Below are 57,544 nucleotides of genomic sequence, written 5' to 3' on the forward strand. Positions count from 1 at the left end.
GTGCCCCAACGCTTGTCGGGATAGGCGGCGAGCGAGAACGTCAGCGTGCCGCCGGTGGTGATGATCGACTCCGGCAGTGACGTGTGCTCGGCGGGCCGGCCGTCGACCTTCAGGCCGCTGATGTACTTAAGGTGGTGCGGTCCCGACGCGCCCGGCGCGGCGATGCGGAGGGATTTGCCTGCGGGCAAGGCGATTTCGATTCGGTCGAACAGCGGCGCGCCCACGGTGAGGATCGGCGTGCCCGGGGTCGCCGGGTACAGGCCCAGCGCCGCCCACACGTACCAGGCGGCCAGCGCGCCCAGGTCGTCGTTGCCCGGCTCCCCATCGGCGGTCGGCGCGAACAGTCCGCGCACCCGATCGACCGTGCGCTGGGTCTTCCACGGTTGGCCGATGTAGTTGTACAGCCATGGCACACCGAAACTCGGCTCGTTGCCCGCCCACAGGTAGGGCTGGTTGGGGCCGACGTTGAGCTTCTCGGTGAACCGGTCGAGCCGGTCGGCCACGGCCGCGCGGCCGCCCAGGGCGGTCACCAGGCCCGCGACGTTGTGCGGCACCGACCAGACGTACTGCTCGGCGTTGCCCTCGTCGTACCCGACCTGGCCGAAGTTCTCCGGGGACACCACGACCGCGGGGCCGGGGCGGAAGAACCCGCTCCAGCTGCGGGGCACCACGGATCGGGTGGTGGGATTGAACAGGTTCTGCCAGTACTGCGACCGATTCTGGAATTCGGCGGCCGTCGCGGCGTCCCCGAGCGAGTCGGCGAATCGGGAGATGGCGAAGTCGTCGACCGACCACTCCAGCGTGATCGAGGCGTCGGCGATCCAGCCGTTGCGGCCGAATACCAGGATGAACGGCGCGTAACCGAACCGCAGGTAGGTCTCGATGCCCGGCCGCTCCACGTAACCGGCCAGCCCCGCCCCGCCCTTGGTCGCTCCGTCCACCATGTAGCGCAACGCGGCACGGACGTCGAAGTCCTTGGCCCCGAACGTGTTCAGGCTGACGAGCAGCGGCACCACGCTGTCCCCGGTCATCTCGCCGGTCGCGGCGTTGGCGAACGCCCAGCGCGGCAGCGAACCACTCTGCTGGGCGTCGTTGACCAGCGATTGCGCCATGTCGCTGGCCCGGTCCGGAAACAGCAGCGCCTGCAACGCCGCCAGGCACCGGTAGGTGTCCCAGTCGGAGAAATTGGCGTACTGGGTGTGGCCCGCGGCCACGGTGTGGATAGCGCCGTCGAACCCGACGTAGCGCCCGTCGGCGTCGTTGAACATGTTGGGGTGCAACAGGGATCGGTACAGGGAGGTGTAGAAGGTGGTCAGATCGTCGACGTTCCGGCCGGCCACCGAGATGCGGGACAGCGCGGCGTTCCATTCCCGCGAGGCGGCGGCGCGCACGTCGTCGAAGCCGGCGCCGTCCTCGGCCGCCAGGTTGGCCCGCGCGCCCTCGATGCCGACGTAGGAGATGGCGGTGCGCATCTCGAGCGTCGTGCCGGCCGGGAATTCGACGTAGCCGCCGCTGTACGGCGCGTTCGCGCTGCGGGCCCCGGCGTAGACCGTGGCGCCGTCCCAGGATCCGTAGGAGGTGAAGGGCCGGCTGAATTTCATGGCGAAATACACTGTGTAGGCGTTCGGCTTGTCGCAGAACCCCCCGCTGGTGGCCCAGCCGGTGATGGTGGTGTTGTCCTCCCCGATCTGGATGGTCGCGCGGGAGTTTCCCGCCAACGACGAGCCCGACCGGACCTGCAACAGGGCGGGGCGGCCGTTGCGCGGGTAGCTGAATCGCCCGACGCCCGTGTGCGCGGTGGCGGTCAGTTCGGCCCTCACCCCGGTGTCGGGAAACCGCACGGCATAGTAGCCGGGCACGCCCTGCTCGGTGTCGTCGTGGGCGATCGTCTCCCAGGCGTTCCAGGGTTGCGGGCCGACGGCGCCGGTGGCCGGCAGCATCGAGATGTCGCCGAACGCAGCGCATCCCACCGACGCGTGGGTCATGCTGAACCCGGTCGAGCGCGGGTTGTCGTAGTTGTATCCGGCGTAGTTGCCGACGGTGTCCGGCGAGTACTGCACCATCCCGAACGGCACGGTGGCGCCGGGGAAGTTGTTGATCTCGCCGACGGTCTCGCCGCCCGTGCCGGTGCCGATGAGCGTCGCGACGTGGTCGACCGGATTGGCCACGAAGACGGGCGGGCCGTCATAACCCTTCGGCGGGGCCGCGGCGATGAAGGTCATGAAGACGGCCACCGCCGCGATGACCGCAATCAGCGCCCTTCGTGACCGCATAGAAGTCTCTTACTCCGATACGACCGCGCAGCGGCGCATTGCGGTGGCGTTTCCCCCGGGAATTGGCAAACGATCGCCCGACAACCGGGACGACGGCAAAATAGGCGAAAGATTCTGGCAAACATTTATTGCCTTTCGGCTACTGTCGTTTCAGCGTGGCCGGCGCAGGTATCGGCCCCATTTTCGGGAGATGGGATTAATGAAACATTTGACCCTAGCAACCATTTCCGTGGCGCTGAGTTTGGCGCTCGCCGGTTGCGGACACGACCACAAATCCGGTGACAAAACGTCCACGCCGACGACGTCGTCGACGAGCCCCTCGCAAACCACCGCGGCACCGGCGGCGAAGGCCAAATACACCATCGCCGACTACGTCAAGGACAACAACATCGCCGAGACGCCCGTCCACCACGGCGATCCCGGGCCGAACGTCGACCTGCCGGTGCCCACGGGCTGGCAGCTCAACCAGAACTCGGGCACCTCCTACGGCGGCATCGTGCAGACCCAGCCCGCCAATCCTGCCGATCCGCCGTCGGTTTCGGCGCTGTTCTCCAAGCTCACCGGCAACGTCGACCCGGCCAAGCTCATCCAGTACGCCCCGGGCGAGGTGCAGAATCTGCCCGGATATCAGGGCGGCGGGGACGGCTCCGCGTCCACTCTCGCCGGGTTCCAGGCCTGGCAGCTGGGCGGCACGTACCAGAAGAACGGCAAGACCCGCGTCATCGCCCAGAAGACCGTGGTGATCCCCAGCCAGGGCGCGGTTTACGTGCTGCAGCTCAACGCCGATGGCCTGGAGAGCGATCAGGGGCCGCTGATGGACGCGACCAGCGTCATCGACCACCAGACCACCATCACGACCGGCTGAGTAGTAGGCCGCGGAGCCGGAGGGCCCTACATAGGAGAAACGGATGACAGAGCGGTCATACGCGGTAGATGCCGGGCATCCGCCGTCGGCGTTATTGCGTCTCGTCAACCCGGTGATGGGGCTTTTGCTGCGCAGCCCCTTTGCCGGCGCCGCGCGCAAGCAATTCATGGTGTTGAGTTTCACCGGACGCAAGACCGGGCGTCCGTACTCAGTTCCGTTGAGCGCGCATGTGATTGACGGTCAGCTCTACGCGCTGACGGGCGCGCCGTGGAAGCAGAACTTCCGCGACGGCGGCCCCGTCGACGTGGTGTATGACGGCACGACGACGGCGATGCGTGGCGAGCTCATCCGCGACCGGGCCGTCGTTTCCGATCTGTTGCTGCGCGCCGCCGAGTCTTATGGCGTGGCGCGCGCGCAGCGCATGATCGGGCTGAAGTTCCGCGATCGCCGCATCCCGACCCGCGACGAGTTCGCCGAGGCGGTCGACCGGCTCCACCTGGGGGCCGTCCGGCTGAGTGCGGTCGGCTAGCCGCTCAGCCGGCGGGGTCGTCGGGCGCCCGCAGGTGCGCGGCGCGCAGGCACCGGTCGAAGCGCGAACGCGCGGTGATGACTTCCTTGCCCAGCGCCGTGAAGTCGTCGGCGATGCGTTGGGCCAGCACCCCGAGCTTCGTGTTTTTCGATTGGGACAGCGATTTGAGCATGGTGAACGCGGCGTCCTCGTCGATGCCGTAGATCAGCATCAGCATCCCCTTGGTGCGGTCGATGACGCCGCGGCGCCCGACGATCTCGGCGACCTTGGCGCTGATGGAATCCTCCCGATTGCGCGCGGGCGGCGGCGTGACCTCGATGTAGAAGCCGTGGGTCCCGACGACCTCGTCGTTGTCGTCGCAGAACCGGTCCCCCACCACGATGACGTGGTGGATGAGGCCGCGGGTGTCCACGATGCGATGCCGCACGCTGAACGCCTGACGACGCCTGATCATGTCGTTGATGCCGTCGATCACCTGGGGGCGATCGGCCGGGTGTTTGTGCGACAGCACCAGCTCGGTCGTGGGGGTCACGGTGCCGGGCTCGTAACCGTGCATGCGCTGGACCTGGTCGGACCATACCCAGCGGTGGCCCTCGAAGTAGAAGCGGAACCAGCCCGCGCGCTGCGGGACGGCGCCGGCCAAACCGCGCTCGATCGCCGCGGCCTGGCGGTCTAATTCCCAAGCCACGGTGGGTTTTTCGCGTCGACGGCAAGCGGACCGGTAACAGCGTGCATCGGCGATCTCGAATGGATCGCCGACCCCCGGGCGGGAAATCCGGAACTGCACATGCAGGAGTGAGATACCCCCATGGCCGTGAGGTTACAGTTTCTGACCGGTGGTCACCGCGGAAATCAGGAAATTGCCGGGCGAGTAAGTTTTCGGCGCGCTCATTGGCACAAACCCGCGCCGGCGGACGCCCGGGTCCGGGTGATAACGGGCTCTTCGGCGGGCTGTTCGAAGCCGGCGTCGACCACGGCGCGTCGCACCGCCTCACCGACCGCCCCGGCGCGCGCGATCGGCACCAGCGCGATCACGCAGCCGCCGAATCCGCCGCCGGTCATCCGCGCCCCCAGCGCGCCCGCGCGCACCGCGGCCGCCGCGATCACGTCGATGCGTTCGGTGGTGATGTCGAAGTCCTCACGCATGGAGGCGTGCGAGGCGGTGAAGATCCGCCCGGCCTCGGCGTAGTCCCCATCGCCCAGTGCCGCAACGCAATCGATGACCCGCTGGTTCTCGCTCAGCACGTGGCGGGCGCGACGGGCATCGACCGGGTCCCGCACGGCGCCGAGGTCGGCGGGCCCGCGATCGCCGACCTCGCGCAGCGACGACGCCCCGAGGTCGGCGGCGGCGCGCTCGCACGACAGGCGCCGCGCCGCGTAGTCGCCGCCGGCATGGCTGTGGCGCTCCCGGGAGTCGATCAGCAGCAGGGCGACGCCGGCGGCGTCGGGGTCGAAGGCCACCGGCGTGACGGCGAGGTCGGCGAAGTCGATCAGCACCGCCGTCGCCGGCCGGCCGAACAGCGAGGCGAGCTGGTCGAGCAAACCCGTTGGGGCGCCCACGTACTCGTTCTCGGCGCGCTGGGCGAGCCGGGCCTGGTGCTTGCGGTCGATGCGCACGCCCGCGGCCGAGGCGATCGCCCCCAGCGCCGCGCATTCCAGGGCCGCCGAGGAGGACAGGCCCGAGCCCATTTCCACATCGCTGGTGATCGACATCGTGCCGCCGGGCACCGGGTAACCCGCCTGGCGCAGCGCCCAGACCACCCCGGCCACGTAGGCCGCCCAGCCGGTGACCTCCCCCGGGGCGGTGCCGAGCGCAATGCGCACCGGGGTGTCCGCGCGCTCACTGGTCACGGTGATCGCGTCGCCGGGGCCGGGCGTGAACGTCGCCACCGTGCGCTGCGGCAAGGCGATCGGCAGCGAGAAACCCAGGTTGTAGTCGGTGTGCTCGCCGATCAGGTTGATCCGTCCCGGCGCGCCGTAGCGCACCGTCACTGCAGTTCCCGTAACCGCTGCGCGACGCTTTCGGGGGTGACGTCACCGATGAAGGCGTCCATCGCCGATTCGGAGGCCGCCAGGTACTTGAGCTTGGTCGCGCTGCGGCGGATGGACATCAGTTCGACGTGGAAGTACCCGTCCGCCTGGACCCCGGCCCCGGAATACTGGTGCACCGCCGAAATGTAGGGCAGCGGCGTGGAATACATGCGGTCGAAGCGCTGTAGCACATCGAGGTAGATGGCCACGAACCCGTCCAGCTCGTCCTCGTCGAGGCCGATCACGTTGGGCACGAACCGGTTCGGGTAGATGTGCACCTCGACCGGCCAGCGCGCGGCGAAGGGCACGAACGCGGTGAACAGCTCGTTGCGCGCGACGATGCGGCCACCGTCGGCGACCTCGCGGGCCAGCAGATCACCGAACAGGTTGCCGCCGTGCTTGTTTCGATGCGCCCGCGCCTGCTCCAGCATGGCGACCGTCCGCGGCGTCAGGTAGGGATAGCCGTAGATCTGGCCGTGCGGATGGGTGAGGGTGACCCCGATCTCCTCGCCGCGGTTCTCGAAGCAGAACACCTGCTCGATGCCCGACGCGGCCATCAGGTCGGCCGTGCGGTGGCGCCACGCATCGACCACCAACCGCGCGTGCGCCGGCGTCAACGCCGCGAAGGAGCCGGTGTGATCGGCCGAAAAGCAGATCACCTCGCAGCGCCCGGGCGCCGGGGTCGACACGAAGCCGTCGGCGTCGCCGGGATCGGGAAGCGGCGTCGCGGCGCCCGACAGGCTGGGAAAGCGGTTCTCGAACACGACGACGTCGTAGTCGGGCGCGGGCACCTCGCTGGTCAGCCCGGTCGGGCCCGGGCACAGGGGGCACGCATCGGGCGGCGGCTTGTAGGTGCGGTCCTGGCGCAGCGCCGCGACGATCACCCACTGCCCGGTGGCCCGGTCGAACCGCAACTGCGACTGTTCGGCCGTACGCGGCGGCAGGGGCCGGCGGTCCTCGACCGGCGCCGGACGATGCCCGGGCAGCGAGAAGAACAGCAGGTCACGGCCGTCAGCCAGCTTCGCTCGCGTCGGCGCAGTCACGATGTCGAAGACTAGCTTGGTCGCCGGCACCCGGTTCGGGTAACCATGGGGGTACGCGATAGAGAGGCGGTCACCGGAATAACTGTCCTGTACGAACGCGCCCGCAACTGGGTGATTGGCTCCGATCCGGGCTTGCTTCGGCTGCGGATGGCGACTCGGACAACGGCCGCGCTGGGCCTTTCGCTGCTGATCCTTTTCGTCCTCACCAGGGCGACGGGACAACCCCTGACCGTCGCGCTGCTGGGCGTCGTCATCACCATGGTCGCGTCGCGGTCAGTCAACGAGCCCGACCCGCGCCAGCAACGAATCACCATGGCGCTCTTGCCCGTTCCCGCCGCGCTGGCCATCACCGCTGCCGCGCTGCTGGCCCCGCACGTGGTGGCCAGCGATGCCGTCTTCGTGCTGATCGTGTTCACCGCGGCCTACATCCGCCGCTTCGGGGCGCGCGGCAGGGCGCTGGGGATGGTGGCGTTCATGTCGTACTTCTTCACGCTGTATCTGCGGGCCCGAGTCTCGGAGCTGCCCTGGATGATCGGGGCGGTCGCGGTGGGCACGGTGTGCACGTACGTGATGACCGCCTACGTGCTGCCCGACCGCCCCGAGCGGGTGCTGCGGGCCACCATCCGGGCGCTGCGGGCGCGGATGGCGATCGTCATCGACACCACCGCCGAAGCGGTGCGGACGGGCCGGCTCGACGAACGGCGGCGCCGCCGCATGCGGGCGCGCACCACGCGGCTCAACGAGACCGCCCTGCTGGTGCAGAGCCAGATCGAGGACAAAGCCGATCCCGGCGCGCTGTGGCCCGGCGTCACCGCCGAACAGCTGGCCCCCTGGCTGCTGGACGCCGAGTTGGCCATCGAATGGGTCGCCACCGCCGGTCGGCGGGCCGCCGCCGTGGCGGGTGAGGCCCCGGAATCCATCCCGATCGGCACGCGGGTCGCGCTCGTCGACGCGCTCTCGCAGCTGGCGCGCGCGATCCGCCTGCCCGAACCGGAGGGGCTGCGGCGGGCGGCCGCCAGCGCGCAACGGCTGCTGGGCGAGCGGCCCGAGGTTACAGCCGCGGCCGAGGACGACCCGGGCGCCACCGCGGTCCGCCGCCTCGCCCTGGCGATCATCAACGCCGCGGGGGCGACGTCCGACGTGCGGGCGATCGTCGACCGGATGGCCGCCGGCGCCCCCCTCGACGAAACCGGCGGCGATACCGGCGGCGAGCGGCCGGCGGCCGCCGAGCGCGCCGCGCCGGAGGAGGCCGCCGACGAGGCCCACCCCGCCGGGCTGCTGCCGACCACCCGGCAAGCCATCCAGGTCTGTATCGCCGCCTCGCTGGCCATCGTCACCGGGGAGCTGGTCTCGCCGGACCGGTGGTATTGGGCGGTGATCGCCGCGTTCGTGATCTTCGCCGGCACCAACTCGTGGGGCGAAACCCTGACCAAGGGCTGGCAACGCCTGCTCGGCACCCTGCTCGGCGTGCCCGCCGGCGTGCTGGTGGCCACGCTGCTGACCGGCCACGAAATTGGCGCTCTCGCCGGCATTTTCGTGTGTCTGTTCTGCGCCTTCTATTTCATGACGGTCACCTACAGCCTGATGACCTTCTGGATCACTACGATGCTGGCGCTGCTGTACGGCCTGCTCGGCCAGTTCTCCTTCGGCGTGCTCATGCTGCGGATCGAAGAGACCGCGATCGGCGCCGTCATCGGGGCGACGGTGGCCGTCGTCGTGTTGCCGACGAACACCAGAACCGCGATCCGCGCCGACACCCGCGCCTTCTTGACGAGCCTGTCGGCGCTGATCGAGGTGTGCGCCGCCACCATGTGCGGGGAGGGCGGCGCCAGCCCGTCCGAGCAGGCGCGTCAGGTCGATCGGGATCTGCAGCAGTTCCGGGTCACCGCCAAGCCGCTGTTGGCGGGCGTCGCCGGACTCGCGGGGCGGCGCAGCATCCGCCGCGCCCTGGGCATCTTCGCCGCGTGCGACCAATACGGCCGCAGCCTGGCACGCAGCAGCGAGCAGTATCGGGACCCCGTCGGGTCACCGCCGCCGGCCTCGAAACTGGCGCAGGCGTTTTCGGCGGCCGCCGCCCAGACGCGACGCAACATCGAGGCGTTGCAGGAGGCCATCGAGGGGGGTCACGCACCGACCCTGGTCTCGGCGGCCGACGACCTCGACGCCGCGGAAACCCTGGCGCGACAACAGGACGGCGACGGCCACGGCGCCGAGCCACGGCCCGAGACCCGGCGATTCCTCACCGCGGTGCACGCCCTTCGCCAGATCGAGCGGGCCGTCATCACCGCCGCCACCAACCTCGGTGGACGCGAACGCGTGCGGACGGCCGAGCCCGCGTCACGCTGAGGCGCTTTGCTACCGATCGCGCGCGGCCGCGGCTACCATCGTGCTGACCGCCGCGGTCCGTAGCCACAGCCGAGGAGAAATCCCATGGCCACACCGAACCTTCCGCAGGGCTTTGATTTCACCGATCCCGACATCTACGCGCACCGGCTACCGGTGCGGGAGTTCGCCGAACTGCGCGCCACCGAACCGGTCTGGTGGAACGAGCAGGCGCCGGATAAGGGCGGGTTCGGCGACGGCGGCTACTGGGCGGTGACCAAGCATCGCGACATCCGCGACGTCTCGCTGCGCAGCGACGTGTTCTCGTCGGCCGCCAAGTCGATCGTGCCGCGTTACCGGGAAGACTTGGCGGCCAGGCAGATTGAGGCGGGCCGGGCGTCGATGATCATGATGGACGACCGCGAGCACAGCCGGTTGCGCAAGATCGTGTCGCGGGCCTTTACACCGCGCGCGGTCGAGCGGTTGCGCGCCGAACTGTGCGAGCGGGCCCGGCGCATCGTCGCCGAGGCCGCGGCGGCGGGGTCGGGCGACTTCGTCCGCCAGGTGGCCTGCGAGTTGCCGCTGCAGGCCATCTCCGCGCTGCTCGGGGTCCCGCACGAGGACTACGACAAGCTGTTCGACTGGACCAACAATATGATCGGCAGCGACGACCCGGAATTCGCCGGCAACGACGCGCTGACCTCGGCCGGCGAATTGATGTGGTACGCCATGCAATTGGCGGCGCGCAAGGCCGAAGAACCTGGCGACGATATCGTCACCACCCTGATTCAGGCCGACGCCGACGGCCAGCGCCTGTCGGAGGCCGAGTTCGGCATGTTCGTGGTCACGCTGGCCGTCGCGGGAAACGAGACCACGCGCAACTCGATCACCCAGGGGATGATGGCCTTCACCGACCATCCGGACCAGTGGGAGTTGTTCAGGGCGCGGCGACCCAAGACCGCGGCCGACGAGATAATCCGTTGGGCCACACCGATCACCGCGTTTCAGCGCACCGCGCGCGAGGACACCGAGCTCGGCGGTGTGGCCATCAGAGAAGGCCAGCGGGTGGTGCTGTTCTACCGCTCGGCCAACTTCGACGAAGAGGTCTTTGACGACCCGTTCACCTTCGATATCCTGCGCAGCCCCAACCCGCACCTCGGTTTCGGCGGCACCGGGGCGCACTACTGCATCGGCGCCAACCTGGCCCGCATGACGATCGATGTGATGTTCAACGCGCTGGCCGACCGGCTGCCCGACCTGGCCCCGCTGGGAAATCCGGAGCGCCTGCGGTCGTCGTTCATCAACGGCATCAAGCACTGGCCCGTCGATTACCGAGGCGGCCACCCGGTCGCCTCATGAGGATCGCCATCAGCGGTGCCGGCGTGGCCGGGGCGGCGCTCGCCCACTGGCTGCATCGGACCGGCCACACGCCGACGCTGATCGAGCAGGCGCCGCACCTGCGCACCGGCGGCTACATGATCGACTTCTGGGGTGTGGGCTACCAGGTGGCCAAGCGGATGGGCGTCGAAGGGCCGATCCGCGCCGCCGGATACGAGATGGAACGGCTCCGCTCGGTCGGCCCGCGCGGCGAGATCAGGGCGGACGTGGACGTCGACGTCTTTCGCCGCCTGCTCGGCGCCGACTTCACCAGCCTGCCGCGCGGCGATCTGGCCGCGGCGATCTACGCCACCATCGAGGACGAGGTCGAAACGGTCTTCGGCGACAGCCTCTCGTTCGTCGACGAGCGCGACGACGGGGTCCGACTCGGGTTCGAGCGCGGCGGCGCGCGCGATTTCGACCTGCTGATCGGCGCCGACGGGCTGCACTCCAACGTGCGCCGCCTGGTCTTCGGGCCCGAACGAGAATTCGAGCGCTACCTGGGCTGCAAGGTGGCGGCCTGCGTGGTCGACGGTTACCGGCCGCGCGACGAGCTGGCCTACGTCACCTATGCCGAACCCGGCCGCCAATTGGCGCGTTTCGCGCTGCGCGGCGACCGCACCACGTTCCTGTTCATCTTCCGCGCCGACCACGACGGCACCGAAGCGCCGCCGAAAGACCAGCTGCGCAACACCTTTGCCGACTGCGGCTGGGAAGCCCACGACATGCTGGCCGCGCTCGACGACGTTGACGACCTCTACTTCGACGTCGTCAGCCAGATCCACATGAACCGCTGGTCGCGGGGGCGCGTGCTGCTCATCGGGGATGCGGCCGGCTGCATTTCGCTGCTCGGCGGTGAGGGCACCGGCCTGGCGATCACCGAGGCCTACGTGCTGGCCGGCGAACTCGCGCGCGCCGGGGGCGACCATCGCCGCGCGTTCGACGCCTACGAGACGCGGCTGCGTCCCTTCATCGAGGGCAAGCAGTCCGGCGCGGCGCGGTTCATCGGGTTCTTCGCCACCCGGACCCGATGCGGGCTGTGGTTGCGCAACCTGGCGCTGCGCACCATGAATTTCGCCCCGATGACACGGCTTCTCGCGCGCGACGTGCGCGACGACTTCGAGCTGCCCGACTACGGCATCTAGCCACCGATCACAAGCTCGGCTGCGGACTTTGTGTGTCGCGGCGCTCGCCCGTGGCGATGAAGTCCTCGATCAGCTCCACCACCTGGTTCGGCGCCTCCACCTGCGCGAAATGACCGACGTCGGGCAGGATTTCGAGCCTGGCGTCGGTGCGAGCCTTGTGCGCGGCGTACGCGTGATCGACGGGGATGATGCCGTCGCGCTCTCCCCAGATCGCCATGACCGGCAGGTCCGCACGCAGCGAGAGTCTGTTGAGCGCGCTGACCGCCTGGCCCCGGTAGTCGACCACCGACCTCAGCGTCCGCAGGAACGACTGGCGCGTCTCACCGTCGGACAACGACGAGTAGGCGCTCCACAGCTCGGCCCCGCGCGGCGACTGGATGCCCGCGCTTGTCAACCAGGACCTGAGCTTGTTGCCGACGGACAGGACGGGCGTGGGCGCGATGATCGGCAACACCAGCTCCGCCCCGGGGGCCGAGAGCAGCCGCAGCACCCATCCGACGTCGGGACCCAGGCCGCCGCTGCTGATCAGGATCAACCGCTTGGCGTAGTCGGGGTGCTGATAGACGAACTGCATGGCGACACCGCCGCCGAGCGAATGACCGACCACGGTGGCCTGGCTGATACCGAGTTCGTCGAGGAAATCACGAAGCCAGACCGCAAACGCGCCCAGCGAGTAGTCGGTGCGGGGCTTCGCGGACTGGCCGTGGCCCAGCAGGTCGGGCGCGACGATCCGGAACTTCTTCGACAGCTGCGGTATCACGGATCGCCAGGTCTCCGAACTCCCCGCCATACCGTGGATCAGCAGCAACGCTTCGCCGTCACCCTCGTCGCGATAGGCGATGCGATCCCCATGTAACTCGAGAAACTTCATGTCACTCATTGGGGCTGTGTACCCGCTTTGGCCCTGCTGACGACGCGGTCAGGGCAAATGCCCGCCCGTTGAGCAATGATCAAGGGCATGACCGAACCGGTTGCGGCCCGCGTGGCCGTCTACCTCGACTTCGACAACATCGTGATCTCGCGGTACGACCAGATACACGGGCGAAACTCGTTTCAGAAGGACAAGGCCAAGGAGCTCGAGCAGCATTCCGAACGGTTGGGCCAGGCGACGGTCGACGTCGGCGCCATCCTCGACTACGCGTCGTCGTTCGGGACCCTGGTGCTCACCCGCGCCTACGCGGACTGGTCGGCGGATATCAACGCCGGATACCGCGGGCAGCTGGTGGCCCGCGCGGTCGACCTGGTGCAGTTGTTCCCCGCGGCGGCCTACGGCAAGAACGGCGCCGACATCCGGCTCGCCGTCGACGCGGTCGAGGACATGTTCCGGCTGCCCGACCTGACCCACGTGGTGATCGTGGCGGGCGACTCCGATTACATCCCGCTGGCCCAACGCTGTAAGAGGCTGGGCCGGTACGTGGTGGGCATCGGGGTGGCCGGGGCGTCGAGCCGGGCGCTGGCGGCCGCGTGCGAGGAGTTCGTCGTGTACGACGCGCTGCCGGGGGTCCCCGCGCTCGACCGCGAGCCCGGGCCGACCGGCACCGCCCCGCCGAAGCGGCGCGGCGGGCGCACCAAGGCGGCACAGGCCGAGGAGCCCGAGCCGCCCGACGCGCAGGCCGCCGCCACCGCGCTGCTGACGCGCGCGCTACAGATCGGCCTGGAGAAAGACGACGTCGACTGGCTGCACAACTCCGCGGTGAAGGCGCAGATGCGGCGCATGGATCCGTCGTTCAGCGAAAGGTCTTTGGGTTTCCGGTCATTCAGCGATTTTCTGCGGTCGCGTTCCGACATCGTCGAGCTGGACGAGACGTCGACCACGCGGATGGTGCGGCTGCGCGCCCGCGATTGAGCGGCGTCGCCCCCGCGTCGTGGCAAATCATCTTCTCGCGGGTGTATGGCGTTCTGCCCGATGTGCGGGGCGAGATCGTTGACAGCGACCCGGGGTGGCCATACATTGTCTGAGAGTCGTCCGCTGGTGGGGGATCGATGAGGAGACCGTCATGACCGTCGGTGCCGCTCCCCCAAGCGTTTTCGACGCCGACCTGCCCACCCTGTCCTATCTTGACGACGAAACACCCGCGGAGGTCTACCCGCGCCTGCGGGAGGCGCAACGGCATGCGCCCGTCGCGCTGGGACCGCACGGCCCCGAGGTCCTCGGGTACCACATGGTCCGGTCCGTCCTGCGGGACACCCGATTCCAGATCCCGCCCGGCCTGAATCTCCTTGTCGGCATCACTTCGGGCCCACTGTGGGACAAGGTGGTCAACAGCCTGCTGTGCCTCGAGGGCGACGCGCACCACCGGCTGCGAAGCCTGACCTCCAAGGCGTTCACGCCGAAGGCCACCCTGCGCCTGCACGACACGATGGTCGGCGTGCTCAACGAGTTGGTCGATCGGGTCGCCGGCGCCGGGCGATGCGACGTCGTCACCGACATCGCGCGCCCGTATCCCGTCCCGATCATCTGCGCGCTGCTCGGGGCGCCCCGCGAGGACTGGCAACGGTTCTCGCTGTGGGCGGACGACGTGTTCAAGGCGTTCAGCTTCACCGCCGACCTGACCGAAGTGGAGCCCGTCGTGATGCGCGCGTGGCGCCAACTCGACGCCTATGTCGACGAGATGGTCGCCGGGCGCCGCCGCAGCCTGACCGACGACCTGCTGTCCGACCTGATCCGCGCCGAGGACGAGGGCGACCGCCTCGACGCGGCCGAACTGCGCATGCTGGCCGGGGGGCTGCTGCTGGCGGGGACGGACACCACCCGCAACCAGGTCGCCGCGTCGGTGCACCTGCTGTGCGAGCACCCGGAACAGTGGGAGCTGCTGCGCCGGCGACCCGAGTTGGCGATGCGCGCGGTCGAGGAGACCATGCGGCACTCGCCGATCGTGTGCGGGACGCTGCGGCTGGTGGCCGAGGACGCCGAGGTCGACGGCTACGTGTTTCCCGCCGGCACGATGGTCCTGCTCAACACCGGGGCGGCGAACCGCGACCCCACCGTCTACGACGACCCGGACCGCGTCGACATCACCCGCGAGGGCGCCCCGCCGATCCTGACGTTCGGCGGCGGCGCGCATTACTGCCTGGGCGCCAACCTGGCCAGGCGCGAGATCGCCGAGGCGCTGACCGTCTTGACCGCCCGCCTGCGCAATCCGCGCATCGCCGGCCCGGCTCCGTGGAAGCCGATGGGAACGCTGAGCGGCCCGCTGAGCCTGCCGCTGGAGTTCGACCGCTAGGCATCCGGCGCCGCTCAGGGATTCGGGTGTGAGCTCGCGGATTCGGGTGTGAATCCACGGCTTTGACTGTGCGCTGAGGGCGACGACACGCCGAGCGCGGCCGCCGTGGCTTCACAGTCAAAGCCAAGGCTTCACACCCAACGCGACGCCGTTGGCAATCCGCCGAGTCGCGGTGGCGCCGGGGCGGCCTTACGCTGCGGGGGTTACACGAACTTCACGGGGGTTTTCGATGCGCGCAACCTGGGGACCGGCGGCCGCCGCGGTCGCCTGCCTGGCGCTGTCGTCCTGCTCGGAAACCGTGTCGGCGCCCCCGCTGACCCCCACCGCGCCGACGTCGGCGTCGAAAACGACCACCCGTGCGGGACCCGCCCCGATCACGGGCCCGCTGGAAAAGGACTGGAAGAGCTACGGCGGCACGGCGTATTTCGGCTGCCCGCAGACCTTTTCGGCCGGCAAATCCGCACTCGACGACATCCGGCCGAAGATCTTCGACCCGAAGACGGGACAGTACGTCGCGCCGGCCATCCCCACGATCGCCGCCGGCGAGAACCTCACCGGCGCCATGTGCGCGCTGACCGGCGCCGCCGCCGACCTCAAGGTCGTCTACGTGGTCACCACCGTCAAGCCCGCCCAGGCCCCGGCGCCCGAAATCTCAAGGACCACCGCGTATTCCTACGACTGGTCCTCGGGCCACCAGGTCGCCACCAAAGAACTGCAGCCGCCGACCCCCGGCCTGAGGTTGGCGGCGCCGAAGGAATGGGGACTGGCCCCGACCGCCTCGGGCGTGGCGTGGGTGAACGCCTTCACCGACGGGCACGCCCCCGCGTCGCCGCCCCGAACCGTGGTCCTGTCCGGCGCCGACCTGTCGATCATGTGGGACGATCCCCAGCCCGCCCGAGTTTGGCAGGACGTCATTGCGTTCCCCCGCAACGCCGATCCCGGCAAGGCCTCGGGGGCCGAGCTGCGCCGCCCGAACGGGGAGGCGATCTACCAGGACGACGACGCGCAATCCGTGGACGCCGAATTGGCCGAGGGCCCAGACAAACCTGTGAAGATCACCCACCGGGAGTCGCGCAACCCACCGGCCGTCTCCACGATGTTCTATGACCTCAACGCCAAATCCCTCATCAAGATCGGCGATTCGGACCGGATCTCCGGCGGCGGGCTGAGCGCGGCCCTGTCCGACGGGAAACTGTTTGTCGACGGGCACAATTCGGAGAACTCCTCGTTCGGGTTCGGGGTGTGGAACCTGCGCAGCGGGCGGTGGGACTTGCTCAAGAGCCGCGACGACGCCAAGAAGATGTCGATTTCGAAGCTGGCGTTCTTCGAAGACCACCTCTACCTCACCGGCAGCGGCGGCACGTTCTCGGTAATCGCCCTTCCTGCAACGGATCCCGTCGCGTCCGGCTGGTCGACACGCCCGTTCGAGCGGATATCCGGATGGACGCTGGTGTGCCGCGGCGAGACCGCGCCGTCGTCCAACGGCGAGTGCAAGGAGATCGTCATGGTGCAAGACCAGGACGGCCACTACCCCGGGCCCTGGTTCTGACGGTCGCCCGCGGTCAGATCCAGCCGAGGGCCTGCGGAACCATGTACAGGCCGAACCCGATGGTCACGAAGCACAGCGCGCGGGTGACGTATTTGTGCAGCCCGCGCATGCGCCACTGCTCGGGCAGGGCCCTGGCTTCCAGCGCGAGCAGCAGGCCCAGCACGATGGGCAGCAGCAACGCGTTCATGACTTCGACGTCGACGGCCAGATTGACCAGGTCGACGCTGGCCAGCACCAGCACCGCGCCCACGATGTGCGCCAGCGAATACGTGATGTAGAACCGGGCGGTGGCGCGGTTGGGCCGCTCGTTCAGCGTGTGCTTCCAGCCGAACACCTCCGCGAGCCCCCACGCGCCCGCGAGCGAGGCGACGATCGCGGCCACCAGCGCCGCGCCCAGCATGCCGAGCCCGAACAGCACCGTCCCGCCGACTCGGCCGAGGTAGGGCGTGAGCGACTGGGCGATCTGGCCGACGGTCTCCAGTTCCGCGCCGCCGCCGTGCGCGCCGCTCGTCCCAATGGTGGACGCCATGGTGACCACCACCGCGATCATGATCAGCTGGGTCAGCACCGCGCCGAAGGCGGTGTCGTAACGGGCCTGGCGAATCGTGTTCTCCGACAGGCGCTTATCGACCACCGCTCCCTGCTGGTAGAAGATCATCCACGGCATGATGACCGCGCCGACGTTGGCCGCGACCAGTAGCAGGTATGACGAGTTGCCGAGCGGCATCGACGACAACCCGTCCACGAGGGCTCTCGGGTCGGGCCGGGCCATGACCATCGCCACCAGGAAGGCCAGTTCGGCGGCACCGACGACCAGGCCGATGCGCTCGACGCGCCGGTAGCTACCGGTCAGGGCCAGCGCCAGCAGCGCGACGGTCGCGACCGGAATGCTCACCCAGCGCGAGACGCCGAAGAGTTCGCCCACCCCGGCCACCCCGGCAAACTCCGTCAGCAACGCCCCGATCGCCGAGGCGAACAGGGTGAACGCCGACAGCCACGCCCAGCCGCGGCCGAACCGCTCCCGGATCAGCGAGCCGTGGCCGCGCCCGGTGACGATGCCCAGCCGCACGGTCATTTCCTGCACGACGTAGAGCACCGGCATCAGGATCAGCTGCGGCAGCACCATCCGGTAGCCCCACTGGGCGCCGGACTGCGACGCGGTGATCAGCGACCCGGCATCGGTGTCGGCCAGCATCACCACCAGGCCGGGGCCCCACACCGACAGCAGCCCCCATCGCAGCCAGCGGCCACGGGTGCGCAGCGGTATTTGCGGCCGGTCCTCGGATTCGTCCGCCACCGGCTGGGTGGTCGTATCGGTCACCCCGGGATCCTAACTAGGGGCCGCCTAACCACGGGTGTTTGCCGGAGAGCGCCATTGGCCGAAAATGTGCCGCCATTCTCGAAAATGCGATAGGCGTTCTCGAATTGCGAGAGTACGTTGCCCAAGTATGCAAACGGTGCGTAGCTTCTGCCGCGTCTGCACCTCCGTCTGCGGCATCCTCGTCGACGTCGAGGGTGACGAGGTGCTCCGCGTTCGCGGCGATCAGGAGCATCCCTTCTCCCGCGGTTACACCTGCCCGAAGGGCCGCGCCCTGCCGCAACTGCACCACCACCCCGACCGGCTCGAACGCCCGAGGATGCGGGCGGACGGCCGCCTGCGCGACACCACATGGGACGCCTGCCTCGACGACCTGGGCACGCGGCTGAAGGACATCATCGACCGGCACGGGCCGCAATCGGTCGCGTTCTACTTCTCCACCATGGAAAGCGCCGGCTTCCGCATGGCCGAGGCGCTGCACGCCGCGATTGGCACACCGGCCAAGTTCAGCCCCCTGACCATCGACGGCACCGCCAAGCCTTTGGTCTCGGATCTGGTCGGCGGATTCATGGGGCTATCGGGCCGGACCGACCTGGACAACGCCGACTTCCTGATGCTCGTCGGCGTCAATCCCGTTGTCTCGCATGGACATGCGATCTCGATGCCCAATCCGACCGGCACGGTGCGCGAGATCGCGCGGCGCGGGCAGGTGTGGGTGATCGATCCCCGTCGCACCGAGACCGCCCGGCTGGCCACCGCCCATCTGGCGCCGCGGCCCAGCACCGACCACGCCGTCCTCGCCTACCTGGTGCGCGAGATCCTGCGCGACGGAATGAAATCCGACGTTCCCGTGCAGGGCATCGACGAGCTGGCGCGTGCGGTCGAGCCGTTCACGCTCGAGCACACCGCGAAGCTGGCCGATGTCGCCGAGGCCGACCTGGCCCGGTTGTTTGCGGGCGTGCGGGCCGCCAAGTGCGTCGCGGTCGAAACCGGCACCGGCGTCACGATGACCGCCGAGCGCGCCAACGTCACGCAGTGGCTCGCCTGGGTGCTGAAGATCCTCACCGGCGCGATGAACCGGCCCGGCGGGACGTGGTTTCACCCCGGATTCGCCTACCAGCTCGAGACTTTCGGCGAGTTTTTGCCCGTCACGCCGATCGAGGGATCCTTCGGTCCGGGACCGCGCAGCCGCCCCGAGGCGCAGGCGTTCATCAACGAGTGGCCCTGCGCGGCGCTGCCCGACCAGATCGCCGCGGGCAACATCCGCGCCCTGATCAACGTCGGCGGCAGCCTGGTCACCTCGTTCCCCGAGACCGGCAAGCTGATTCCGGCCCTACAGAGCCTCGAGGTGTTCGCGACCACCGAGATCATCAACAACGAGACCACCGAGCTGGCCACCCACGTCCTGCCCACCAAGGACCCGCTGGAACGCCCCGACATCACCATCCACGACATCCTGAGTTCGCATGTGTCCGTGCAATACAGCCCGGCCGTCGTCGAGCCGGTCGGCGAACGCCGCTCGATGTGGTGGGTGTTCGCCGAACTCGGCCGCCGGCTCGGCTACGAGCTCGGCAATCTCGGCGATCCCGACACCAGCACCGACGACGACGTGCTCGCCGTCCTGTTGGCCGGCGCCCGAACGGGATTCGACGAGGTGGCGGCGGTGGGTTGGGCCGAGGCCCCGCGCGAGCTGCCCGCGGCCTGGGTCGACGAGCACGTCGCGCGGATGGGCGGCTGGCGGCTGGCGCCGCCGCTGCTGGTGGACCAACTCGCGGGCCTGAAACCGCCCGCGCCGCTGGTGCTGGTGCCGCGCCGGCAGCGCCGAAAGCTCAACGGGCAGCTGGATTTTCTCGGTGAAGCCCCCGAGGTTCTCATCCACCCCGAGGACGGCGCCGCCGCGGGTGTCGCCGACGGGCAGAAGGTGACGGTGCGCAGCGCGAACGGCGAACTGACCGGCATCGCCAAGGTCGACGACTCCATTCGGCGCGGGGCGGTGTCGATCCCGCACGGCCACCACGCGGCCAACGTCAACCGCCTGACCAACAAGGACGACATCGACGTGGTGACCGGCATGGTGCGCTACTCGGGGGTGCCCGTCAGCCTGCATCCGGCCTGAAACACGCTGTCCTGGTTGGGCAGAAGACACCCTCCCGGTCGATGGGTTGGAGGAGTCGAACCGGGAGGGTGCCTGGCTTGGCGTTGGCGCTCGAAGGTCACTGCCCGGCGCGCAGGTCGCATTGGACGACGAAGCAGAGCCGGTCGGCGAAGGCGATGGTATCGGCGATCTTCTCGGCCAGCTCGGCGGCGCGGGCCTTGCGGACGCCGGCCAGCCCGGCCTGCGCGGCGAGGGCCGATTCGCGCGCCGTCGCCAGTGCCGTGCGGCAGTCGCGGAGTATTGAGAGTGTGGCGGGACTGATAGACATGTCGCCCCCTACAAATCGCGCTCTCACAGCGATACCCGCCCCGGGGCCCGCCACACCGACGTGGCGCAAATTTTTACAACCAATTTGTAGAAATTGCGCACGTGTCGCACAACGTCGCCGCCGGCCCCTGGTCGGCCGGCCGGAACGCGGGCGCAGAGCAAACCGAAATTCACGGTGTGCGACGGCGCGCGGGCCTACCAAAAATTGTGGTGGCAGGTACAGGATTCGAACCTGTGAAGCTTTCGCGACGGATTTACAGTCCGCTCCCATTGGCCGCTCGGGCAACCTGCCGCCAGACAGGTTACAACGAGCGAGTAGACAAAGCACAAACGCCTATCACCGGATGAAGGGACGGAATGCATGGCGGACTCATCGTTCGACATCGTCAGCAAAGTGGATCGCCAGGAGGTCGACAACGCGCTCAACCAGGCCGCAAAGGAGCTGGCCACGCGGTTCGACTTCCGCGGCACCGACACCACGATCGCCTGGAAGGGCGACGAGGCTATCGAGCTGACGTCGTCCACCGAGGAACGCGTCAAGGCGGCCGTCGACGTCTTCAAGGAGAAGCTGATCCGCCGGGACATCTCCATGAAGGCCTTCGACGCCGGCGAGCCCCAGGCCTCCGGCAAGACCTACAAGGTCAGCGGCTCGCTCAAGCAGGGCATCAGCAGCGAGAACGCCAAGAAGATCACCAAGCTGATCCGCGACGACGGCCCCAAGTCCGTCAAGACCCAGATCCAGGGCGACGAGATCCGGGTCACCAGCAAAAAGCGCGACGACCTGCAGGCCGTCCAAGCGCTGCTGAAGCAGGCCGACCTGGACGTGGCGCTGCAGTTCGTCAACTACCGGTGATCGCCGCTCGCGAGCGTGACGGTGCGGCCCGCGCGGTTTCGCGACTTCCTAGCCCGACCAACCGGTGGGTCTCTAGGCTAGTGACGAGTCCCACAATTTGAGCGAGGTTCACGATGACCGTGACGCCCCAGGAGGCCGCCGGCGACGGCGGGACCGAGGCCGACTGCTTCGATGTCATCATCGTCGGAGCCGGCATCTCCGGCATTGACGCCGCCTACCGGATCACCGAACGCAATCCCCAGCTGACCTACACCGTCCTGGAGCGGCGCGCGCAGATCGGCGGGACGTGGGACCTGTTCCGCTACCCCGGGGTGCGCTCCGACAGCAGCATCTTCACGCTGTCCTTCCCGTTCGAGCCGTGGACCCGCGAAGAGGGCGTGGCCGACGGCGTGCACATCCGCGAGTACCTGGCCGCCACCGCGCGCAAGTACGGCATCGACCGCCACATCCGGTTCGACAGCTACGTGCGCTCGGCGGACTGGGACTCCGCGACCGACACCTGGACGGTCACCGTCGAACAAAACGGGGAGCGCAGGCTCTACCGCGGTCGCTTTCTGTTCTTCGGCAGCGGCTACTACAACTACGACGAGGGCTACACCCCCGACTTCCCGGGCATCGAGGAGTTCCAGGGCACGGTGGTGCACCCCCAGCACTGGCCCGAGGACCTGGATTACGCCGGCAAGAAGGTCGTGGTGATCGGCAGCGGCGCGACCGCGGTGACGCTGCTGCCGTCGCTGTCGGACCGCGCCGCCAAAGTGACCATGCTGCAGCGCTCGCCCACCTATCTCATCTCGGCGTCCAAGTACGGCACGGTCGCCGCCGTCGCGCGAAAGCTGCTGCCCCGCAAGCCCGCTCATCTGGTCGTCCGCATGTACAGCGCCCTGACCGAGGCGGTGTTCTTCGCGTTGTCGCGCAAGGCGCCGGGGTTCGTGCGGTGGCTGCTGCGGCGCAAGGCGATCAACAGCCTGCCGGCCGGATACGACGTCGACACCCACTTCAAGCCGCGGTACAACCCCTGGGACCAGCGGATGTGCCTGATCCCCGACGCCGACCTGTACGAGGCCATCAGCGCCGGGCGCGCCGACGTGGTCACCGACCACATCGACCATTTCGACGCGACCGGCATCGCACTCAAGTCCGGCGGGCACCTCGACGCCGACGTCATCGTCACCGCCACCGGCCTGCAGCTGCAGGCGCTGGGCGGGGCCACGATCAGCCTGGACGGCAACGAGATCAAGACCAGCGACCGGTTCGTCTACAAGGCGCACATGCTCGAAGACGTGCCGAACCTGTTCTGGTGTGTGGGCTACACCAACGCGTCGTGGACGCTGCGGGCCGACATCACCGCCCGGGCGACGGCAAAACTCATGGAGCACATGGCCTCTCACGGCTACACGCGCGCCGCCCCGCACCGCGGCAACGAGCCGATGACCGAGAAGCCGTCGTGGGACATCAACGCCGGCTACGTGTTGCGCTCGGTGCACGCGCTGCCTAAGTCCGGCACCAAGCGGCCGTGGAACGTGCGGCAGAACTATCTCGCCGACGCCATCGACTACCGCTTCGACCGCATCGAGGAGGCAATGGTGTTCGGCCGGACCGCCGACCGCACCGCGCTGGCCGGATAGCCACGCACGGGAGTTCGTGAACTACTCCCAAATCTCAGATGTCGGCAATACGCTGATCGCCATGGCATCTGAGAAGCGCGAACCCAAAGTCGTTGTCCTCGGTGGCGGCAGCTGGGGCACCACCGTGGCCTCAATCTGCGCGCGCCGCGGGCCGACGCTGCAATGGGTGCGCTCCGAGGAGACCGCCCGCGACATCAACGACAACCACCGCAACAGTCGCTACCTCGGCAACGACGTCGAGCTGAGCGACACCCTGCGCGCCACCACCGACTTCGCCGAGGCGGCGAACTCCGCCGACGTCGTGGTCATGGGCGTGCCCTCGCACGGCTTCCGCGGGGTGCTCACCGAGCTGGCCCGGGAGCTGCGGCCGTGGGTGCCGGTGGTGTCCCTGGTCAAGGGCCTCGAGCAGGGCACCAACATGCGCATGTCCCAAATCGTCGAGGAGGTGCTGCCCGGGCACCCCGCGGGCATCCTGGCCGGTCCGAACATCGCGCGCGAGGTCGCCGAGGGTTACGCCGCCGCCGCGGTGCTGGCCATGCCCGACCAGCATCTGGCGACGCGGCTGTCCGGGCTGTTCCGCACCAGGCGCTTCCGCGTGTACACCACCGACGACGTCATCGGGGCCGAAATGGCCGGGGCTTTGAAGAACGTGTTCGCCATCGCCGTCGGCATGGGGTACTCGCTGGGCATCGGCGAAAACACCCGAGCGCTGGTCATCGCCCGCGCGCTGCGGGAAATGACGAAGCTGGGCGTCGCGGTGGGTGGGGACCCGGACACCTTCCCGGGGCTGGCCGGGCTGGGCGACCTGATCGTCACGTGTACCAGCCAGCGCAGCCGCAACCGTCACGTCGGTGAACAACTGGGGGCGGGCAAACCGATCGACGAGATCATCGCCTCGATGAACCAGGTCGCCGAGGGGGTCAAGGCCGCCAGCGTGATCATGGAGTTTGCCAACGAATTCGGCCTCACCATGCCCATCGCCCGTGAGGTCGACGCCGTGATCAACCACGGCTCGTCCGTCGAGGAGGCCTACCGCGGCCTGATCGCCGAGGTGCCCGGCCACGAGGTGCACGGCGCGGGCTTCTGACCTGGGCGTCGCGGGCTGGCCAAATTCAAATCTTTGCGTTCTCTATGGGCCGCTCACGTCCGCTTGACCCCGGTTTGCCAGCAAAATACCGTCAGACCAGGTAGTCAGTGATTTTCCGGTTGCGATCCTGCTCGTCGTCCGGATGTAATCCGCTGCACGCCAACCCGTTACGAAGATGTAACTGGCCGCAAGAAGGGCGGATATCGGAACATCCCCCGCAAACTCCCAACGAGGGACGTGACCGATGCAAGACATTGAACGGGCGGGCGATCGGCTCCCCACCGCGTCACGCGCCGACCGGCTGCGCGGCATCATCCGGCACGACCTGCCCTCCTCGCTGGTGGTCTTTTTGGTCGCGCTCCCCCTGTCGCTGGGAATCGCGATCGCCTCGGGCGCCCCGGTGCTCGCCGGCCTGATCGCCGCGATCGTCGGGGGCATCGTCGTCGGCAGCGTGGGGGGCTCCCCGCTGCAAGTCAGCGGCCCCGCGGCCGGGCTGACCGTCATCGTCGCCGGGCTGGTTTCCGAGTTCGGTTGGGGCATCACGTGTTTGATCACCGTCGCCGCCGGGACCCTGCAGGTGCTGTTGGGGCTGAGCCGCGTGGCGCGCGCCGCCCTGGCGATTTCACCGGTCGTCGTGCACGCCATGCTGGCCGGCATCGGCATCACGATCGCCCTGCAGCAGGCGCACGTGTTGCTGGGCGGAAAATCCAAGAGCACCGCCTGGCACAACCTGATCGGCCTGCCCGGGCAGGTCGTCGGTGCGCACCGGCCGGGGGTCATCCTGGGCGTCCTGGTGATCGTCATCATGGTCGCCTGGCGGTGGGTGCCCGCCAAGGCTCGCCGGGTACCGGGTCCCCTGGTCGCGATCGTGGCGGTCACCGCGCTCTCGGTCGTCTTCGGATTTCACGTGCGCCGGATCGACCTCGAGGGGTCACCGCTGGACGCGCTGAGGCTGCCCGACCTTCCCCACGGCAACTGGGGCGCGTTCACCGTCGGGGTGATCACCGTCGCGCTCATTGCCAGCGTCGAGAGCCTGCTGTCGGCGGTGTCGGTCGACCGGATGCACAACGGGCCACGCACCGACTTCAACCGGGAGCTGGTGGGACAGGGCGCCGCCAACATCATCTCGGGGACCGTCGGCGGGCTGCCGATCACCGGGGTCATCGTCCGCAGCTCCACAAATGTCAACGCGGGCGCCAAATCCCGGGCGTCGGCGATCATGCACGGCGTCTGGATCCTGCTGTTCACCATTCCGTTCGCCGGACTGGTCGAGCAGATCCCCACCGCCGCGCTGGCCGGTCTGCTGATCGTCATCGGCGTCCAGCTGCTCAAGCCGGCGCACATCGAAACCGCAATGAAGCACGGCGATCTCGCCGTGTACGTGGTGACCGCCGTCAGCGTCATCTTCCTCAATCTGCTGCACGGCGTGCTGATCGGCCTCGCACTGGCCATCGCGCTGACCGGATGGCGAGTGATCCGGGCCAAGATCGAGGCGGAGCCGGTTGGCGACGAATGGCGGGTGACGATCGAGGGCGCGGCCTGCACCTTCCTGGCGCTCCCGAGGCTGACGCGGATGCTGACGTCGGTTCCGCGGGGCGCGACGGTGACGGTGGCGATCTCGGTCCATTACCTCGATCACGCTGCGCACCAAACGATTACCGACTGGCAGCGGCAGCACGAGGCGACAGGCGGGACCGTCGAAATCCGGGGTGTGATGGAGACGGGTCACCGCGCCGCGGACGAACCGCTGGTCGAGGCCCAGGCGCCCGGGGCCGCAGCGTAATTGCGCGCCCCGCGCTTATAGCGCGCCGCGCGCTCAGTCGACGTCGATCCTGATGTGCAGCCGCTTGCCGCACACCTGCGCCAGGCGCTGCAGCACGTCGACGCGCGGCACCTCGTCCCCGCTCTCCCACGCGGCCACGGCCTCGCGGGTGGTGCCCAGTGCGTGCGCCAGTTGTTCCTGGTTCATCCCGGCACCGGCACGGGTCTCGAAGACCAAATCGGGCAGATTCAGCGCCAGCCCGGCTTCGTGAATATCGATCGAGTCAGAGTGCGACATCGCCATCACCGCTTCCATCAATGGAAAGCCTAGGATTACAGCTAACTCCGATGTTACGTGCGGTTCGGCCGGTGTGCACGCGGCGTTTTACCGCCGTTTCCTACCGCCCGGCCATCTGCTCGAGGCGGCGGATGCGGTCCTCGATCGGCGGGTGCGTCGAGAAGAGCGACCCGATCCGCTCGCCGGCTCGAAATGGGCTGGCGATCATCAGGTGTGCCTGGCTGGCCAGCTGGGGCTCGGGCGGGAGCGGGGCCGCCTGGACCCCACCGGAGATCTTGCGCAGGGCCGACGCCAGGGCCAGCGGGTCCCCGGTCAACACCGCGCCCGATTCGTCCGCCTGGTATTCCCGCGACCGGGACACCGCGAGGCGCACGACCGTCGCCGCGATCGGGCCGAGCAACGAAACCAGCAGCAGCGCAAAGGGATTCTCGCCGTCGCGGCTGTTGCCGCCGAACATGCCGGCGAACATCGCCATGTTGGCCAACGCGGTGATCACCGACGCCATCGCACCGGCGATGCAGGAGATCAGGATGTCGCGGTTGTAGACATGCGACAGCTCGTGTCCCAGCACGGCGCGCAGCTCGCGTTCGGTGAGGATGCCCAAAATGCCGGTGGTGCAACACACCGCGGCGTTGCGCGGATTGCGGCCGGTCGCGAACGCGTTGGGCGCGTTGGTGTCGCTGATGTACAGCCGGGGCATCGGCTGGTGCGCGGCGGTGGCCAGCTCCCGGACGATCCGGTACATCGCCGGCGCCTGGAGCTCGGAAACCGGCTGCGCATGCATCGCCCGCAGCGCCAGCTTGTCGCTGTTGTAGTAGGTGTAGACGTTCATGCCGATGGCGAACAGCACCGCGAGAAACATCGCGGTCTTGCCGAACAACGAGCCCACAAACACGATCAACGCGGACATGCCGACCAAGAGGGCAAACGTCTTGAACCTGTTGGCATGCGGATGCCAGGTCATCGGTGTCCTCCTAGGACATTCCGGAGCACACTCCGGAACACTCGTTCATTGTCGACTATTGAACGCCCGAGACGGCCGAAGGAGTTCCGTGACGCGCTAGCCGTGCCGGCTGATGGTGTAGTCGACCAGCGTCTGCAGCGCGTGCCGGCCGGGCACGTCGGGCAGCAGCGCCAGCTCCTGGTGTGCCTGCGCCGCATAATCCTGCAGCGACCGCTTGGCCTTGGCCATGCCCTCCGACGCCCGCAGCAGCGCCAGCGCCTCGGCCACCGTCTCGTCGTCGTCGATGGGCCCGACCAGCAGCTCGCGCAGCCGCGCCGCGTCGGGGCCGGGTTCGCGCAGCGCGTAGACCATCGGCAAGGTGTGCACGCCCTCGCGCACGTCGGTGCCGGGCAGCTTGCCGGACTCGCGGGAGTCGCTGTCGATGTCGATGATGTCGTCGGAGATCTGGAAGGCGGTGCCCACGATGCCGCCGAGGCGGCTCAGCCGCTCCACCTGGTCGGCGTCGGCGCCCGAGAACATCGCGCCGAAGCGGCCCGCCGCGGCGATCAGGCACGCGGTCTTCTCGTAGACCACCTTCAGGTAGTGCTCGATCGGGTCCGCCCCCTCGGCCGCCCCCGTCAGGCCGCGGGTCTCGCGCATCTGCCCGGTCACCAGCTGGGCGAATGTCTCGGCGATCAGCCGCACCGCCTCGGGCCCCAGCCGGGACACCAGCCGCGAGGCGGTGGCGAACAGATAGTCCCCAGCCAGGATCGCGACGTTGTTGCCCCAGCGCACGTTGGCGGTGGGCGTGCCGCGGCGCACCTCGGCCTCGTCCATCACGTCGTCGTGATACAGCGTGGCCAGGTGCACCAGCTCGATCACGGCGCCGGCGATCGTCACGTCCGCGGCGTCGGGATTGGGCCCCAGCTGCGCCGACAGCACGGTGAACAGCGGCCGGAACCGCTTGCCGCCGGCCTTGAACAGGTGGGTCAGCGACTCGGTCATGATCTCGTCGGCGCTGCGCAGTTCGGTGTCCATGAGCTGCTCGATCCGCCCGACACCGTCGCGCACCGTCGCCGCGAAGGCCGCGTCGCCGAGATCAACGCCCGCCACCACCGTCGCCGGAGTATTCACGGGACCAAACATACTGGTGTGCATGAACACGGGAGCGACCCGAGCCCACGTGGTGGTGGTGGGCGCCGGACCCGCCGGTTCGGCGGCGGCGGCGTGGGCCGCGCGCGCAGGCCGCGAGGTCCTGGTTATCGATTCGGCGAGCTTCCCCCGCGACAAGGCCTGCGGTGACGGGCTGACCCCGCGCGCGGTCGCCGAGTGCGAGCGCCTGGGGCTCGGGGACTGGCTGGACGCCCGCATCCGGCACCGCGGGCTGCGGATGAGCGGGTTCGGCGGCGAGGTGGAGGTGGACTGGCCCGGCCCGTCCTTCCCGTCGACCGGCAGCGCGGTGGCCCGCGTCGAGCTGGACGACCGGATCCGCAAAGTCGCCGAGGATTCCGGAGCGCGGATGCTGCTGGGCACCAAAGCCGTTGGCGTGCAACATGACTCATCGGGACGGGTGACATCGTTGACCTTGGCCGACGGCACCGAAGTCGGGTGCCGGCAGTTGATCGTGGCCGACGGCGCCCGTTCGTCGCTGGGGCGCAAGCTGGGCCGGCGCTGGCACCAGGAGACGGTGTACGGCGTGGCGGCCCGCGGGTACCTGAGCACGCCGCGCGCCGACGACCGCTGGCTGACCTCGCATCTCGAGCTACGCGGACCCGACGGCTCCAAGGACACGGTGCTGCCCGGCTACGGCTGGATTTTTCCGCTCGGCAACGGCGAGGTGAACATCGGCGTCGGGGCGTTGTCGACGTCGAAACGGCCCGCGGATCTGGCGCTGCGGCCGCTGATCGACCACTACACCGACCTGCGCCGCGACGAGTGGGGCTTTGTCGGCCCGCCCCGGGCGGTGTCGTCGGCGCTGCTGCCGATGGGCGGCGCGGTGTCCGGGGTGGCCGGGCCCAACTGGATGCTGATCGGCGACGCCGCGGCGTGCGTGAACCCGCTCAACGGCGAAGGCATCGACTACGGGCTGGAGACGGGCCGGCTGGCCGCAGAGTTGCTGGATGGCTGTGGCCTGTCTCAAGACCTGTCGCAGGCGTGGCCGTCGCTGCTGCGGGGGCACTACGGTCGCGGCTTCTCGGTGGCGCGCCGGCTGGCGCTGCTGCTGACCTTTCAGCGGTTCCTGCCCGCGACCGGGCCGATCGCGATGCGCTCGACGACGCTGATGACCATCGCCGTGCGGGTGATGGCCAACCTGGTCACCGACGAGGACGCGGACTGGGTCGCGCGCGCCTGGCGGGGCGGCGGCCGGCTGTCCCGGCTGATCGACCGCCGCACCCCGTTCAGCTGAGCCGCGGCCGCATCGCCGCTGGTCGGAGGGCGCCGCCGCCCTGCCGGGGCGCGCTATCGGCGCCCGCCGTTTGTCGGCGCGGCCGGAACCGGGCGTGTATAGTCCAGCTAATGAAGGGAACGATGCTGGCTACTATCGGTGCCGCTGCCGCTGCTGTTGCTGCTTTCGCGCTGGCCGCGCCGGCGCCGCTCTCCGCGCCCGCCCAGGCGGACCCGCCGCCGACGGCGCCGTACCCGACCCCGCGGACGCCGTCGCCCCCCAGCGACTACGACGCGCCGTTCAAGAACACGGTCAACGGGTTCGGCATCTACCAGCCGCAGGACCAACTGGCCTGGCTGGGCAAGATCACCTGCGACCGGATCGACCACGGCGTCGACCACGACGCCCACCAGTCCGCGACGTTCATCCAGCGCAACCTGCCGCGCGGCACCACCGAGGGCCAGTCGCTACAGTTCCTCGGCGCGGCGGTCGACCACTACTGCCCGGAGCACATCGACGTCGTCCAAGCGGCCGGCAACCACTAAGTCCGTCTCAGCGCGGGGGTAGGTGCCCGGCGTGTAGGGCGACGATGCCGCCCGTCAGGTTGCGCCACCGCACTCCCACCCAGCCCGCCCGGGTGAGCTGCTGCGCCAACCCCTCCTGATCGGGCCACGCCCGGATCGACTCCGCCAGGTACACGTAGGCCTCGGGGTTGCTGGACACCGCGCGCGCCACCCGCGGCAGCGCGCGCATCAGGTACTCCTTGTAGACGGTGGCGAACAGGCCGTTGGTGGGGGTGGAGAACTCGCACACCACCAATCGGCCGCCCGGGCGGGTGACGCGCGCCATCTCGCGCAGCGCGGCCTGGGTGTCGACGACGTTGCGTAGCCCGAAACTGATTGTGACGGCATCGAATACGTCGTCGGCGAACGGCAGCCTGGTGGCGTCGCCGGCGACCTTCGGCACGTGGCGCGCCGCCCCCGCCGCCAGCATGCCCACCGAGAAATCGGCGGCCACACACCACGCCCCGGATTTCTTCAGCTCGACGGTCGATACCGCGGTGCCCGCGGCGATGTCCAGCACCCGCTGGCCCGGCCCGATCTCGAGCGCCGCCCGGGTGGCCTTGCGCCAGTGGCGGTCCTGGCCCATCGAGAGCACGGTGTTGGTCAGGTCATAGCGCCGGGCGACACCGTCGAACATCGACGCGACGTCGCGGGGGTCCTTGTCCAACTCGGCGCGGCTCACCACACGGACGGTACCCCCAGGGAATTCCGCGGCGACAGCAGCGTTGCAACTCTGCGTGACTGACAAAGTGTGGTTCATCACCGGTACATCGCGCGGCTTCGGACGGGCGTGGGCGATCGCGGCGCTGGAGCGGGGAGACAGGGTCGCCGCCACCGCGCGCGATACGGCGTCGCTGGACGATCTGGCGCGCGAGCACGGCGACGCGCTGTTGCCGATCCAATTGGACGTTACCGACCGCGCCGCGGACTTCGCGGCCGTCAAGCGGGCGCACGACCACTTCGGCCGCCTCGACATCGTGGTGAACAACGCCGGCTACGGGCAGTTCGGGTTCGTCGAGGAACTCTCCGAGAAAGACGCCCGCGACCAGATCGAGACCAATGTCTTTGGCGCACTGTGGATCACCCAGGCCGCGCTGCCGTACCTGCGCGAGCAGGGCAGCGGCCACATCATCCAGGTTTCCTCGATCGGGGGCATCACCGCGTTCCCGTTGGTCGGCATCTACCACGCGTCGAAGTGGGCGCTGGAAGGCTTTTCCCAGGCGCTGGCCCAGGAGGTCGCCCCGTTCGGTGTGCACGTCACGCTGATCGAGCCGGGCGGCTTCGACACCGACTGGGCCGGCGCCTCGGCCAGGCACGCCGCGCGGCTGCCGGCCTACGCCGACCTCCGTGCGGCCGTCGAGGCCGAACGCAGCCGGCGGTGGGCCAGCCCGGGCGACCCGTCCGCCTCGGCGGCCGCGCTACTGAAGGTGGTCGACGCCGAAAAGCCGCCGCTGCGAGTCTTTTTCGGCTCGTCCCCGCTGGAGACGGCCAAGGCCGACTACGAGAGCCGGCTCCGCAACTGGGAGGAATGGCAGCCCGTCGCCGAGCTGGCGCAGGGCTGATCGCGCCGTCACTCCCCCTGCGCGTACCGCCTGGCCGACAGCCGGCGCCGCTCGAACGGCGACAGCACCGCCTCGTAGTGGCCGAGCAGCTCGTCGCAGATCACCGACCAGCTGCGGCCGACGACGCTGCGCCGCGCGGCCGGCGCATAGCGCGCCCGTTCGGCGAGCAGGTGCGCGACCGCCTCGGGCAGCCGGGCCTCGAACTCGTTGACCCCCAACAGCAGACCGGTACGCCACGGGGTGACGAGGTCGCGTGGGCCGCCGGCGTCGGGGGCGATGACCGGCAACCCCGACGCCAGCGCTTCCTGCACGACCTGACAAAACGTCTCGTGCTCACCGGGGTGCACGAACACGTCCATGCTGGCGTACGCCGCGGCGAGCTCGTCGCCGTAGAGCGCACCCGTGAAAACCGCTGTCGGCATTGCCGATTGCAGTTTGTCGCGGTCGACGCCGTCGCCCACGATGACGAGCTGCACCCCGCCGCCGGCGGCCAGCCCGGCGAGCCGCTCGACGTGTTTCTCGGGCGCGAGCCGGCCCACGAACCCGACGATGGGCTTGCCGTGCGGTGACCACCGCCGCCGCAGCGCCTCGTCGCGCGCCGACGGCGCGAACCGCAGCACGTCAACGCCGCGCGCCCACTGGTGCACCCGTGGAAAACGGTGGGCGACAAGGGCTTCCATCGTCACCGTGGACGGCGCCAGCGTGCGGTCGGCGAGGCCGTGCAGGTGCCGGAACCAGGCCCACGCGGCCCGTGCCGTCATCGGGATGCCGTAGCTGGCCGCGAAACCCGGGACGTCGGTCTGATACACCGCGACCGTCGGCACCCCCAGCCACCGCGCCGCGCGCACGCCGCCATACCCCAGCAGCGCCGGCGAGGCCAGATGCACGACGTGCGGGTCGAATCCGCGCAGGACGCTCACCAGCCGGGGCGTCGGCACGCCGAGCGGCAGCGTGGTCACCTTCGGGAACATCCGGGCGGGCACCCGGTGCACGCGGATGCCGTCGTGAATGCGCTCCGCCGGCGGTTCACCGGGTGGCGTGCCGGGGGCGATGACGAGGGCCTCGTGGCCGGTGCGGCGCAGGTGCTCGAGCACCCGGATCACCGAGTTGCTGACACCGTTGACTTCCGGCAGGAAAGATTCCGCGACGATGGCAACGCGCACCCCATCACCGTCTCAGCGCCGCCTGTCGACAAGGTTGCCTCCGGGCGTCCGTCACGCGAAATTTGCAGGTTCGGCGGTTTCGGTGCCTTCGGCGCGGCGGTCCAGCCATTTGTCTCCCAGTGCCAGCGCCGCCAGCAGCGCCGCCGCCCCCAGCCAGGCCACCACCGCGATGGATCCCGCCGGGATGATCGCGAGCCCCGCGTTGCGGTGTTGCACGCGGACCAGGTTCGGGTCGTTCTTGTTGTACTCGACGTAGATTCGCATCCCGGTGGCCAGGTGGGACGGGTAGAGCACCCCGAGTTCGGGGCGGTAGGTGACCCGCTCGGGGGTGACGAATTCGATGGTGGAGCGGCGCGGCCCGGCGCTGAGCACCTCCGCCTGCGCGACGCCCATGTTGTGGGTGATCGCAAGGTCGTTGCGCCACGCGCCGGCCACCAGCAGCACCGACTGCAGCGTGACCAGGCCGGCGACGATCAGCACCGCGATCCGGGCCCATCGCAACGCGATCCTGGCAGGTGTTTTCGGAGGTTCGTCGCTGCGTCCGTGAATCAGTAAGTGCAGCAACATTTTTGGCGTTGGCGCCATCTACAGCGCCGCCTTGATGGCGGCGTGCAGCTGCCGCAACGAGGAGCGGTCCGCCTTGACTTCCAGCACCCGCATCCCGGGGCCGGGATCGTCGAGGGCGGCGTGCAATTCGCCGACCTCGATCTGGCGGCTCTCCACGTGATACGCGCGGCACAGCGCCCCCACGTCGACGTCGTGCGGGGTTCCGAAGATCCGCGACGACACGTCGGAGAACCGCGGGTCGCCCTGCTCGAGCAGTTCGAAGATGCCGCCGCCGTTGTCGTTGGAGACCACGATGGTCAGGCGGCGCGGGGTGGGTTCGGTGGGGCCGATCAGCAGCCCGGAGCTGTCGTGCACGAAGGTCAGATCGCCGATCAGCGCGACGGTCCGCGCCGGGTTGTCCGGGTTGCCCTCGCGTTCGTGGGCGAGTGCCGCCCCGATCGCGGTGGACACGGTGCCGTCGATCCCGGCGACCCCGCGGTTGGATCGCACCCGGATGCCGTGGGTGTCCAGGCCGACCAGCGCCGCGTCGCGGACCGGGTTGGACGCCCCGAGCACCAGCTGGTCGCCGGGCCGCAGCGCGTCGGCCACCGCCGCCGCGACGTGCAAACCGGTGGTCAGCGGGTGCGCCGCGAGCTGGCCCCGCACCGCGTCGTTCGCGTGCCGGTTCGTCTCGGCGCACCGGTGCAGCCACGCCGGGTTCGGCGCCCCGGTGGTGACCGCCCGCGTGCCGGTGGCCTGCGAGTTTCCCGAGACGTCGGGCCAGCGGGGGCCGGTGGTCAGCGCGAACACCGGCACCTTGGGGTCGGCCAGCAGCGCCGACACCGGGCGGTGCAGGGTCGGGCGGCCGAGCATGATCACCTGCTTGGGCCGCAGCAACGGCAGCGCCAGGGGGTGCAGCGGGTTAGGAGGGGGCTGGCCAGAAAATGAAGTCGGTTCGGCCACGGTGGGCAGCTGGGCGAGGGCGGGATGGGTGCCGGCGCCGTGGCCGGCGATGACGACCGTGTCGGGCGTCAGGTCGATCTCCAGCGGCTGGTCGAAGGTGACCGGCGGGGTGTAGGTCCATGGCCGGCCGCCCGGGCGGCCCGGCGGGAGCACCGCGCCGCGGGGTTCGGGATCCGGCACCAGCGGTTCGCGCAGCGGGATGTCGAACTGGACGGGTCCGGCGTTGGCGGTGCGCGATCCGGTGGCGGCCGCCAGCACCCGGCAGGTGGCCGAGCGCCAGGTGGCGTTGTGCGCGTCCAGCCGCTCGGGGGCGTCCTCGGCGAGGCCCAGGCTGATGGTGGCCCGAACCTGGGTGCCGAAATAGCCCAGCTGCTCCATGGTCTGGTTGGCCCCGGTGCCCAGCAGTTCGTAGGGCCGGTTGGCCGACAGCACGATCAGCGGCACCCGCGCGTAGTTGGCCTCCACCACGGCCGGGCCCAGGTTGGCCACGGCCGTGCCGGACGTCATGGCGACGCACACCGGCGCGCCGGCGGCGATCGCCAGGCCGATGGCCAGGTAGCCGGCGGTGCGTTCGTCGATGCGGACGTGCAGCCGGATCCGGCCCGACCGGTCGGCGTCCTGCAGCGCGAAGGCGAGCGGCGCGTTCCGCGAACCCGGGCACAACACCACGTCGCGGACGCCGCCGCGAATCAGCTCGTCAACGACCACGCGAGCCTGGGTCGTCGAGGGGTTCACTCCTACAGGGTGTCACAGCCCGCTTAGCACACGTCGAGCGTGGAGTTGTTGGGGCAAATCGCCGCGATTTCGCCCCACAAGTCGACGCTCGGCGCCTGCCTCGGCTCGGCGAGGGCGCCTACCTCGGCTCGGCCGGGCGCCTATCGCGGCTCGGCGAAGAACTTGAGCATGGCGGCGTTGACGGCGTCGGGCCGCTCGAAGAACCCGAGGTGCCCGGTGTCGGGGATCTGCATGTAGCGGCCGTTGGGCAGCGCGTCGGCGACCTCCCGGCCCAGATACGGCGGCGTCAGGACGTCGTCGGAGAAGCCGATCACCAGCACCGGCGTCGCGATGCTGCGGTACGCCGACAACCGGCTGGTGTAGGGCGCGACGTCCAGCTGGGCCCGCATGCCCGGCGTGGGCTTGACCGGCCAGGTGGAAAACATCGCGATCCAGTCGGCGACCGCGGTGTCGTCGTTGAGCGTCTTGCGGGAAAAGTTTTCCAGCAGGCGGATTTTCGCCTCGTAGGCGGCCGGCAGCGTGACGCCGGCGTCGGCCAGCTCGGCCTCGGCGTCGCGGAAGAACTGCCGCGCACGGTCCATGCGGCCGCGGGTGCCCATCAGGACCGCCGCGCTGACCAGATCGGGCCGGGCGAGCATGAGTTCCTGGGTGATGAAGGCGCCCATCGACATTCCGACGATGCGGGCGGGGGCGGCGTTCAGCCCCTCGATCAGCGCCACGGTGTCGGCGACCATCGTTTGCGTCGAGAAGCCCTCGGCGTTCTCCGTGGCGCCGATCCCGCGATTGTCGAAGGTGATGACGCGGTATCCGGCCGCCAGGAACGCGGGGACTTGATAGGGGTGCCAGGTCCGTCCGGCGCCGCCGTGGCCGGCGATAAAGACCACGGGCTCACCGGAGCCGCGGTCGTCGTAAGCCAGGTTGATCACCCGGACGACGGTACAAGCAACCGATGGCACGCCTTGACCCGGTCGATCCACCACTGCCGACGCTCGGGTGGTGCCGCCAGCGCGGCCAGCCGCGCCGGATCCGGCGTCACCGGCCCGACGGCCAGGTGCCCGTCGACGGGCGGGGCGGTCTCGGCCACGTCGTCCACGAACAGCCCGCCGGTGCCCAGCCCGCAGGCGTGCCGAAGCCGCGGCAGGGCCGCCGCGGCGGTCAGCCCGGTGCCGATCCCGACCGCCGAGTCCAGCGCGCTGGAGACCACGACGGGGATGTCGATCTGGTCGGCGATGGCGAGCAGGGCCGAAATCCCGCCCAGCGGGGCGACTTTGAGCACCGCGATGTCGGCCGCCCCGGCGCGGACCACGGCCAGCGGGTCCTCGGCCTTGCGGATGCTTTCGTCGGCGGCGATCGGCACGTGTGGCATGTCCGGGCGGCGCCGCAGCTCGGCGAGTTCGCCGACCGTCGCGCAGGGTTGTTCGAGGTACTCCAGCGGGCCGTCGGCCGTCAACGCCGCGGCCGCCTCGACCGCCTGCTCGACGCTCCAGCCGCCGTTGGCGTCCACCCGCACGGTCGGCACCAGGTCGCGCACCGCGTTGACCCGCGCGACGTCGTCGGCCAGTGTCTGGCCGGGCTCGGCGACCTTCACCTTGGCCGTCCCGGCGCCGGGAAAGCGGGCCAGCACCTCTGGAACGTCGGCGGCGGGCACGGCCGGCACCGTGGCGTTGATCGGGATGCGGTCCCGGCGGACCGGCAGCGGCTGGCGGTAGGCGGCCTCGATGCCCGACGCCAGCCAGTGCGCGGCCTCGGGCGGCTGGTATTCGACGAAAGCCCCGAACTCCCCCCAGCCGGCCGGGCCCTCGATCAGCGCGACCTCGCGGGTGGTGATGCCGCGGAACCGCACCCGCATGGGCAGGGCCACCACGTGCAGGCGGTCCAGCAGGTCCTCGAGGGGCGGCGTCACGCGCTGTAGACCTGGCGGCCCGCCAGATAGGTCGCCCGCACGTCGAGGTCGGCGATCCGCTCGGGCGCCACGGTGCGCGGGTCGGCCGAGAGCACCACGAGATCGGCGTACTTGCCGACCTCGAGCGAGCCGATCACGTCGTCGGAGAACAGCTGCCAGGCGGCGTCGATGGTCTGGGCGCGGATCGCCTGCTCGACCGTCAGCCGCTCCTCGGGTCCGAGCACCCGGCCGCTGGGCGCCGTGCGGGTCACCGCCACGCTGATGTTGCGCAGCGGCTCCTCGGGCGTGACCGGCGGATCGTTGTGCAGCGAGATCCGCATCCCGGTGGCCACCGCGGATCCCGCTGGCATCCAACGGGTTCCGCGCTCCTCGCCGAACAGCCCGTCGACGATGACGTCGCCCCAGTAGTGGATCTGGTCGACGAAGATGCTGCAGGTGACGCCGAGGTCGTGGGCGCGCCGCAGCTGCTCGGGCCGGATGGCGCCGACGTGTTCGAGCCGCAACCGGTGGTCGTCGCGCGGATGGCGCCTGACGACATCTTCGTAGACGTCGAGGATGGTGTCGACGCCGGCGTCGCCCTGCACGTGGCAGGCCATCGGCCAGCCGAGCGGGAAGTAGGCGCCGACGATCTCGTGCAGCTGCTCTTTCGTGTAGTTGGCGCAGCCGCAGGACCCGGGCGCGACGCCGATGATTCGGGTGGCCTCGGTGTCCAGGTACGGGAACGAGAGGTCGATGTTGCCGATCCAGGGCGAGCCGTCGACCCAGATCTTGATGCCGACCTGGCGCACGATGTCGTCGCCCTGCCCGGGTGTGGCGTCGGTGGACATTTGCGGGTTGGAGATCTCGTAGGTCCGCAGCCGGACCGTCAGCTGGGAGCGCAGCCCTTCCACCAGCGGCCGAAAGCCGGGGTCGAAGGCCATCTCCGAGCAGGTGGTCAGCCCGGCGCGGTTGAGCCGGGCACATTCGGCGAGCAGCATCCGCGGATAGTCGGCGAAGTCGATGACCCCGCCCAGCAGCGGGAACACCGCGCCGGTCTCCTCGGCGGTGCCGTCGAGTTCGCCGTCGGCGTCGCGGCCGTATTTGGCGCCCTTGGGGTCGGGGGTGTCGCGGTTGAGGCCGTGCAGCTGGGCGGCGCGCGAGTTGAAGTACGCCTTGTGCCCGGAGTTGTGCATGATCACCAGCGGGGTGTCGGGCGCGATGCCGTCGAGCCAGCCCAGCGTGGGTTCGGGAAGTCCGTTCTGCAGCAGCGGATCCCAGCCGTTGAGGTAGGCGCCGTCGGATCCGCGCCGCGCGACCTCGGAACGCACCGCGGCGACGACGTCGTCGGCGCTGCGCATGGTGACCGGGCGGATGTCGACGAGGCGGTCCGACAGGGCGACGGCCTCCATCAGCGGATGGCCATGGGCCTCAACGAATCCCGGCATGACGCAGCCGTCACCCACGTCGACGGTCTGGGTGTCCGGGCCGGTGAACTCCGCGATTTCGGCGCGGGATCCGACGGCGATGATCTTGCCGTCTTTCACCGCGAGGGCCTCGGCGGTGGGCCGCGCCTCGTCGACGGTCAGGATGGTTCCGGTCACGACGAGATCTGCCTGCCCCATGGGGAAGGATCCTAGTAACCGGGTGGCATTTTATGCACGAGTTCTCCGGCGGCAGTATGCAACGGATTGTTCCTGCTCTTGCCAAATCGTTGTCGCAAAATGACAGCATTGGTCGGTGACTGTGACATTCACGGCCGAGTTCGGAGGATGCGCGAATACTTTGACCAATAGAGGGTGTGCCGATCTCTATTCTGGGTCCCTATCGAAAGGCGAGTTGCTGGGGCGGGCCGCAGTGACTGGCAGACGCGTGACGTACGTGCCTACACTCTCGTCTGTGCAGCAGACGTTGCGTGTTGATACCGCGGGTTTGCAGGCGATGGCCTCCCGCTGGGGTTCTTCAGTGGAAGGACTAAACGCGACGGTAGCTCCCGCGGCGCGAGGGTTGCCGTGTCAGGCCAGCGCGGCCGCAGTCAACGCCGCCCACATTGATGTCACCGCGTTCAGCGCGACGCTTGCCACACATATGGGCACGCACGTGACCGGCGTCGCCCAAGGCAACACCTCTTACCTCACCGCAGAAGCTGATTCGGCCGCCAAACTCGCAGCGGTGGCTCACCCGGTTACCAGCGTGTAGCGATGGCAGCGGTCGTGGGGGTGCCCGGCCTGTCGACGCTGTTGGCTTGGCCCACTGAGCATCTCACCGATGCGGCCGCTCACTGGGAGGACGTAGGCGAGCGTAGCTATGGTGTGGCACACCAGATCTGGCGAGATGCGCTCGCAGTGGATTGGCACGGTGAAGCCGCCGAGAAGCTGCGCTCCGCGACGCATGCGGACCTGCGAACTACCAACGCATCAGTCGACCAGCTTCAGGCGGCCGCGCGCGTCGCGCGCGATGGAGCATCGGATCTGTATGCGGCCCGCTCTCGAGTGCACTACGCCGTCGAGGATGCTCGCACAGCCGGATTCGGAGTCCGCGAAGATCTTTCGGTCACCGACTGCATGACCGGCGGATCAGTCGCCCAAAGGGCTGCGCGGCAAGCGGCAGCCCAAGCCTTCGCCAGCGACATTCGTCTGCGCGCCGCACAACTGGTAAGCCTGGATCAACAAGTCGCCGGAAAAATCACTGCCGCCATAGCCGGAATACGCGATACCTTCCCACAAAGCACCGCCCCTGTCGCCTCTCGACCGGCACCCAACGGCCATATCCAGGCTGTCGACCACACGTGGAAACGAGATGGTGGCAACGGCCAATCGGATCCGCCCCCGCCTGGTCCTCCCGCCCGAGGGTTACCGCCCGAGGGCGTTCATCCACCGGTCGATGGTCCCCTGACGCCAGGGCCGGCCAGCCGCCCCAGCGAACGAAGTGTCGGCGGCCAAAGTCTGTGGGATGAGCACGGTGGAGAATGGCGCTACTTCCCGGGCGACAAATGGCACAATCCGCACTGGGACTACAACCCCCATTCGAACCCAAATTCTCCTTGGGACAATATTCCGATCAATGGTCTTCCCCCTCGCATCGGTGGCGCTCCGCCGATCATCTCTGGGCTGCCGCCGTGGCTTCAAAACCCTGCGGCGGCGGGGGTGCCCGGACCGCCACAGAACCCACTACTGGCGCCGTTCCCTGGTGCGACCATGCCCACTCCCCCACCCGCACCTTCCCCGCCCCCAGGCCCGGGCTTGATGCCGCACATTGACCTGCCCGCACCGGGCCCGGGTGACCTGCAAACGGCGGGCGGCGAGACCGCAGTGGTCGCCGGCGGGGGTCTGCTGCTGCTGATATTGGGGGCGCTGGCTCTTGCCTGAGAACCGAACTGATACGACGCGCCGGCCCTTCGACCCCGCCGGGGTGTCGTCACTTGCGGAAGTGCTCGCCGAGCACACTGGCGGGCTGACATTCGTTCCCCCAGCACACCTGCCGCTGTGGCTACCCGACCTCACCGTGCCACAGGGATGGGACCTTGGGGCGGTCGAGGGTCCCACTGCGACGAGGATGCTCCTGAGGCGACTCGGTAGTGGGGACAACTGGGATGGCTGCGAGGTCCTAAATCTCTATCGTGTGTCAGGCACAGTGCCCGAAAAACTGGTATTCGACAACGCCGACCGCACGTTGCGCGACAGCGGCGCCGATTCCATCCACACACACCACATCGATACGCCGCCGCGGTATGGCGTGATCGCTATGCGTTCATCAGGCCTGCTACATATCGGCGCGCGCACGGTGCACAGCCAATACACGTACTACGCGATCAATACCGCTGCTGGCGGCGCGCTCATCGAGCAGGCGGTGATGGTCGGCAGCGACGCGCAACCCACGCTAAGTGGCGAGGCGGCGAAGCTCACCGACGATCTGTACCGCGCTCTGCTAGCGAGCATCGACCGCGCCCCGGCGCCGAGCCCACGAAACACAGGCAAATACGCCACTGGCCGGCGCCCAGCCCCTAGCTCGTCGTCAACGACCCCAATCGCAACAGGACCAGCGGATACCGGCCGTAAGTGGAGACCCATGAGCATCATTCGCGTCAACTTTCTTCCTGAATTTTATTTTGGCGACGACGCTGTTTTATTGACTTTGGACGGCGGCGGAGTCGACAAACTCAAAGCCGCACTCAGTGACGCCAAGCAGCACGGGGCATCGCGACTCGAGCATGACGGAGTTACGCATGAGTTCCATATTGAGTCCGACGCAGCCGATATCGAACTCGGCCCTATCCACGTTGTGTGGCGGCTCGACGAAGCAAAGGCGGCCGAGATCATTGCAGACCTCGCTGTTCTCAGCGACGAGGGCACCGTAGGTCGTCCAACCAGTGGCCACTTCTACGTCGACATGTCCACGCCCACCAAAACCCTCGTCGTGTCCCGGGACGAATATGTCGATGTGGTCTACCCCTGGCAATCACCGGCCTAGCTCCGGGACCTCGTTATTGCGATGGATCTGTTCTTGTGCTGATGCGAGACAGGAACTGGCAATCCTCATCCCCTTACTTTTGAGTCGGCCGACTAGAAACCGGAGACAAATGGTCGTTGTTGGCTGAAATATCGTGGTTGGATTCAGCTCAGCCTACGAAGGGGCCGGGATTATGCTCGCCACAGCTATTTCTATTGCATCTGCCGTGATCGCAATTGCGTCGGCAGTTAGCTCAGCCCGAACTAGCTACCAGGTTAACGGGAGCGGCTTCAAAGCTTCCCAAGCCCTGCTAACGGACCTCGCCACCTTGCTCGCGGCTCTGCGGTCGATAGCTGTCAAGGGTGCAATGGCGATGGGCGAGCAGCGTAAGACGCCGATCCCCATCGACGTGGAGCTGGCTACCGTGCGCGCGTTTATGACTAATACGAGTGGTCTCGCACTTTCTCTCTACGCCGGAAGAGTCGGAGCGGCCGGTGCACCGGATGATCCTGTGGCAGCCTCATGGCGCGTATTCCGCATGCAGCTTACAAACCTAGCAACGACGACCGTCACGAAGCCATCAGACAATCAAACCGCCGGCATGCTGGCACTCGAGCTTGAGCGCACCTTAAGCGCTCTCGACAAGAAGGCGATCAAACAGATCCGGCGCGAGATCAAAAATATGCCGAATGTCCTGTCATCCCTAACGAATTCACGGCAGAACGACGTTCTTCTAGTAGCGCTGGAAAGCGTTGTCTCAGATCAAAAAGCTATAGCAGGTCTAGGTGCCGCGGGGAAACGACTGCGTCAACTCAAGGCTTCCGGTGTAGAGGACGCAGACATTGACCTGTGGTTAGCAATGGAAGATGAAGATCTCGAGGCAGCAAAAAACGCTCTGGAGCGGGGCGCCGATCCAAGCAAGTCCCTTGGGGAAGTCGTTGATAGGTACGAGAACATGAACTTGGACTGAGCCGCGGCCGGTTCGACTCGCGTCATCGCGTCCCGGGGTCTTCGAGGGTGCGGCTGACCCAAATTGCAACACGTTCTAGTCTTGCCACATGAGTGACGAGCTGCTGCGCAACCCGACCCACAACGGCCACCTGCTCGTGGGCGCCCTCAAGCGCCACAAGAACAAGCCGGTGCTGTTCCTCGGCGACACCACGCTGACCGGTGGTCAGATGGCCGAGCGGATCAGTCAGTACATCCAGGCGTTCGAGGCGCTCGGCGCGGGCACCGGTGTGGCGGTCGGACTGCTGTCGCTCAACCGCCCCGAGGTGCTGCTGATTATCGGCGCCGGCCAGACCCGCGGCTATCGGCGCACCGCCCTGCACCCGCTGGGCTCGCTGGACGACCACGCGTACGTGCTCAACGACGCCGGCATCAGCTCGCTGATCATCGACCCCAACCCGATGTTCGTCGAGCGCGCGCTGGCCCTGCTGGAGAAGGTGCCGGGGCTCAAGCAGATCCTGACCATCGGACCGGTGCCCGAGGCGTTGAACGGTGTCGCGGTCGACCTGGCGGCCGAGGCGGCCAAGTACGACCCGCAGCCGCTGGTCGCCGCCGACCTGCCGCCGGATCAGGTCATCGGCCTGACCTACACCGGCGGCACCACCGGCAAGCCCAAGGGCGTGATGGGCACGGCGGCTTCGATCTCGTCGATGACCCAGATCCAGCTTTCGGAGTGGGAGTGGCCGGAGGATCCGCGGTTCTTGATGATCACTCCGCTCTCGCACGCGGGGGCGGCGTATTTCCTGCCCACCCTGATCAAGGGCGGCGAGATGCACGTGCTGCCCAAGTTCGACCCGGCGGATGTGCTGAAAACCATTGAGGAGAAACGCATTACGGCCACGTTCCTGGTGCCGTCGATGCTGTACGCGCTGATGGACCACCCGGATTCGCACACCCGCGACCTGTCGTCGCTGCAGACCGTCTATTACGGCGCGTCGGCGATCAACCCGGTGCGGCTGGCCGAGGCGATCCGCCGGTTCGGCAAGATCTTCGCGCAGAACTACGGGCAGTCCGAGGCGCCGATGGCCATCACCTACCTGGCCAAGAACGAGCACGACGAGAAGCGGCTCACCTCGTGCGGGCGCCCGACGCTGTTCGCGCGGGTGGCGCTGCTGGGCGAGGACGGCAAGCCGGTCCCCCAGGGCGAGCCCGGCGAAATCTGTGTCAGCGGACCGCTTTTGGCCGGCGGTTACTGGAACCTGCCGGAGGCGACGGCCGAGACGTTCAAGGACGGCTGGCTGCACACCGGCGACATGGCCCGCGAGGACGAGGACGGCTTCTACTTCATCGTCGACCGGGTCAAGGACATGATCGTCACCGGCGGCTTCAACGTCTTCCCCCGCGAGGTCGAGGACGTCGTCGCCGAGCACCCGGCGATCGCCCAGGTGTGCGTGGTCGGCGCGCCGGACGAGAAGTGGGGCGAGGCCGTCACCGCGGTGGTGGTGCTGCGCCCCGACGCGCCCCGCGACGACGCCGCGATCGAGAAGATGACCGCCGAGATCCAGGCCGCGGTCAAGGACCGCAAGGGCTCGGTGCAGTCACCCAAGCGGGTGGTGATCGCCGACTCGCTGCCGTTGACCGGGCTGGGCAAGCCGGACAAGAAGGCCGTGCGCGCGCAGTTCTGGGAGGGCGCCGAGCGCTCCGTGGGCTGAGGCTGCCGCGCGTCGCGCCGAGCGCCCGGGTGGCCGGGCACTCGCGGCCGGGCGCCCGGCTGGCCGGGCGCTCGGTCAGGTCGCCGAGACGCCCGCGACGAGCAGGTCGAGCATGCGGCCGGTCTGCTCCGGTGAACCGCTGACCAAAAAGATGCCGATGAGGCTGGACACAACGTCGTCGGCGCGCACGTCGGCGCGCAGGCTGCCGTCGTCGGCGCCCGCCCGCAACAGCAGCTCGACGGCGCCGACGATGCTGTCGCGGGTCTGGCTGGGTTCCATTGCGCCAGAATCGAAGATCGCCTGCAGGGACTCGGCCATGCCGCGCTTAGCGGCCACGAAGCTTGCGTAGCGGTCCATCCAGCGTCGCAGCGCCGTCGTGGGCGGATGCCGCCCGAGCAGCTGCCCGGCGGCCTCGGCCACCTCGGCGAGCTCGGCGCGGTAGATGGCCTCGACGAGGGCCTCCCTGTTGGGGAAATGGCGGTACAGCGTGCCGATCCCGACGCCCGCGTCGCGGGCGATCGACTCGAGCGAGGCCGCCGCGCCGTGCTCGGTGAACGCCGCGGTGGCCGCCTCCAGCAGCCGCTCGCGATTGCGGCGCGCATCCGACCTTCCCACCAAAGCGGAGGCACCTCCGTTTTCTGCTACGCTGACGAAAGCGGAGGACCCTCCGCATTTCTCCAGTGTCTCACGATCAAGGGAGCACCATGACCGATCTCAACCCCGGCGGCATCGGCACCATCGGATCGCATCCCGTCGCCCGCATGGGCTACGGCGCCATGCAACTGTTCGAGACCTCCCCGCAGGACGCGGCGGCGGTGCTGCGGCGCGCGATCGACCTCGGCGTCAACCACATCGACACCGCGTCGTTCTACGGTCCCGGCGAGGTCAACCGCCGGATCCGCGCGGCGCTGGCCCCCTACCCGGACGACCTCGTCATCGTCAGCAAGGTCGGCGCCCGCTACACCGGCGAGCAACCCATCCCGCTGGCTCCAGCGCAACGGCCCTCCGAGCTGCGCGCCGCCGTCGAGGACGACCTGCGCCAGCTCGGCCTCGACCGCGTCCCGGTGGTGAACCTGCGGCGGCTCGACTCGGGCATCGGCATGGCCGCCGAGGGCGATCAGATCGTCGACCTCGACGACCAGCTGGCCGAGATGATCGCCCTGCGCGACGAGGGCAAGATCGGCGCGATCGGGCTCAGCAGCGTGTCGCTCGACGTGCTGCGGCGGGCGCTGCCCGCCGGCATCGCCTGTGTGCAGAACGCCTACAGCCTGCTGGACCGCTCCCAGGAAGCCGCGCTCGAGCTGTGCGTCGACGAGGGCATCGCGTGGGTGCCGTACTTCCCGCTCGGCTCCGCCTTGCCCGGATTCCCGAAGGTCGCCGACGATCCGGTGGTGGCCGGCATCGCCGGCGAGCTGGGCGTCTCCGGCGCCCGGGTCGGGTTGGCCTGGATCCTGGCGCATGCGCCGAACACGTTGCTGATTCCGGGCACCCGGTCGATCGCCCACCTCGAGGAGAACATGGCCGCGGCCGACGTCACGCTGAGCGCCGAGGCGATCGCCCGGCTCGACGCGGTCGCCACACCCGGCGTCGACCCCTGGGCGCAGGGCGCCGAGCCCTTCCGGGAGGCGTCCCGGAGCTGACTAGTGTGTCAGGCATGGCACGCGCTGACGGGCTCAAGCCGCCCTGGTGGCTGAAGCCGGCGAACAAGGTGTTCATTCAGCTCTCCCGGCTGGGCCTCAGCTTCGGCGGTGAAAGCCCGGTGGTGTTGACCGTGCCGGGCCGCAAGTCCGGCACGCCACGGTCGACGCCGGTGACACCGATGACGGTGGACGGCAAACGCTATGTGGTGGGCGGGTTTCCGGGCGCGGATTGGATCCGCAACGTCCGCGCCGCCGAGCACGCGACGCTGGCCCGCGGCCGGCACCGCGAGCGGGTGAGGATGGTGGAGCTGCCCGCCGACGTGGCGCGCCCGTTCCTGCGGGCGTTTCCCACCGAGGTGCCCACCGGGGTCGGCTTCATGAAGCGCTCGGGGTTGGTCACCGACGGCCGCCCCGAAGAGTTCGAGGCGCTGGCCGGCGTGTGTCCGGTATTCCGGCTGGACCCGGCATAGGAGTTCAAAGACGTTGAGTGACAACCCGTTTGATGCCGACCAGTGGCGTCCCGTTGAGGGCTTCGGCGACCTGACCGACATCACCTATCACCGGCACGTCGACGACGCCACGGTGCGGGTGGCGTTCGACCGGCCCGAGGTGCGCAACGCGTTCCGGCCGCACACCGTCGACGAGCTCTACCGGGTGCTCGACCACGCCCGGATGTCCGCGGGAGTCGGCGTGGTGTTGCTGACCGGCAACGGCCCCTCGCCCAAGGACGGCGGCTGGGCGTTCTGCTCCGGCGGCGATCAGCGCATCCGCGGGCGCAGCGGCTACCAGTACGCCAGCGGCGAGACCGCCGACACCGTCGACCCCGCCCGGGCCGGACGGCTGCACATCCTCGAGGTGCAGCGGCTGATCCGGTTCATGCCCAAGGTGGTCATCTGCCTGGTCAACGGGTGGGCGGCCGGCGGCGGGCACAGCCTGCACGTGGTCTGCGACCTCACCCTGGCCAGCCGCGAGCACGCCCGCTTCAAGCAGACCGACGCCGACGTCGGCAGCTTCGACGGCGGCTACGGCAGCGCCTACCTGGCCCGCCAGGTGGGCCAGAAGTTCGCCCGCGAGATCTTCTTTCTGGGCCGGGCCTACACCGCCGAGCAGATGCACCACATGGGCGCGGTCAACGCCGTCGTCGACCATGCCGAGCTGGAATCCGAAGCCATCGCATGGGCGCGCGAGATCAACGCCAAATCCCCTCAGGCGCAACGCATGCTGAAGTTCGCGTTCAACCTGCTCGACGACGGCCTGGTGGGCCAGCAGCTGTTCGCGGGCGAGGCCACCCGGCTGGCCTACATGACCGACGAGGCCGTCGAGGGCCGCGACGCCTTCCTGGAAAAGCGCAACCCCGACTGGAGCCGGTTTCCCCGGTACTTCTGAGCCCGCCCGCCCGCCTAGACTCGCGTCCCGTGAGCAAGAGTCCGCTTCGCCGGTTCACCGACCAGCTGGTGCTGGCCACCATGCGACCGCCGATGGCCCCGCAGGTGCTGGTCAACCGGCCGCTGATCAAGCCGATCGAGCTGGCGGGCAAGCGCATCCTGCTCACCGGGGCGTCGTCGGGCATCGGCGAGGCCGCCGCCGAGCAGTTCGCCCGCGAGGGGGCCACGGTGGTCGTCGTGGCCCGTCGCCAGGAGCTGCTGGACGCACTGGCCGAGCGGATCACCACGGCGGGCGGTGACGCCACGGCGATCGCCTGCGACGTCTCGGACATGGACGCCGTCGACGCGCTGGTCGCCGACGTCGAGAAGCGGCTCGGCGGCGTCGACATCCTGATCAACAACGCCGGCCGGTCCATCCGCCGGCCGCTGGCCGAGTCGCTGGAGCGCTGGCACGACGTCGAACGGACCATGGTGCTCAACTACTACGCGCCGTTGCGGCTGATCCGCGGCCTGGCGCCGGGAATGATCGAACGCGGCGACGGCCACATCATCAACGTCTCGACGTGGGGGGTGCTCTCGGAGGCGTCGCCGCTGTTCTCGGTGTACAACGCGTCGAAGGCCGCGCTGTCGACCGTGAGCCGGGTCATCGAAACGGAGTGGGGCGAGCGGGGTGTGCACTCCACGGCGCTGTACTACCCCCTGGTGGCCACCCCGATGATCGCGCCCACGAAGGCCTACGAGGGCGTGCCGGCGCTGACGCCGGAAGAGGCCGGCGAGTGGATGATCACCGCCGCCCGCACCCGCCCGGTGCGCATCGCGCCGCGCATGGCGATCGCGGCCAAGGCGCTGGACACCTTTGGCCCCCGCTGGGTCAACGCCGTCATGCAGCGCCAGAGCATCCAGCCCAATCGCAAGGGCGACCGCTGACCGGACCGGCGCGATCGGGCCCGTGTGATAGACACGAGTTATGGAGATCCTGGCCAGCCGGATGCTGCTCCGGCCCGCGGACTACCAGCGGTCCCTGGCCTTCTACCGCGACGAGATCGGCCTGGCGATAGCGCGTGAATACGGCGGCGGCACAGTGTTTTTCGCCGGGCAGTCGCTGCTGGAGCTGGCCGGGTACGGCTCCCCGGACCATTCCCGCGGCCCGTTCCCGGGCGCGCTGTGGCTGCAGGTCCGCGACCTCGAGGCGACCCAGGCCGAGCTACGCGGCCGCGGCGTGTCGATCGCCCGCGAGGCGCGTCAGGAACCCTGGGGCCTGCACGAGATGCACGTGCTCGACCCCGACGGCATCACGCTCATTTTCATCCAGATCCCCCCGGACCACCCGTTGCGCCGCGACACCCGAGGTGAACGGCAGGGAAATTCCGGTTAACTGAGAGGTAACATCTGGCGACGACTCAAGGTACACCCGCGTTTCATGTCATGCCGCATTCGACAATGGATTGCCCCTACCACCAGAATCAGGCCCTGTGAACATCCAATTGTTCCTCTTGATCATTGTCGTAATCACGGCACTGGCTTTCGATTTCACCAACGGCTTTCATGACACGGGCAACGCGATGGCGACCTCGATCGCCAGTGGCGCGCTCAAGCCCAAAACGGCGGTTCTGCTCTCGGCGGTACTGAATCTGGTGGGCGCGTTCATGTCCACCGCCGTCGCCGCCACGATCGCCAAGGGCCTCATCGACTCCAACATCGTGACGCTGGAGCTGGTGTTCGCCGGCCTGGTCGGCGGCGTCGTCTGGAACCTGCTGACCTGGCTGCTCGGCATCCCCTCGAGTTCGTCGCACGCCCTGATCGGCGGCATCGTCGGCGCCACGATCGCTGCCGTCGGCGCGCACGGCGTGATCTGGAAGGGCGTGATCTCCAAGGCCATCATCCCGGCCGTCGTGTCGGCGATCCTGGCCATCGCGATCGGCGCGGTCGCCACCTGGCTGGTCTACCGGATCACCCGCGGCGTGCCGAAGGCCCGCACGGAGGCCGGTTTCCGGCGCGGCCAGATCGGTTCGGCGTCGCTGGTCTCGCTCGCCCACGGCACCAACGACGCACAGAAGACGATGGGCATCATCTTCCTGGCGCTCATCTCCTACGGCTCGGTCAGCAAGACCGCCACCATGCCGCCGCTGTGGGTCATCGTGAGCTGCGCGCTGGCCATGGCGACCGGCACCTACCTCGGCGGGTGGCGCATCATCCGCACGCTGGGCAAGGGCCTGGTCGAGATCCAGTCGCCGCAGGGCATGGCCGCCGAATCCTCCTCGGCCGCGGTGATCCTGCTGTCGGCCCACTTCGGCTACGCGCTGTCGACCACCCAGGTGTGCACGGGTTCGGTGCTGGGCAGCGGGCTGGGCAAGCCCGGCGGCGAGGTCCGCTGGGGCGTCGCCGGCCGCATGGGGGTCGCCTGGCTGGTCACCCTCCCGCTGGCGGGGCTGGTCGGCGCCTTCACCTACGGCATCGTGCACCTGATCGGCGGCTACCCGGGGGCGATCACCGGTTTCGCGCTGCTGGTCGCGGTCTCGGCCACCATCTACCTCCGGTCGCGCAGGGTCAAGGTCGACCACCACAACGTCAACGCCGAATGGAAGGGCGATCTGACCAGCGGGCTGCAGGCCGCCGACCAGCCGCCGCCCGGCGATGACGGACCCACGCTCGGCGGCGTGTCCGCCCGGTACGACTCCGACGACCCGTCGCTGAAAGCCAACGCCTCATGAGCCACATCGGCGACTGGTTCAACTACCAGGCGAGCCTGAAGATTCTGGTCTTCGCGATGCTGGCCGGCGCCGCCCTGCCGGGGCTGTTCGCCCTCGGGATCCGGCTGCAGTCCGCGGGGGCGGGCGACATCAGTCTGGACGGCGCCAGCAACGGCTCCGCCCCGCGGCGCAACCCGATGCTGACTGCGTTGGCGTGGAGCATCTACGCGCTGGTCATCGCGGTGATCGCGCTGGCGTTGCTCTACATTGCCCGCGATTTCATCGCCCATCACACCGGCTATCCGCTGCTTGGAGCGAAACCCAAGTAGCATCGTTTGATGCCCATCGAGTCGGCGAACCGGACGCCGGGGAGAGCTGTATCCGCGTGAACGGATTTCTCAATTCCATCGTCTCGTGGCTCCGCGCGGGCTACCCCGAGGGCGTGCCACCCACCGACACGTTCCCGGTGCTCGCGCTGCTGGCCCGCCGGCTGTCCAACGACGAAGCCAAGGCCGTGGCGTGCGAGCTGGTTCGGCGCGGCGAGTTCGACGACGTCGACATCGGCGTGCTGATCACCCAGATCACCGACGAGCTGCCGTCGCCGCAGGACGTCGAGCGGGTACGGGTGCGGCTGGCGGCCCAGGGCTGGCCCTTCGACGACGCCGATCAGGCCGGGGATCCGGCATAGCCGTACTGCGCGCGCTGCACGTCCCGCCGGGCGCGGCGGCCGAGACGCTGCTGCCCGCCCTGGCGGGCGTGCTGGAGGGACGCGACCCGGCGCTGGTAGCCGTCGGCGACGATCGCGAGTCGGCGGCGCTGCGGGCGGGGCTGCGCGTCGGGGAAACCATCGACGACGACGTGGCCCTGGTGGCGGCGACGTCGGGCACCACCGGCAACCCGAAGGGCGCCCTGCTGACAGCGGCCGCCCTGCGGGCCAGCGCCGCGGCCACCCATGACCGCCTGGGCGGCCCGGGCAGCTGGCTGCTCGCCCTGCCGCCACACCACATCGCCGGGGTGCAGGTGCTGGTCCGCAGCCTGCTCGCCGGCACGTCGCCGGTCGAGATGGATGTCACCGGCGGCTTCGATGAAACCGAATTGCCCAGGGCCATCGGCGCTTTGGGCCCCGGCAGGCGGTACACCTCGCTGGTCGCCGCGCAGTTGGCCAAGGCGCTCGCCGACCCGGCGGCCGCGGCCGCCCTCGCCGAACTCGACGCCGTGCTGCTCGGCGGCGGGCCCGCGCCGCGTCCGGTCCTGGACGCCGCGGCCACGGCCGGAATCACCGTCGTGCGCACCTACGGCATGAGTGAGACCGCCGGCGGGTGCGTCTACGACGGCGTCCCGCTGGCCGGGGTGCGGCTGAGGGTGGCCGACGGGCGCATCGTCATCGGGGGCGCGACGGTGGCCAAGGGCTACCGCGACCCCATCGACCCCGACCCGTTCGCCGAGCCCGGCTGGTTCGTGACCGACGACCTCGGCGCCATCGACGGCGCGGGCGTGCTGACGGTCCTGGGCCGCGCTGACGACGCGATCAGCACCGGCGGGCTGACGGTGTTGCCGCAGCCGGTCGAGGCGGCGCTGTGCAGCCACCCGGCCGTCCGCGATTGCGCGGTGTTCGGGGTGGCCGACGAACGCCTCGGGCAGCGGGTGGTCGCCGCGATCGTGGTGCACGACGGCCGCGTGGCGCCGACTGTGGAGGCGCTGCGCGCGCACGTGACGCGCGCCCTGGACGCCACCGCGGCGCCGCGCGAGGTGCACGTCGTCGACGCGCTGCCGCGCCGCGGCATCGGCAAGGTCGACCGCGCGGCGCTGGTGCGCCGCTTCGCCGGCGCGAGCGATCAATAGGCTGTGCGTCCGTGAGGCGGGGTCGACGGCAGGCGGTGCGCGACGCCGTCGCGGTGTCGATCGGCGCGGCGCTGGTGGCGGCGGCGTTCGTGCTGCCGCGGATGAACGTGGGGGTCCGGCCGCGCCTGGATGTCGGGGCGGAAAAGTTCGCCACCCACGCCGGGTCCGCGCCGATCTTCGGCGAGTGGCTGATCCACGCCGGCTGGGGAACCGGGCCGGCCATCGCCCTCGCCGTCGCCGTCGTCGCGTGGGGACCGACTCTGGCGCAACGACTTTCGTGGCGGGCGCTGACGCTGGGCAGCTGGGCCGTCGCCGGCGGGTGGGCGTTCGCGCTGGCGATGATCGACGGCTTGCAGCGCGGCTTCGCCGGCCGGCTGACCACCCGGGACGAATACCTGTCGCAGGTGCCGGGCATCACCGACATTCCAGCCACGCTGCGCACGTTCGCCGGCCGGATCGTGGACTACCAACCGCATTCGTGGACCACCCACGTGTCCGGGCATCCGCCCGGGGCGCTGCTGACGTTCGTCTGGCTGGACCGCATCGGTCTGCACGGCGGCGCCTGGGCCGGGCTGCTGTGCCTGCTGGCCGGCTCGAGCGCCGCCGCCGCGGTGGTGGTCGGCGTGCGCGCACTGGCCGACGAGGCGACCGCGCGGCGGGTAGCCCCGTTCGTGGCGCTGGCGCCGACGGCGATCTGGGTGGCCGTCTCCGCCGACGGATACTTCGCCGGCGTGGCCGCGTGGGGCATCGCGCTGCTGGCCGTGGCGGTGCACCGCCCGGTCCGCTTCCCCGCCCTGACCGCCGCCGCGGCCGGGCTGCTGCTGGGCTGGGGCGTGTTCTGCAACTACGGCCTGATGCTGATGGGGCTGCCGGCGGCGGCGGTGCTGGCGTCCGCGGCGGACTGGAGGGCGATCCTGCGGGCGCTCGGTCCGGCGGCGCTGGCCGCGATCGGCGTGGCGGTGGCCTTCGCCGTCGCGGGATTCTACTGGTTCGACGGCTATCACCTTGTGCAGCAACGCTATTGGCAGGGCATCGCCAAGGACCGGCCGTTTCAGTACTGGAGCTGGGCCAACCTGGCGTGCGTGGTGTGCGCGATCGGGCTGGGTGGCGTCGCCGGGCTCGGGCGGGTGTTCGACGGGGCCGCCGTCCGTCGCCGCTCCGGTCTTCACCTGCTGTTGTTGGGCGTGCTGGCCGCCGTCGTGTGCGCGGACCTGAGCATGCTCAGCAAGGCCGAGGTGGAACGCATCTGGTTGCCGTTCACCATCTGGCTCACCGCGGCGGCCGCGCTGCTGCCGGTGCGCTCGCACCGGATCTGGCTGGCGCTGGGCGCCGCCGGCGCCCTGGCGCTCAACACGATCATCCTGACGAACTGGTAGGTCCGGTTCGAGTGTGAGCTGAGGGCTTCGAGCGTGAATCCTGGGCTTTGAGTGTGAACGAGCGGCGGGATTTCAGCGGGCGATTTTTCCGCCCTGGCTGCACTTCCAAGTCCAACGATTCACACTCAAAGCGCCAGACGCACCGCCGATTCCGCGCTCAGAGCCCGGCCGCGCGGGTGACCCGCGCGAAGCGGCTGTCGGGCCCGCAGGCCTCGCGCACCGCCGCGACGTCGTCGACGACGTCGACGTCAGCCAGCGTCTGCACCGTCGCGACGTCGATGCCCGTGTCGCGCAACGCTTTCAACGTCAGTTCCCCGGTGTCGGGCGCCGACATCGGTACGGTGCGCAGGCACTGGGCCATCGCCGGTGCGCCAACGCCCAGCACCCACCAGCCGCCGTCGCGGGCCGGCCCCAGCACGGCCGGCGCCTCGAGCAGCCGGCGCGCGCAGCCGGTCAACAGCTCGGCGGTGACCTGTGGGGTGTCCATCCCAATCTGCAGCACCGGCAGCCCGTCCGACGAGGCGTCGGCGTGCGCGTTGGCGAGCCGTGCGGCGAAATCGTCGCCGCGCTGGGCGATCACGGTGAAGGACGCCAGTCGCCGCCGGATATCGGCGGCGCTCGCGGCGCGGCCCAGGTCCCCGGTGAGGGCGACGACCCGCGCCGCCACGGGCGCGTCGGCCACGGCGTCCAGCGTGTCGAGCAGTGCGGCGGCGGCGATCTCGGCGGCGACGCGGTCGCCGACGCTCGCCGCGAGCCGCGTCTTGGCCCGGCCCGGCTCGGGCGCTTTGGCGACCACCAGCAGCGTCACCGGCAGGGCGGTCACGAGATCACCTTCCAGAAGTCGAGGATCGCGGTGATGCTGCCGCGCAGCGATCCGCTGACCTTGGACTTGCCGCCCGTGCGCGGGCCGTAGCTGACATCGAGTTCGACGACGCGCCAGCCGGCGGCCGCCGCGCGCACCAAAAGCTCGAGCGGATAACCGGATCGGCGGTCGGCGACGCCCAGCGCCAACAGCGCCTCGCGCCGGGCCACTCGCATGGGAGCGATGTCGTGCACCGGCAGGCCGTGGCGGGTGCGCAGCCGCCAGCTCATGACGACGGTCCCGATGCGGGCCACCCACGGCCAGTGCAGCCCGGGCACCGGCCGGCGCCGGCCGGTCACCAGGTCGGCGCCCTGCTCGAGCGCGGCGACCAGCCGCGGCAGGTCGGCGCCGTCCATCGAGCCGTCGGCGTCGATGACCGCCACGATCGGGGTCGTCGCGGCCATCACGCCGGCGTGCACGGCGGCGCCGTACCCGGCCCGCGGTTCGGCGACGACCCGGGCGCCGTGGCGCGCCGCGACGCCGGCGGTGTCGTCGGTGCTGTTGTTGTCGACCACCAGCGCTCGGTAGCCGGCCGGGATGGCGGCCAGCACGGCCGGCAGCGACTCCTCCTCGTTGAGGCACGGCAGGACCACCGTGACCAGGCCGTCGGCGTCGGGCACGCGTCAGAACCCGCGGTGGGTGCGGGGCTCCTGCGGGAACAGCGGCTGCTGCGAGTGCGTCGGCGGCGCGGTCTGCTGGGTGTGCGTCTGCACCGGCGGTTGGGTGGTCGCCTTGGTGCTCGGCGGCGCATACGTCGTCGTCGGGGGTGCGTGCGTGGTGGTCGGGGGCGAATACGTCGTCGTGGGGGGCGAGTACGTGGTCGTCGGCGGCGAGTACGTGGTCGTCGGCGGTGAATACGTCGTCGTGGGGGGCGAATACGTCGTCGTCGGGGGCGAATACGTGGTCGTCGGCGGCTGGGACGTCGTAATGGTCGGCGGCGTGTAGGGCGTCGTCGGGTTGTACGGCGGGTTGTAGGGCGGTTGCCACCCCGGGATCGGAATGGGAATCGGAATAGGAACCGGCACAATAGGATTCGGCCGCGGCGCCCAACCCGGATCGGGGTTTGGCACGACACCGGGGTTGCTCGGCGCCTCGGGAACGGGAGCGACCTGCGGGCCCCCTCCGGACGGGGGCGCAACGTGTTCGGGAGCCGGGACGGTGCCGCCCTGGAACCCGGCGTTGGGCGCCTCGGGCGGCGGTGGGGGCAGCGGCGCCTGCTGCTGGCTCGGCAGGATCGGCATGAACTTGCCCGGGGTGCCGTTCTGCACGCCCACCACCGGCTGCTGGGCGGCGGTCGGGCGAACGGCCACCGCGATCGCGGTGGCCAGCGACGCCAATCCGATGACCGCGAAGGCGATGACGGCGTTGCCGATCACCAGCGATCGCCGCGACAGCTTCGTCGGCGCGTCCTCGCCGGCCTCGGCGTCGTCGCCGAACTCCGGGCCGTAGTCGTAGTCGTCGAATTCGGGGTCGTACTCGTCCATCTCGCCCGGATAGACCCCGCCCTCGTCAGCCATCGAGTACGCCAGCTGCGGCTCCTCGGCGTCCGGCGCGGGCACGACCGTCGTCTCGTCCCCGCTGAGGCCGGCGGCGGGGGCCATCGCGGTCGCCTCCCCGACCGCGGGCGCCATCGCGGTCGCGTCACCGGTCAGGCCGACGGCCGGCGCCATGGCCGTCGCATCCGGCGCGGACGCCGCCGCCGCGGCGATCGCGGCGCCGCGCGCGAGCGCAAACGTGGGGTCCTCGGCGACCTGCACCCGCATGGTGGACGCGTCGCGCAATTCGTCGGCGACCCGGTTGAGGTCGGGCGAGGCGCCGAGCAGATACACCTCCCCCGGCGCGTCGGGATGCGTGCCGAGGTTCGCCATCATCGTCTGGAACGCGGCGGTAGCGTCCGGGCCCGCGGCGCCGGTCAGCGGCTGGCTGGCCAACACGGTCGGCGGCGCGTCGGGGTCCCCGGCGTCCGGGCCCACCACCGACAGGGTGGCCGTCGCGTCGTCCATCACGAGCGCGGCGCCGGGCCGCCCGGCCGCCCGCATGAGGGCGGCGACGGCCTGCGACTCCGAGAGCACCGCGACGTTGTGAACGCCGGAGTCCTCCAGCGCCCGCCGCAGCTGGTCAGCCCGTGGCTCGTCGGACCAGCACAGGCGCGTGCCGACCAACCGGTGGTTCTCGTCGGCCAACAAGCGATTGGTTCCGACCACGGTCTCGGTGAGCGTGCCGAGCGGGTTGTCGGCGAGATCGACGACGGATTGGTCGATCACGGCGGTGCCCTGGGCGCCCGACCCCAGGAGCGCCAGGCGGGCGACGGGACCGGTGACCGCGACCCCCAAAACGACGTCCATCCCGCTTCTCCTTCACCCTGGCCACCCCGCACCAGCAATGTCCCGGCATCATTACACTTGCGATACCGTCGGCAGTATCAGTCATTCGGCGACAAGGTTCGCCACTAGCGCAGCGTAACCAGCTTTTCGAAGGACAGGACGGTCGCCGCGGAATCGCCTCCGCCCAGCGGCCCATCCCAGCCACTGCCACGGCAGCCGAACGGAGAATATGTTCGCAAGCGAGCAGCGCATGTGGCTCGGCAGGGCATTCCCCCGCCGGACACCGGCAGCTGCGCCGAAAGTAGTCGTCCTTGAATCCCGGGGGGCATGGTGAGCCAGAGCAGCGACGACACGCCAACCGGCCCCATCGGGGCCCGGGCCCAGCAGGCGCCCGCGCCCCGCATCATCCGCCCGCACGCCACCGGCGGCACGACACCCGTTGCCGGGGGCACGGGACGGCGCCGGGCCATCGTCGGCGACGCGACGGCGGTGGTGCTGTTGGTGCTCGCCGTGTTCTTGCCGTGGAATCTGTACTTCGGTGTCGGGATTCCCGGCAGCAGTCCGGCCCTGTTCGCGGTGCTGGTCGCCGTGACGGTGCTGGCCGTCGCCGCCGTCGCGGTGGCCGGTTCCTGGCGGTCGGGCGGCGAGCGGTTCAACCCGGCGTCCGCGGCGCGGCTTCGGTTGGCGCTCAACGCCCCCTATCTGCTGCTGGTGCTCGCCGTCATCGCGTTCGACGCGTACGAGACCGTCCGGTTCGGGGGCACGGTCACCGTGCCCGGCGGGGTGGGGCCCGGGGCGTGGGTCGGCGTCGCCGGCTCGCTGCTCAGCGCCCAGGCGGTGCCGGCCGGGCCGATCCCGGCCGACGACGAGTACACGGGCTGGCATCGCTCCGCCCGGATGATCGGCGGGCTGTCGATGCTCGCGGCGGTGCTCAGCTTCGGGTTCAACCTGTACTGGCGGGCGCGCTACGCGCTGCAAAGCACCGGCGGCGCGGCGGAATTCGGCAAGCAGAACATCGCGGTGATCGCCACGGCGGTGGTGTACGGGGTGGTGGCGCTGGTCGCGGTCCTGGTCGCGTCCAGGTGGCTGCTGCAGCGCACCCGGGCGAGCCGGCTGACCACCGTCGCACTGGGTGCGTCGGCGTTGGCCGCGGGGATCCTGGTGTGGATCCTGCCCGTCGGCCGCGACCTCGATGCGTTCCACGGCATCGCCCAGAACACCTCGACCGCCGGGGTCGGGTTCGAGGGTTACCTCGCCTGGGCGGCAGGGGCGGCCATCTTCGCGCCGCGGGCCCTGTTCGGTCACCGCAACCCGTCGCCGACGGAGGAATCCGCGTGGCGGTCCACGACCCGAAATGGCTTGCTGCTCATCGCCGTCTGGGCCGTGGGGTCGATCGCGATGCGGCTCACCGACCTTGTCGTCGGCATCGTCTTGAACTATCCGTTCTCCCGGTACGACAGCGTGGTGCTGGCCGCGTTCGACCTGGTGACCGCGGCCCTGGCGATCTGGCTGCGCCGCCGCCTGGCCAGCCTCTCGCCGCGACTGGTCACGTCGCTGTGCGGGCTCACCGCCGCCCTCAGCGTCGCCCGCGTGATCGTTGGCGTCGCGCTGGCGCCGCGGTTCGCCGACTCGCCCAATTCGCCCGCGCGGCAACCTGTCTACGGCAACGACCTCGCCCAGCAGATCACCAGCACCTTCGACGTGACGCTGTGCGGGCTGGCGCTGGGCATCCTGGCGGCCGCCGTCGTGGCCGGCCAACTGCACGGGCGGCGCCTGGCTCGCCGCGCGGCACGCAAGCGCGCGGCCGAAGCGAATGCGGCGGCGCCGACCACCCGGGTCCGCGTGGGCCAGGCC

53 protein-coding genes and 1 tRNA gene (2 of these 54 only partly in view) are annotated in these 57,544 nt (G+C 69.6%); 32 read left to right on the forward strand and 22 right to left on the reverse strand.

Annotation, left to right across the window (positions count from 1 at the left end; translation table 11 throughout):
• Positions 1 to 2,273, reverse strand: partial view of a GH92 family glycosyl hydrolase gene (locus K883_RS05325; RefSeq protein ID WP_036453923.1) — the 5' portion only. The gene continues 373 nt to the left of window position 1, outside the view; only the first 2,273 of its 2,646 coding nucleotides appear in the window; its start codon is at positions 2,271 to 2,273; its stop codon lies off the left edge, out of view.
• 199 nt (positions 2,274 to 2,472) lie between these two features.
• Between K883_RS05325 and K883_RS05330 the strand changes: the two genes are divergently transcribed.
• Positions 2,473 to 3,138, forward strand: coding sequence for an envelope biogenesis lipoprotein LpqN (locus tag K883_RS05330; protein ID WP_036453924.1), 666 nt, complete (start codon positions 2,473 to 2,475; stop codon positions 3,136 to 3,138).
• 43 nt (positions 3,139 to 3,181) lie between these two features.
• The gene (locus tag K883_RS05335) at positions 3,182 to 3,667 is read left to right on the forward strand and encodes a hypothetical protein (RefSeq protein ID WP_036453926.1); all 486 of its coding nucleotides are present in this window, start codon (positions 3,182 to 3,184) and stop codon (positions 3,665 to 3,667) included.
• 4 nt (positions 3,668 to 3,671) lie between these two features.
• Here the strand turns inward: K883_RS05335 and K883_RS05340 are convergent, their stop codons facing one another.
• From K883_RS05340 to galT, 3 genes are all read right to left on the reverse strand, one after another.
• The gene (locus tag K883_RS05340) at positions 3,672 to 4,355 is read right to left on the reverse strand and encodes a PAS and ANTAR domain-containing protein (RefSeq protein ID WP_036453927.1); all 684 of its coding nucleotides are present in this window, start codon (positions 4,353 to 4,355) and stop codon (positions 3,672 to 3,674) included.
• Positions 4,356 to 4,555: 200 nt separating this feature from the next.
• Complete coding sequence (locus tag K883_RS05345) at positions 4,556 to 5,659, reverse strand: galactokinase (RefSeq protein WP_036453929.1); 1,104 nt, start codon at positions 5,657 to 5,659, stop codon at positions 4,556 to 4,558.
• Positions 5,656 to 6,771, reverse strand: a complete 1,116-nt coding sequence (gene galT, locus K883_RS05350) for a galactose-1-phosphate uridylyltransferase (RefSeq protein ID WP_036453931.1) — start codon at positions 6,769 to 6,771, stop codon at positions 5,656 to 5,658. Before galT ends, K883_RS05345 begins: the two co-directional genes overlap by 4 nt.
• An 81-nt stretch (positions 6,772 to 6,852) precedes the next feature.
• Here galT and K883_RS05355 point away from each other — a divergent pair, with 81 nt between their 5' ends.
• From K883_RS05355 to K883_RS05365, 3 genes are all read left to right on the forward strand, one after another.
• Positions 6,853 to 9,087, forward strand: coding sequence for an FUSC family protein (locus tag K883_RS05355; RefSeq protein ID WP_036453933.1), 2,235 nt, complete (start codon positions 6,853 to 6,855; stop codon positions 9,085 to 9,087).
• Between the two features lie 84 nt (positions 9,088 to 9,171).
• Entirely contained in the window at positions 9,172 to 10,422 is a 1,251-nt protein-coding gene (locus K883_RS05360) for a cytochrome P450 (protein WP_036453934.1), read from the forward strand.
• Positions 10,419 to 11,585, forward strand: a complete 1,167-nt coding sequence (locus K883_RS05365; protein ID WP_036453936.1) for an FAD-binding domain — start codon at positions 10,419 to 10,421, stop codon at positions 11,583 to 11,585. Before K883_RS05360 ends, K883_RS05365 begins: the two co-directional genes overlap by 4 nt.
• 7 nt (positions 11,586 to 11,592) lie before the next feature.
• On the opposite strand, the gene K883_RS05370 is transcribed toward K883_RS05365, so the two are convergent.
• On the reverse strand, positions 11,593 to 12,465 hold the full coding sequence (locus K883_RS05370) for an alpha/beta fold hydrolase (RefSeq protein ID WP_036453937.1): 873 nt from the start codon (positions 12,463 to 12,465) through the stop codon (positions 11,593 to 11,595).
• A 66-nt stretch (positions 12,466 to 12,531) separates the two neighbouring features.
• On the opposite strand from K883_RS05370, the gene K883_RS05375 reads away from it, so the two are divergent.
• From K883_RS05375 to K883_RS05385, 3 genes are all read left to right on the forward strand, one after another.
• The gene (locus K883_RS05375; protein ID WP_036453940.1) at positions 12,532 to 13,431 is read left to right on the forward strand and encodes an NYN domain-containing protein; all 900 of its coding nucleotides are present in this window, start codon (positions 12,532 to 12,534) and stop codon (positions 13,429 to 13,431) included.
• A gap of 151 nt (positions 13,432 to 13,582) precedes the next feature.
• Entirely contained in the window at positions 13,583 to 14,809 is a 1,227-nt protein-coding gene (locus tag K883_RS05380; RefSeq protein WP_036453941.1) for a cytochrome P450, read from the forward strand.
• A gap of 229 nt (positions 14,810 to 15,038) precedes the next feature.
• A complete protein-coding gene (locus K883_RS05385) occupies positions 15,039 to 16,358 on the forward strand; it encodes a hypothetical protein (protein ID WP_036453943.1) in 1,320 nt (439 codons plus the stop codon).
• A 13-nt stretch (positions 16,359 to 16,371) separates the two neighbouring features.
• Here the strand turns inward: K883_RS05385 and K883_RS05390 are convergent, their stop codons facing one another.
• Positions 16,372 to 17,679, reverse strand: a complete 1,308-nt coding sequence (locus K883_RS05390) for an NRAMP family divalent metal transporter (RefSeq protein ID WP_036453945.1) — start codon at positions 17,677 to 17,679, stop codon at positions 16,372 to 16,374.
• Between the two features lie 127 nt (positions 17,680 to 17,806).
• Here K883_RS05390 and K883_RS05395 point away from each other — a divergent pair, with 127 nt between their 5' ends.
• Positions 17,807 to 19,792: a molybdopterin-containing oxidoreductase family protein gene (locus tag K883_RS05395; protein ID WP_036453946.1), complete on the forward strand. Its 1,986-nt coding sequence runs from the start codon at positions 17,807 to 17,809 to the stop codon at positions 19,790 to 19,792.
• 97 nt (positions 19,793 to 19,889) lie between these two features.
• Here K883_RS05395 and K883_RS05400 read toward each other — a convergent pair whose 3' ends face one another.
• Positions 19,890 to 20,099, reverse strand: a complete 210-nt coding sequence (locus tag K883_RS05400) for a hypothetical protein (RefSeq protein WP_008261002.1) — start codon at positions 20,097 to 20,099, stop codon at positions 19,890 to 19,892.
• A gap of 207 nt (positions 20,100 to 20,306) precedes the next feature.
• A tRNA-Tyr gene (locus K883_RS05405) sits at positions 20,307 to 20,390 on the reverse strand.
• Between the two features lie 69 nt (positions 20,391 to 20,459).
• Here K883_RS05405 and K883_RS05410 point away from each other — a divergent pair.
• The 4 genes from K883_RS05410 (at position 20,460) to K883_RS05425 (ending at position 25,446) form a co-directional block, all read left to right on the forward strand.
• A complete protein-coding gene (locus K883_RS05410) occupies positions 20,460 to 20,951 on the forward strand; it encodes a YajQ family cyclic di-GMP-binding protein (RefSeq protein WP_008261003.1) in 492 nt (163 codons plus the stop codon).
• 113 nt (positions 20,952 to 21,064) lie between these two features.
• Positions 21,065 to 22,576: a flavin-containing monooxygenase gene (locus K883_RS05415; protein WP_008261004.1), complete on the forward strand. Its 1,512-nt coding sequence runs from the start codon at positions 21,065 to 21,067 to the stop codon at positions 22,574 to 22,576.
• Between the two features lie 61 nt (positions 22,577 to 22,637).
• Complete coding sequence (locus tag K883_RS05420; protein WP_008261006.1) at positions 22,638 to 23,663, forward strand: NAD(P)H-dependent glycerol-3-phosphate dehydrogenase; 1,026 nt, start codon at positions 22,638 to 22,640, stop codon at positions 23,661 to 23,663.
• A 244-nt stretch (positions 23,664 to 23,907) separates the two neighbouring features.
• Positions 23,908 to 25,446 carry a SulP family inorganic anion transporter gene (locus tag K883_RS05425; protein ID WP_008261008.1) on the forward strand — a complete coding sequence of 513 codons (1,539 nt, stop codon included), beginning with the start codon at positions 23,908 to 23,910 and terminating at the stop codon, positions 25,444 to 25,446.
• 33 nt (positions 25,447 to 25,479) lie between these two features.
• Here K883_RS05425 and K883_RS05430 read toward each other — a convergent pair whose 3' ends face one another.
• From K883_RS05430 to grcC1, 3 genes are all read right to left on the reverse strand, one after another.
• Positions 25,480 to 25,740 (reverse strand): helix-turn-helix transcriptional regulator, encoded by a 261-nt coding sequence (locus K883_RS05430; protein WP_008261010.1) that lies wholly within the window; start codon positions 25,738 to 25,740, stop codon positions 25,480 to 25,482.
• A gap of 82 nt (positions 25,741 to 25,822) precedes the next feature.
• Entirely contained in the window at positions 25,823 to 26,686 is an 864-nt protein-coding gene (gene htpX, locus K883_RS05435; protein WP_008261012.1) for a zinc metalloprotease HtpX, read from the reverse strand.
• A gap of 96 nt (positions 26,687 to 26,782) precedes the next feature.
• Positions 26,783 to 27,799 carry a nonaprenyl/(2E,6E)-farnesyl/geranylgeranyl diphosphat synthase gene (gene grcC1 / locus K883_RS05440; protein ID WP_008261013.1) on the reverse strand — a complete coding sequence of 339 codons (1,017 nt, stop codon included), beginning with the start codon at positions 27,797 to 27,799 and terminating at the stop codon, positions 26,783 to 26,785.
• Positions 27,800 to 27,821: 22 nt separating this feature from the next.
• Here grcC1 and menJ point away from each other — a divergent pair, with 22 nt between their 5' ends.
• Both menJ and K883_RS05450 read left to right on the forward strand, forming a co-directional pair.
• Positions 27,822 to 29,072: a menaquinone reductase gene (gene menJ / locus K883_RS05445; protein WP_036453948.1), complete on the forward strand. Its 1,251-nt coding sequence runs from the start codon at positions 27,822 to 27,824 to the stop codon at positions 29,070 to 29,072.
• Between the two features lie 110 nt (positions 29,073 to 29,182).
• Positions 29,183 to 29,596, forward strand: a complete 414-nt coding sequence (locus K883_RS05450; RefSeq protein WP_008261015.1) for a DUF732 domain-containing protein — start codon at positions 29,183 to 29,185, stop codon at positions 29,594 to 29,596.
• Between the two features lie 7 nt (positions 29,597 to 29,603).
• Here K883_RS05450 and K883_RS05455 read toward each other — a convergent pair whose 3' ends face one another.
• Positions 29,604 to 30,296 (reverse strand): demethylmenaquinone methyltransferase, encoded by a 693-nt coding sequence (locus K883_RS05455; RefSeq protein WP_036455278.1) that lies wholly within the window; start codon positions 30,294 to 30,296, stop codon positions 29,604 to 29,606.
• A 55-nt stretch (positions 30,297 to 30,351) separates the two neighbouring features.
• Between K883_RS05455 and K883_RS05460 the strand changes: the two genes are divergently transcribed.
• On the forward strand, positions 30,352 to 31,176 hold the full coding sequence (locus K883_RS05460) for an SDR family oxidoreductase (protein WP_008261017.1): 825 nt from the start codon (positions 30,352 to 30,354) through the stop codon (positions 31,174 to 31,176).
• A gap of 8 nt (positions 31,177 to 31,184) precedes the next feature.
• On the opposite strand, the gene K883_RS05465 is transcribed toward K883_RS05460, so the two are convergent.
• The 6 genes from K883_RS05465 to K883_RS05490 all read right to left on the reverse strand — a co-directional run bounded on the left by K883_RS05465 (position 31,185) and on the right by K883_RS05490 (position 38,087).
• Positions 31,185 to 32,339 carry a glycosyltransferase family 4 protein gene (locus tag K883_RS05465; protein ID WP_008261022.1) on the reverse strand — a complete coding sequence of 385 codons (1,155 nt, stop codon included), beginning with the start codon at positions 32,337 to 32,339 and terminating at the stop codon, positions 31,185 to 31,187.
• 51 nt (positions 32,340 to 32,390) lie between these two features.
• Positions 32,391 to 32,924 carry a DUF3592 domain-containing protein gene (locus K883_RS05470; protein ID WP_036429527.1) on the reverse strand — a complete coding sequence of 178 codons (534 nt, stop codon included), beginning with the start codon at positions 32,922 to 32,924 and terminating at the stop codon, positions 32,391 to 32,393.
• Complete coding sequence (gene menD / locus K883_RS05475) at positions 32,925 to 34,583, reverse strand: 2-succinyl-5-enolpyruvyl-6-hydroxy-3-cyclohexene-1-carboxylic-acid synthase (RefSeq protein WP_008261024.1); 1,659 nt, start codon at positions 34,581 to 34,583, stop codon at positions 32,925 to 32,927. It abuts the gene before it with no gap.
• A gap of 140 nt (positions 34,584 to 34,723) precedes the next feature.
• Positions 34,724 to 35,509 (reverse strand): alpha/beta fold hydrolase, encoded by a 786-nt coding sequence (locus K883_RS05480; RefSeq protein WP_008261025.1) that lies wholly within the window; start codon positions 35,507 to 35,509, stop codon positions 34,724 to 34,726.
• Positions 35,506 to 36,486 (reverse strand): o-succinylbenzoate synthase, encoded by a 981-nt coding sequence (locus K883_RS05485; protein WP_008261026.1) that lies wholly within the window; start codon positions 36,484 to 36,486, stop codon positions 35,506 to 35,508. The genes K883_RS05480 and K883_RS05485 overlap by 4 nt, the downstream gene beginning before the upstream one ends.
• Positions 36,483 to 38,087, reverse strand: a complete 1,605-nt coding sequence (locus tag K883_RS05490) for an amidohydrolase (protein ID WP_008261027.1) — start codon at positions 38,085 to 38,087, stop codon at positions 36,483 to 36,485. The genes K883_RS05485 and K883_RS05490 overlap by 4 nt, the downstream gene beginning before the upstream one ends.
• 274 nt (positions 38,088 to 38,361) lie before the next feature.
• Between K883_RS05490 and K883_RS28135 the strand changes: the two genes are divergently transcribed.
• From K883_RS28135 to fadD8, 5 genes are all read left to right on the forward strand, one after another.
• On the forward strand, positions 38,362 to 38,661 hold the full coding sequence (locus K883_RS28135) for a hypothetical protein (RefSeq protein WP_255358922.1): 300 nt from the start codon (positions 38,362 to 38,364) through the stop codon (positions 38,659 to 38,661).
• A 2-nt stretch (positions 38,662 to 38,663) separates the two neighbouring features.
• A complete protein-coding gene (locus tag K883_RS26485; protein ID WP_081490140.1) occupies positions 38,664 to 39,830 on the forward strand; it encodes a hypothetical protein in 1,167 nt (388 codons plus the stop codon).
• A gap of 265 nt (positions 39,831 to 40,095) precedes the next feature.
• Positions 40,096 to 40,932, forward strand: a complete 837-nt coding sequence (locus K883_RS05500; protein WP_036455279.1) for a hypothetical protein — start codon at positions 40,096 to 40,098, stop codon at positions 40,930 to 40,932.
• Between the two features lie 352 nt (positions 40,933 to 41,284).
• Positions 41,285 to 41,881, forward strand: a complete 597-nt coding sequence (locus K883_RS28140; RefSeq protein ID WP_231504805.1) for a hypothetical protein — start codon at positions 41,285 to 41,287, stop codon at positions 41,879 to 41,881.
• 88 nt (positions 41,882 to 41,969) lie between these two features.
• Complete coding sequence (fadD8, locus tag K883_RS05505) at positions 41,970 to 43,571, forward strand: fatty-acid--CoA ligase FadD8 (RefSeq protein ID WP_036453951.1); 1,602 nt, start codon at positions 41,970 to 41,972, stop codon at positions 43,569 to 43,571.
• A 75-nt stretch (positions 43,572 to 43,646) separates the two neighbouring features.
• Here the strand turns inward: fadD8 and K883_RS05510 are convergent, their stop codons facing one another.
• Positions 43,647 to 44,189, reverse strand: coding sequence for a TetR/AcrR family transcriptional regulator (locus K883_RS05510; RefSeq protein ID WP_036429528.1), 543 nt, complete (start codon positions 44,187 to 44,189; stop codon positions 43,647 to 43,649).
• Positions 44,190 to 44,275: 86 nt separating this feature from the next.
• Between K883_RS05510 and K883_RS05515 the strand changes: the two genes are divergently transcribed.
• The 10 genes from K883_RS05515 to K883_RS05560 all read left to right on the forward strand — a co-directional run bounded on the left by K883_RS05515 (position 44,276) and on the right by K883_RS05560 (position 52,504).
• Positions 44,276 to 45,211 carry an aldo/keto reductase gene (locus tag K883_RS05515; protein ID WP_008261042.1) on the forward strand — a complete coding sequence of 312 codons (936 nt, stop codon included), beginning with the start codon at positions 44,276 to 44,278 and terminating at the stop codon, positions 45,209 to 45,211.
• A 14-nt stretch (positions 45,212 to 45,225) separates the two neighbouring features.
• A complete protein-coding gene (locus tag K883_RS05520; RefSeq protein WP_008261044.1) occupies positions 45,226 to 45,681 on the forward strand; it encodes a nitroreductase family deazaflavin-dependent oxidoreductase in 456 nt (151 codons plus the stop codon).
• 13 nt (positions 45,682 to 45,694) lie between these two features.
• On the forward strand, positions 45,695 to 46,597 hold the full coding sequence (locus K883_RS05525) for a 1,4-dihydroxy-2-naphthoyl-CoA synthase (RefSeq protein ID WP_036453953.1): 903 nt from the start codon (positions 45,695 to 45,697) through the stop codon (positions 46,595 to 46,597).
• 29 nt (positions 46,598 to 46,626) lie between these two features.
• Positions 46,627 to 47,523, forward strand: a complete 897-nt coding sequence (locus K883_RS05530) for an SDR family oxidoreductase (RefSeq protein WP_008261046.1) — start codon at positions 46,627 to 46,629, stop codon at positions 47,521 to 47,523.
• A 40-nt stretch (positions 47,524 to 47,563) separates the two neighbouring features.
• Positions 47,564 to 47,971, forward strand: a complete 408-nt coding sequence (locus tag K883_RS05535; protein WP_008261047.1) for a VOC family protein — start codon at positions 47,564 to 47,566, stop codon at positions 47,969 to 47,971.
• 97 nt (positions 47,972 to 48,068) lie between these two features.
• Positions 48,069 to 49,307 carry an inorganic phosphate transporter gene (locus tag K883_RS05540; RefSeq protein WP_008261048.1) on the forward strand — a complete coding sequence of 413 codons (1,239 nt, stop codon included), beginning with the start codon at positions 48,069 to 48,071 and terminating at the stop codon, positions 49,305 to 49,307.
• Positions 49,304 to 49,615 (forward strand): hypothetical protein, encoded by a 312-nt coding sequence (locus K883_RS05545; RefSeq protein ID WP_008261049.1) that lies wholly within the window; start codon positions 49,304 to 49,306, stop codon positions 49,613 to 49,615. Before K883_RS05540 ends, K883_RS05545 begins: the two co-directional genes overlap by 4 nt.
• A 56-nt stretch (positions 49,616 to 49,671) precedes the next feature.
• A complete protein-coding gene (locus K883_RS05550; protein WP_008261050.1) occupies positions 49,672 to 49,974 on the forward strand; it encodes a DUF3349 domain-containing protein in 303 nt (100 codons plus the stop codon).
• Between the two features lie 68 nt (positions 49,975 to 50,042).
• A complete protein-coding gene (gene menE, locus K883_RS05555; protein ID WP_008261059.1) occupies positions 50,043 to 51,128 on the forward strand; it encodes an o-succinylbenzoate--CoA ligase in 1,086 nt (361 codons plus the stop codon).
• Between the two features lie 35 nt (positions 51,129 to 51,163).
• The gene (locus K883_RS05560) at positions 51,164 to 52,504 is read left to right on the forward strand and encodes a hypothetical protein (protein ID WP_036453954.1); all 1,341 of its coding nucleotides are present in this window, start codon (positions 51,164 to 51,166) and stop codon (positions 52,502 to 52,504) included.
• 157 nt (positions 52,505 to 52,661) lie between these two features.
• Here K883_RS05560 and K883_RS05565 read toward each other — a convergent pair whose 3' ends face one another.
• The 3 genes from K883_RS05565 to K883_RS05575 are packed head-to-tail and all read right to left on the reverse strand — an operon-like array spanning position 52,662 to position 55,711.
• Positions 52,662 to 53,327, reverse strand: a complete 666-nt coding sequence (locus tag K883_RS05565) for a TIGR04282 family arsenosugar biosynthesis glycosyltransferase (RefSeq protein WP_036453956.1) — start codon at positions 53,325 to 53,327, stop codon at positions 52,662 to 52,664.
• Positions 53,324 to 53,986, reverse strand: coding sequence for a glycosyltransferase family 2 protein (locus K883_RS05570; RefSeq protein WP_036453958.1), 663 nt, complete (start codon positions 53,984 to 53,986; stop codon positions 53,324 to 53,326). The genes K883_RS05565 and K883_RS05570 overlap by 4 nt, the downstream gene beginning before the upstream one ends.
• A gap of 3 nt (positions 53,987 to 53,989) precedes the next feature.
• Positions 53,990 to 55,711 carry a hypothetical protein gene (locus tag K883_RS05575; RefSeq protein ID WP_036453960.1) on the reverse strand — a complete coding sequence of 574 codons (1,722 nt, stop codon included), beginning with the start codon at positions 55,709 to 55,711 and terminating at the stop codon, positions 53,990 to 53,992.
• A 306-nt stretch (positions 55,712 to 56,017) separates the two neighbouring features.
• Between K883_RS05575 and K883_RS05580 the strand changes: the two genes are divergently transcribed.
• Positions 56,018 to 57,544, forward strand: the 5' portion of a protein-coding gene (locus K883_RS05580; protein WP_036453963.1) for a DUF7937 domain-containing protein. It continues 183 nt past the right edge of the window; only the first 1,527 of its 1,710 coding nucleotides appear in the window; it begins with the start codon at positions 56,018 to 56,020; its stop codon lies off the right edge, out of view.

Source organism: Mycobacterium sp. TKK-01-0059 (assembly GCF_000709305.1).
Taxonomy (GTDB): Bacteria; Actinomycetota; Actinomycetes; order Mycobacteriales; family Mycobacteriaceae; genus Mycobacterium; species Mycobacterium intracellulare.

What these genes read in the sequence shown, in the direction of transcription:
- K883_RS05330 (WP_036453924.1), top strand. Translation starts at nt 2,473, where the DNA reads ATGAAACATTTGACCCTAGCAACCATTTCCGTGGCGCTGAGTTTGGCG.
- K883_RS05335 (WP_036453926.1), top strand. Translation starts at nt 3,182, where the DNA reads ATGACAGAGCGGTCATACGCGGTAGATGCCGGGCATCCGCCGTCGGCG.
- K883_RS05360 (WP_036453934.1), top strand. Translation starts at nt 9,172, where the DNA reads ATGGCCACACCGAACCTTCCGCAGGGCTTTGATTTCACCGATCCCGAC.
- K883_RS05365 (WP_036453936.1), top strand. Translation starts at nt 10,419, where the DNA reads ATGAGGATCGCCATCAGCGGTGCCGGCGTGGCCGGGGCGGCGCTCGCC.
- K883_RS05370 (WP_036453937.1), bottom strand. Translation starts at nt 12,465, where the DNA reads ATGAGTGACATGAAGTTTCTCGAGTTACATGGGGATCGCATCGCCTAT.
- K883_RS05375 (WP_036453940.1), top strand. Translation starts at nt 12,532, where the DNA reads ATGATCAAGGGCATGACCGAACCGGTTGCGGCCCGCGTGGCCGTCTAC.
- K883_RS05380 (WP_036453941.1), top strand. Translation starts at nt 13,583, where the DNA reads ATGACCGTCGGTGCCGCTCCCCCAAGCGTTTTCGACGCCGACCTGCCC.
- K883_RS05385 (WP_036453943.1), top strand. Translation starts at nt 15,039, where the DNA reads ATGCGCGCAACCTGGGGACCGGCGGCCGCCGCGGTCGCCTGCCTGGCG.
- K883_RS05395 (WP_036453946.1), top strand. Translation starts at nt 17,807, where the DNA reads ATGCAAACGGTGCGTAGCTTCTGCCGCGTCTGCACCTCCGTCTGCGGC.
- K883_RS05400 (WP_008261002.1), bottom strand. Translation starts at nt 20,099, where the DNA reads ATGTCTATCAGTCCCGCCACACTCTCAATACTCCGCGACTGCCGCACG.
- K883_RS05410 (WP_008261003.1), top strand. Translation starts at nt 20,460, where the DNA reads ATGGCGGACTCATCGTTCGACATCGTCAGCAAAGTGGATCGCCAGGAG.
- K883_RS05415 (WP_008261004.1), top strand. Translation starts at nt 21,065, where the DNA reads ATGACCGTGACGCCCCAGGAGGCCGCCGGCGACGGCGGGACCGAGGCC.
- K883_RS05420 (WP_008261006.1), top strand. Translation starts at nt 22,638, where the DNA reads ATGGCATCTGAGAAGCGCGAACCCAAAGTCGTTGTCCTCGGTGGCGGC.
- K883_RS05425 (WP_008261008.1), top strand. Translation starts at nt 23,908, where the DNA reads ATGCAAGACATTGAACGGGCGGGCGATCGGCTCCCCACCGCGTCACGC.
- K883_RS05430 (WP_008261010.1), bottom strand. Translation starts at nt 25,740, where the DNA reads ATGGAAGCGGTGATGGCGATGTCGCACTCTGACTCGATCGATATTCAC.
- htpX (WP_008261012.1), bottom strand. Translation starts at nt 26,686, where the DNA reads ATGACCTGGCATCCGCATGCCAACAGGTTCAAGACGTTTGCCCTCTTG.
- menJ (WP_036453948.1), top strand. Translation starts at nt 27,822, where the DNA reads ATGAACACGGGAGCGACCCGAGCCCACGTGGTGGTGGTGGGCGCCGGA.
- K883_RS05450 (WP_008261015.1), top strand. Translation starts at nt 29,183, where the DNA reads ATGAAGGGAACGATGCTGGCTACTATCGGTGCCGCTGCCGCTGCTGTT.
- K883_RS05470 (WP_036429527.1), bottom strand. Translation starts at nt 32,924, where the DNA reads ATGGCGCCAACGCCAAAAATGTTGCTGCACTTACTGATTCACGGACGC.
- K883_RS05490 (WP_008261027.1), bottom strand. Translation starts at nt 38,087, where the DNA reads ATGGGGCAGGCAGATCTCGTCGTGACCGGAACCATCCTGACCGTCGAC.
- K883_RS26485 (WP_081490140.1), top strand. Translation starts at nt 38,664, where the DNA reads ATGGCAGCGGTCGTGGGGGTGCCCGGCCTGTCGACGCTGTTGGCTTGG.
- K883_RS28140 (WP_231504805.1), top strand. Translation starts at nt 41,285, where the DNA reads ATGGGCGAGCAGCGTAAGACGCCGATCCCCATCGACGTGGAGCTGGCT.
- fadD8 (WP_036453951.1), top strand. Translation starts at nt 41,970, where the DNA reads ATGAGTGACGAGCTGCTGCGCAACCCGACCCACAACGGCCACCTGCTC.
- K883_RS05515 (WP_008261042.1), top strand. Translation starts at nt 44,276, where the DNA reads ATGACCGATCTCAACCCCGGCGGCATCGGCACCATCGGATCGCATCCC.
- K883_RS05520 (WP_008261044.1), top strand. Translation starts at nt 45,226, where the DNA reads ATGGCACGCGCTGACGGGCTCAAGCCGCCCTGGTGGCTGAAGCCGGCG.
- K883_RS05535 (WP_008261047.1), top strand. Translation starts at nt 47,564, where the DNA reads ATGGAGATCCTGGCCAGCCGGATGCTGCTCCGGCCCGCGGACTACCAG.
- K883_RS05545 (WP_008261049.1), top strand. Translation starts at nt 49,304, where the DNA reads ATGAGCCACATCGGCGACTGGTTCAACTACCAGGCGAGCCTGAAGATT.
- K883_RS05575 (WP_036453960.1), bottom strand. Translation starts at nt 55,711, where the DNA reads ATGGACGTCGTTTTGGGGGTCGCGGTCACCGGTCCCGTCGCCCGCCTG.